This is a genomic window from Rhodanobacter sp. 7MK24, assembly GCF_014842995.1.
GTDB lineage: Bacteria > Pseudomonadota > Gammaproteobacteria > Xanthomonadales > Rhodanobacteraceae > Rhodanobacter_A.
On record NZ_JACYXL010000001.1, the window covers coordinates 397,083 to 453,714 of the forward strand.

Annotated in this window: 49 protein-coding genes and 1 tRNA gene (1 of these 50 running past the window's edge); 29 read left to right on the forward strand and 21 right to left on the reverse strand. The window is 65.5% G+C overall.

Going from position 1 to position 56,632, the window contains the following annotated elements; all coding sequences use genetic code 11:
• The first annotated feature begins 61 nt into the window (after positions 1-61).
• Positions 62-138, forward strand: a tRNA-Pro gene (locus IHE49_RS01790).
• Positions 139-240: 102 nt separating this feature from the next.
• Here IHE49_RS01790 and IHE49_RS01795 read toward each other — a convergent pair.
• Positions 241-3,015, reverse strand: coding sequence for a DUF5107 domain-containing protein (locus IHE49_RS01795; RefSeq protein WP_192154351.1), 2,775 nt, complete (start codon positions 3,013-3,015; stop codon positions 241-243).
• Between the two features lie 549 nt (positions 3,016-3,564).
• On the opposite strand from IHE49_RS01795, the gene IHE49_RS01800 reads away from it, so the two are divergent.
• Positions 3,565-4,287, forward strand: a complete 723-nt coding sequence (locus IHE49_RS01800; protein ID WP_192154353.1) for a hypothetical protein — start codon at positions 3,565-3,567, stop codon at positions 4,285-4,287.
• Between the two features lie 221 nt (positions 4,288-4,508).
• Here IHE49_RS01800 and IHE49_RS01805 read toward each other — a convergent pair whose 3' ends face one another.
• Together IHE49_RS01805 and serA are read right to left on the reverse strand one after the other, a co-directional pair.
• The gene (locus IHE49_RS01805; protein WP_192154354.1) at positions 4,509-6,110 is read right to left on the reverse strand and encodes a methyl-accepting chemotaxis protein; all 1,602 of its coding nucleotides are present in this window, start codon (positions 6,108-6,110) and stop codon (positions 4,509-4,511) included.
• 112 nt (positions 6,111-6,222) lie between these two features.
• A complete protein-coding gene (serA, locus tag IHE49_RS01810; protein WP_192154355.1) occupies positions 6,223-7,455 on the reverse strand; it encodes a phosphoglycerate dehydrogenase in 1,233 nt (410 codons plus the stop codon).
• Between the two features lie 270 nt (positions 7,456-7,725).
• Between serA and IHE49_RS01815 the strand changes: the two genes are divergently transcribed.
• Positions 7,726-9,114 carry an FAD-binding oxidoreductase gene (locus IHE49_RS01815; protein WP_192154357.1) on the forward strand — a complete coding sequence of 463 codons (1,389 nt, stop codon included), beginning with the start codon at positions 7,726-7,728 and terminating at the stop codon, positions 9,112-9,114.
• 4 nt (positions 9,115-9,118) lie between these two features.
• On the opposite strand, the gene bla is transcribed toward IHE49_RS01815, so the two are convergent.
• Entirely contained in the window at positions 9,119-10,123 is a 1,005-nt protein-coding gene (bla, locus tag IHE49_RS01820) for a class A beta-lactamase (protein ID WP_192154359.1), read from the reverse strand.
• Between the two features lie 149 nt (positions 10,124-10,272).
• Here bla and pip point away from each other — a divergent pair, with 149 nt between their 5' ends.
• The gene (gene pip / locus IHE49_RS01825) at positions 10,273-11,232 is read left to right on the forward strand and encodes a prolyl aminopeptidase (RefSeq protein WP_192154361.1); all 960 of its coding nucleotides are present in this window, start codon (positions 10,273-10,275) and stop codon (positions 11,230-11,232) included.
• Between the two features lie 7 nt (positions 11,233-11,239).
• On the opposite strand, the gene IHE49_RS01830 is transcribed toward pip, so the two are convergent.
• The 4 genes from IHE49_RS01830 to IHE49_RS01845 form a co-directional block, all read right to left on the reverse strand.
• Positions 11,240-12,829, reverse strand: coding sequence for an FAD-dependent oxidoreductase (locus tag IHE49_RS01830; protein WP_192154363.1), 1,590 nt, complete (start codon positions 12,827-12,829; stop codon positions 11,240-11,242).
• Positions 12,830-13,468 (reverse strand): uracil phosphoribosyltransferase, encoded by a 639-nt coding sequence (gene upp / locus IHE49_RS01835; protein ID WP_192154365.1) that lies wholly within the window; start codon positions 13,466-13,468, stop codon positions 12,830-12,832.
• Positions 13,469-13,720: 252 nt separating this feature from the next.
• Complete coding sequence (locus tag IHE49_RS01840; protein ID WP_192154367.1) at positions 13,721-14,089, reverse strand: PsiF family protein; 369 nt, start codon at positions 14,087-14,089, stop codon at positions 13,721-13,723.
• A gap of 146 nt (positions 14,090-14,235) precedes the next feature.
• Positions 14,236-15,732 carry an aminotransferase class III-fold pyridoxal phosphate-dependent enzyme gene (locus IHE49_RS01845; RefSeq protein ID WP_192154369.1) on the reverse strand — a complete coding sequence of 499 codons (1,497 nt, stop codon included), beginning with the start codon at positions 15,730-15,732 and terminating at the stop codon, positions 14,236-14,238.
• Between the two features lie 282 nt (positions 15,733-16,014).
• On the opposite strand from IHE49_RS01845, the gene IHE49_RS01850 reads away from it, so the two are divergent.
• From IHE49_RS01850 to IHE49_RS01880, 7 genes are all read left to right on the forward strand, one after another.
• Complete coding sequence (locus tag IHE49_RS01850) at positions 16,015-16,923, forward strand: ABC transporter ATP-binding protein (RefSeq protein ID WP_192154371.1); 909 nt, start codon at positions 16,015-16,017, stop codon at positions 16,921-16,923.
• Positions 16,923-17,717 (forward strand): ABC transporter permease, encoded by a 795-nt coding sequence (locus IHE49_RS01855; protein WP_192154373.1) that lies wholly within the window; start codon positions 16,923-16,925, stop codon positions 17,715-17,717. Before IHE49_RS01850 ends, IHE49_RS01855 begins: the two co-directional genes overlap by 1 nt.
• Before the next feature lie 20 nt (positions 17,718-17,737).
• Positions 17,738-18,955 (forward strand): sensor histidine kinase, encoded by a 1,218-nt coding sequence (locus IHE49_RS01860; RefSeq protein WP_192154375.1) that lies wholly within the window; start codon positions 17,738-17,740, stop codon positions 18,953-18,955.
• Entirely contained in the window at positions 18,952-20,160 is a 1,209-nt protein-coding gene (locus tag IHE49_RS01865; RefSeq protein WP_192154377.1) for a sensor histidine kinase, read from the forward strand. Before IHE49_RS01860 ends, IHE49_RS01865 begins: the two co-directional genes overlap by 4 nt.
• Positions 20,157-20,759 carry a response regulator transcription factor gene (locus tag IHE49_RS01870; RefSeq protein ID WP_192154380.1) on the forward strand — a complete coding sequence of 201 codons (603 nt, stop codon included), beginning with the start codon at positions 20,157-20,159 and terminating at the stop codon, positions 20,757-20,759. Before IHE49_RS01865 ends, IHE49_RS01870 begins: the two co-directional genes overlap by 4 nt.
• A gap of 79 nt (positions 20,760-20,838) precedes the next feature.
• On the forward strand, positions 20,839-22,023 hold the full coding sequence (locus IHE49_RS01875) for a DUF3142 domain-containing protein (RefSeq protein ID WP_192154382.1): 1,185 nt from the start codon (positions 20,839-20,841) through the stop codon (positions 22,021-22,023).
• 62 nt (positions 22,024-22,085) lie between these two features.
• A complete protein-coding gene (locus tag IHE49_RS01880; protein ID WP_192154384.1) occupies positions 22,086-24,509 on the forward strand; it encodes a hypothetical protein in 2,424 nt (807 codons plus the stop codon).
• A gap of 45 nt (positions 24,510-24,554) precedes the next feature.
• Here the strand turns inward: IHE49_RS01880 and IHE49_RS01885 are convergent, their stop codons facing one another.
• Positions 24,555-25,082 carry a PH domain-containing protein gene (locus tag IHE49_RS01885; RefSeq protein ID WP_192154386.1) on the reverse strand — a complete coding sequence of 176 codons (528 nt, stop codon included), beginning with the start codon at positions 25,080-25,082 and terminating at the stop codon, positions 24,555-24,557.
• A gap of 100 nt (positions 25,083-25,182) precedes the next feature.
• On the opposite strand from IHE49_RS01885, the gene queA reads away from it, so the two are divergent.
• The 6 genes from queA to IHE49_RS01915 all read left to right on the forward strand — a co-directional run bounded on the left by queA (position 25,183) and on the right by IHE49_RS01915 (position 32,839).
• Complete coding sequence (queA, locus tag IHE49_RS01890; protein WP_343227522.1) at positions 25,183-26,214, forward strand: tRNA preQ1(34) S-adenosylmethionine ribosyltransferase-isomerase QueA; 1,032 nt, start codon at positions 25,183-25,185, stop codon at positions 26,212-26,214.
• A gap of 499 nt (positions 26,215-26,713) precedes the next feature.
• Complete coding sequence (tgt, locus tag IHE49_RS01895; protein ID WP_192154390.1) at positions 26,714-27,838, forward strand: tRNA guanosine(34) transglycosylase Tgt; 1,125 nt, start codon at positions 26,714-26,716, stop codon at positions 27,836-27,838.
• A 206-nt stretch (positions 27,839-28,044) separates the two neighbouring features.
• Entirely contained in the window at positions 28,045-28,374 is a 330-nt protein-coding gene (gene yajC / locus IHE49_RS01900) for a preprotein translocase subunit YajC (RefSeq protein WP_192154392.1), read from the forward strand.
• Between the two features lie 152 nt (positions 28,375-28,526).
• On the forward strand, positions 28,527-30,410 hold the full coding sequence (gene secD, locus IHE49_RS01905; protein WP_192154394.1) for a protein translocase subunit SecD: 1,884 nt from the start codon (positions 28,527-28,529) through the stop codon (positions 30,408-30,410).
• 16 nt (positions 30,411-30,426) lie between these two features.
• Complete coding sequence (secF, locus tag IHE49_RS01910; protein WP_192154396.1) at positions 30,427-31,383, forward strand: protein translocase subunit SecF; 957 nt, start codon at positions 30,427-30,429, stop codon at positions 31,381-31,383.
• A 358-nt stretch (positions 31,384-31,741) separates the two neighbouring features.
• The gene (locus IHE49_RS01915) at positions 31,742-32,839 is read left to right on the forward strand and encodes a sterol desaturase family protein (protein WP_192154398.1); all 1,098 of its coding nucleotides are present in this window, start codon (positions 31,742-31,744) and stop codon (positions 32,837-32,839) included.
• On the opposite strand, the gene murU is transcribed toward IHE49_RS01915, so the two are convergent.
• The 5 genes from murU to IHE49_RS01940 all read right to left on the reverse strand — a co-directional run bounded on the left by murU (position 32,812) and on the right by IHE49_RS01940 (position 36,274).
• On the reverse strand, positions 32,812-33,516 hold the full coding sequence (murU, locus tag IHE49_RS01920) for an N-acetylmuramate alpha-1-phosphate uridylyltransferase MurU (RefSeq protein WP_192154400.1): 705 nt from the start codon (positions 33,514-33,516) through the stop codon (positions 32,812-32,814). The genes IHE49_RS01915 and murU overlap by 28 nt on opposite strands.
• A 139-nt stretch (positions 33,517-33,655) precedes the next feature.
• Positions 33,656-34,669 (reverse strand): phosphotransferase, encoded by a 1,014-nt coding sequence (locus tag IHE49_RS01925; protein WP_192154402.1) that lies wholly within the window; start codon positions 34,667-34,669, stop codon positions 33,656-33,658.
• Between the two features lie 41 nt (positions 34,670-34,710).
• Positions 34,711-35,010, reverse strand: coding sequence for a HigA family addiction module antitoxin (locus IHE49_RS01930; protein WP_192154404.1), 300 nt, complete (start codon positions 35,008-35,010; stop codon positions 34,711-34,713).
• A gap of 65 nt (positions 35,011-35,075) precedes the next feature.
• Positions 35,076-35,354 carry a type II toxin-antitoxin system RelE/ParE family toxin gene (locus tag IHE49_RS01935; protein WP_192154406.1) on the reverse strand — a complete coding sequence of 93 codons (279 nt, stop codon included), beginning with the start codon at positions 35,352-35,354 and terminating at the stop codon, positions 35,076-35,078.
• Between the two features lie 518 nt (positions 35,355-35,872).
• A complete protein-coding gene (locus IHE49_RS01940; RefSeq protein ID WP_192154408.1) occupies positions 35,873-36,274 on the reverse strand; it encodes a transcriptional regulator in 402 nt (133 codons plus the stop codon).
• Positions 36,275-36,378: 104 nt separating this feature from the next.
• On the opposite strand from IHE49_RS01940, the gene IHE49_RS01945 reads away from it, so the two are divergent.
• Entirely contained in the window at positions 36,379-38,373 is a 1,995-nt protein-coding gene (locus IHE49_RS01945) for a DNA methyltransferase (RefSeq protein WP_192154410.1), read from the forward strand.
• Positions 38,370-41,333: a DEAD/DEAH box helicase family protein gene (locus tag IHE49_RS01950; protein WP_192154412.1), complete on the forward strand. Its 2,964-nt coding sequence runs from the start codon at positions 38,370-38,372 to the stop codon at positions 41,331-41,333. Before IHE49_RS01945 ends, IHE49_RS01950 begins: the two co-directional genes overlap by 4 nt.
• 28 nt (positions 41,334-41,361) lie before the next feature.
• Here IHE49_RS01950 and IHE49_RS01955 read toward each other — a convergent pair whose 3' ends face one another.
• Together IHE49_RS01955 and IHE49_RS01960 are read right to left on the reverse strand one after the other, a co-directional pair.
• Positions 41,362-42,705, reverse strand: coding sequence for an ammonium transporter (locus tag IHE49_RS01955; RefSeq protein WP_225578102.1), 1,344 nt, complete (start codon positions 42,703-42,705; stop codon positions 41,362-41,364).
• On the reverse strand, positions 42,692-43,030 hold the full coding sequence (locus tag IHE49_RS01960; protein WP_192104717.1) for a P-II family nitrogen regulator: 339 nt from the start codon (positions 43,028-43,030) through the stop codon (positions 42,692-42,694). The genes IHE49_RS01955 and IHE49_RS01960 overlap by 14 nt, the downstream gene beginning before the upstream one ends.
• 402 nt (positions 43,031-43,432) lie before the next feature.
• Here IHE49_RS01960 and IHE49_RS01965 point away from each other — a divergent pair, with 402 nt between their 5' ends.
• From IHE49_RS01965 to IHE49_RS02010, 10 genes are all read left to right on the forward strand, one after another.
• Positions 43,433-43,897, forward strand: a complete 465-nt coding sequence (locus IHE49_RS01965; protein ID WP_192154414.1) for an SUF system Fe-S cluster assembly regulator — start codon at positions 43,433-43,435, stop codon at positions 43,895-43,897.
• Complete coding sequence (sufB, locus tag IHE49_RS01970) at positions 43,894-45,366, forward strand: Fe-S cluster assembly protein SufB (RefSeq protein WP_192154416.1); 1,473 nt, start codon at positions 43,894-43,896, stop codon at positions 45,364-45,366. Before IHE49_RS01965 ends, sufB begins: the two co-directional genes overlap by 4 nt.
• The gene (locus IHE49_RS01975; RefSeq protein ID WP_192154418.1) at positions 45,363-46,001 is read left to right on the forward strand and encodes a class I SAM-dependent methyltransferase; all 639 of its coding nucleotides are present in this window, start codon (positions 45,363-45,365) and stop codon (positions 45,999-46,001) included. Before sufB ends, IHE49_RS01975 begins: the two co-directional genes overlap by 4 nt.
• 49 nt (positions 46,002-46,050) lie before the next feature.
• Entirely contained in the window at positions 46,051-46,542 is a 492-nt protein-coding gene (locus IHE49_RS01980; RefSeq protein WP_192154420.1) for a carboxypeptidase-like regulatory domain-containing protein, read from the forward strand.
• Between the two features lie 5 nt (positions 46,543-46,547).
• Entirely contained in the window at positions 46,548-47,315 is a 768-nt protein-coding gene (sufC, locus tag IHE49_RS01985) for a Fe-S cluster assembly ATPase SufC (RefSeq protein WP_192154422.1), read from the forward strand.
• Positions 47,312-48,610, forward strand: a complete 1,299-nt coding sequence (gene sufD, locus IHE49_RS01990) for a Fe-S cluster assembly protein SufD (RefSeq protein ID WP_192154424.1) — start codon at positions 47,312-47,314, stop codon at positions 48,608-48,610. Before sufC ends, sufD begins: the two co-directional genes overlap by 4 nt.
• Positions 48,611-48,641: 31 nt before the next feature.
• Positions 48,642-49,142: a hypothetical protein gene (locus IHE49_RS01995; protein WP_192154426.1), complete on the forward strand. Its 501-nt coding sequence runs from the start codon at positions 48,642-48,644 to the stop codon at positions 49,140-49,142.
• A 162-nt stretch (positions 49,143-49,304) separates the two neighbouring features.
• Positions 49,305-50,546: a cysteine desulfurase gene (locus IHE49_RS02000; RefSeq protein ID WP_192154428.1), complete on the forward strand. Its 1,242-nt coding sequence runs from the start codon at positions 49,305-49,307 to the stop codon at positions 50,544-50,546.
• A 10-nt stretch (positions 50,547-50,556) separates the two neighbouring features.
• Positions 50,557-51,447: an acyltransferase gene (locus tag IHE49_RS02005; protein ID WP_192154430.1), complete on the forward strand. Its 891-nt coding sequence runs from the start codon at positions 50,557-50,559 to the stop codon at positions 51,445-51,447.
• A gap of 133 nt (positions 51,448-51,580) precedes the next feature.
• Positions 51,581-52,201, forward strand: coding sequence for a sterol desaturase family protein (locus tag IHE49_RS02010; protein WP_192154432.1), 621 nt, complete (start codon positions 51,581-51,583; stop codon positions 52,199-52,201).
• Positions 52,202-52,310: 109 nt separating this feature from the next.
• On the opposite strand, the gene IHE49_RS02015 is transcribed toward IHE49_RS02010, so the two are convergent.
• From IHE49_RS02015 to ppk1, 5 genes are all read right to left on the reverse strand, one after another.
• Complete coding sequence (locus IHE49_RS02015) at positions 52,311-53,039, reverse strand: UDP-2,3-diacylglucosamine diphosphatase (protein WP_192154434.1); 729 nt, start codon at positions 53,037-53,039, stop codon at positions 52,311-52,313.
• 6 nt (positions 53,040-53,045) lie between these two features.
• On the reverse strand, positions 53,046-53,696 hold the full coding sequence (locus IHE49_RS02020; RefSeq protein ID WP_192154436.1) for a peptidylprolyl isomerase: 651 nt from the start codon (positions 53,694-53,696) through the stop codon (positions 53,046-53,048).
• A 346-nt stretch (positions 53,697-54,042) separates the two neighbouring features.
• Complete coding sequence (locus tag IHE49_RS02025) at positions 54,043-55,560, reverse strand: Ppx/GppA phosphatase family protein (RefSeq protein ID WP_192154438.1); 1,518 nt, start codon at positions 55,558-55,560, stop codon at positions 54,043-54,045.
• A gap of 104 nt (positions 55,561-55,664) precedes the next feature.
• Entirely contained in the window at positions 55,665-56,372 is a 708-nt protein-coding gene (locus IHE49_RS02030; protein WP_192154440.1) for a hypothetical protein, read from the reverse strand.
• A 172-nt stretch (positions 56,373-56,544) separates the two neighbouring features.
• Positions 56,545-56,632, reverse strand: the final stretch of a protein-coding gene (ppk1, locus tag IHE49_RS02035) for a polyphosphate kinase 1 (protein WP_192154442.1). 2,006 nt of this gene lie beyond the right edge of the window; only the last 88 of its 2,094 coding nucleotides appear in the window; the start codon falls outside the window, past its right edge — the gene reads right to left on this strand; its stop codon occupies positions 56,545-56,547.

Here is a 56,632-nt window from a genome sequence, read left to right on the forward strand (position 1 = left end):
TCCCGATCGCATGATCGCGAAGCACGAAAGGCGGCCACGTTGCCGCCTTTCCAGTCCAAGTCGGGGCGTAGCGCAGCCTGGTAGCGCATTTGCCTGGGGGGCAAAGGGTCGTCGGTTCGAATCCGGCCGCCCCGACCAATTGGATGACTCCAGGCAACCCTGGATATCCCGGAAACCGCGCCTTGGCGCGGTTTTTTGTTGGCTGCGCTATTTGTGTTGTCCGGCGCGTCCGCAGGCGGATTACGGACGCTGACGCGCCGGAACGCCCGCCGGCTTGTCTTTGGGTTCCGGCACGAGCGGCGCTGCGCCTTCCTTGCGCGGCAGGAAGTGCTTGGCCAGCAACGCATCCGCCTGGTCGTCCTTGCCGTCTTCACGCAATGCATTGACCAAGGCGCGTACCAGATCGGCAGGCATGTCCGCATCTGCGGGGAACTTCTCGAGCATGGCGACGCGCTGGGCAGCGGGTTTGCCTGTTTGCTGCATGGCCTTGTCCATGCCGGTGTAGAGCGCGGGGTTGGCCGGATCGACCTGGAATCCATGCTGGAACACGGTGGCGGCGTCCGCGGGCGCGTGGTCGATCTCGAGCAGCGCGCGGCCAAGGCTCGCATCCAGCGATGGAATATCGGGCCTGAGCGACGAAGCGCGGCGCCATTCTGCGATGGCCTGATCGGTAATGCCCTTGGAGAACAGCAGCGTTCCCAGCAGATAGTGCGCGGATGCGTCGGAAGGATTCCTCGCAAGCGCCGCGCGAAGGACCAGGAGCGTTTCGCGTCTTTCGGGGAACACGTAGCGCAGCGGCATGCGCGAAGCGGCCTGATAGTCGGCCGCGCCGGATTGGCCCATCTGTTCGCGGCAATACCCGCGGTAGTAGGCCAGCAAAGGATTCCTGTCGGGCAGCACTGTACCCGGCTCGGACTCATCGGCCGTCACGGCGGGATAGTGGCGGGTGAGCAGCGCCAGCGCATCGGAATAAAGCCCCAGCCGGTTGTACTGGATCACCAGATCGAGGATCCGGTTGGGGTCGGCAGCGAGATGTGCATCGAGTTGTGCATCCGGACGACCCAGGATGGATTGCTCGTTGCGCAGAAAATCGCTCGTGGGATAGGTGGCCAGCGCCTTGGCCACAAGCTGTCGTGCGCGATCAGCAGGCCCAAGCGCACGCCGCACCGCCACCACGTCTTCGATGCAGCGCTGGGCGACCGTGTCGGCCGTATCCGGGTGGCATACGTGGGTCAGCACATCGTGTGCGCGTGCGAAATCCTTGTCCTTGATGAGCAGCTCGGCCAGCAACACGCCGGCTGCAGCCCGATGGGACGGATCGCGATAGGCCGCCTCGAATTCGAGGCGCGCCTCGCGCGGATGATCGAGGAAGACTTCCGCGATGCCGCGGTAGTAATGCGTCTCTCCGTCCCAGGTGGCACGGTCCTCGACCTGCTTCAACAGACGCGACGCGTCTTCGAAGCGGAACAGGTCCACGTCCAGGCGGCCTTGCGCCTTCAGGAGAGGCAGGCTGTCCGACGCCGCCGCAAGCGCTTGCGCATAAGTTTTCCGGGCAGTGATCAATTGGCCCTGAAGCTCTTCGTTCGTTCCCCGTTCGAGCAGGCCGTCGCTCGTATCGGGTGGTTGATAGGTCGTCTGGGAGCCGGTCTTTACTTCGTTGCGCGGGGTCCAGTCGTACTGGTCTTCCGTGTGCTCGAGGAGCACTTCGTGCTGGTCGCTCTCGAGCACGAAGGTGTATTTCTTCGACGGAGAAAGATCGTCGAACGTGTGTTGCCAGGTCTGCGCCGGATCGAGTGTCGCCGTTCCCTGGAAGACCGTCTTGGTGCCGTCCAGTATCCGGATGCTTGCATCGGGGAACCGGCGGTTGGCATTGAAGGCCACCGTCAATGCCGCATGTCCGTCAGCATCGCGCTTCCTGGCCATGAACACGACGCCATTCAAGTTGGCGCGCGAGATGCCGCCGATCCCATGCACGGGCATCCAGTATTCGGAAAAGTGGATGACCTGCTCGGGCTGGAGAAAGCCGTAGGTTTCCTGGTTGCGGAAAAGGCCGGCTTGCACTTCTGCATACGCGCTGTCGTTGTCCGAAAGCACATGGCGCCAGGCGAGGCCATCCGCGTTGGTGCCCCAGGTCCAGATCTTCTTCGCCGGCAGATCCGCATAGTTGGCGTAGTGGACGACGCCGGCATCCGTGTCCGGGTCGTAGATGCCCATGAACGGTTCGCGGCTGCCGTAGACGAAGCGCGACACGGGGCCGTCTTTGTGGTTGCCGACGATGCTGAGGTCCATGCCTTTCGCATTCACCGGCCAGGTGTCGATGTCCTTGAAGCCGTGGCTGGCCGTGAACTGCATCGGGTACCAGATCTTCGAGTCGTCATGGACCTGCACCCCTGCGTTGTTCCACCAGTAGAACCGGTGCCGCAGTTCGCTCGGGTTGGACAGCGTCACGCGTTCTTCCAGCACGGTGCTGCCCGGGCGCAGGACCAGCTGGACCGTCCACTCCATGCCGTAGACGCGATCGCGGTTGCCGATCGTCACTGACGCGCTTCCGTCCGGGTCCTGGGCGTAGGACCAGTCGACGGGCGAGAGAGAAACCCAGTTGTGCGAAACGGGGAAGTTGAACTCGACGCCGAATGCCGACCACGCGCCGCGATAGCCGATCAGCGCCTTTTTCAGCGTGGGGTTGGCGTAGAACATCGGCTTGCCGTTGATCTTGTCGACGCACGTATAGATGTGTCCGCCAAGATCGGGAAGGATCGTGCACTTCAGGTATTCGTTCTCGAGAAAAAGCGCGCGCCAGAGATGCTTGGCTTCGGTGTTGCGCACATCCTCGCGCAGCGAGTAGGGATAGCTGAAATTGGCGGTGCCATAGATGTCGAAGGGCGGGTTCTCGTCGGGTGGACCTTCCTCCGATGCCGCAAGCGGCATCTGGCCTTGCCAGACGCGAACCTGTGCATGCAGCGAAAGCGGGCCCAACAGAAGCAGGATGCAGAGACTCAACCGTGAACGCGTCATTACCTTCACCATGCCGGATGTGGACGATTGATCTGCCCGCCAGCCAGGCGCCGCATCAGGTGCCGTGGCCCAGCCGCCACGGCGGGGCCACGCTGGCTGTTGGTAGGCATTGAACAGACTGAGAGGCGGGATTGGACGGCAAGGCGCGAGCCGCTGCTTCGCTGCGACCGGCCACGCGGCGGTTGGATCCTGATGTTTCGAAACATGGACTCGCTCCCTCATGGCTCATGCATGATTTCTTTTATTTCTTTTCTCGGCGGCGGTTTTATTGCCAGATTTGAATAAAAGGAAAGCAAATTGATGTTTTTCGAATATAAACGAAAGAAATGCGGTTGCAAGTACCTTGGATCTCCAGGATGGCGGCTCGCTTCATCGACACTAGGGTCGGATGACAGGCTCGGTGGTCTGCCGCTGCGGCAATGTGCTGGCGCAGTTCGCTTCATCGGGCATGTCTGCCATGGGTCGTGGCATCCGTTGCGGAAGGCGCAGGAAATTGCAGTGCGGGCCGGGTAGGCTGCGGCCACGGGTCCATCCACAAGGAGATGCCGCATGTCGTCGAACAGCTGCCACCCGAACGCGCCGCACGAGAAGCTCAAGGCGCCCGACTGGTACGTTTCGGCATTGATGATGGATCGCGCGCTGGACGCGATCCTGCGCCGCGTGAAGAAGTTCGACCGCGAACACGACATTCCCTATCTCGCCGGCTACAGCCGGGACGGCAAGACCATCTACATCGACCGCCATCTGCCGAAGAGTTTCATGTTCCGCGGCCGCACCATTGATGTGGATCGCTTTCTGATCCTGCACGAGGAAGTCGAGAAGACCCTGATCGACCAGCTCGGCCTGCATTACCTCCACGCGCACCAGATTGCCACCCGTGCCGAGGAGGCCGCCGTGAACGCGCAACGCGTTACCTGGAAGGCCTACGACCGCTTCATGCAGAAATACGTGAAGTCCATCGGCGACGAACGGCTGCAGAAGGTGCCCTCCGATCTCGACCTCAAGCCCTACCGCGACTACCACGACTACGACCTGCTGCAGCGCATGGAGCAACATATGGAGCACACGCCCGGGCTGGGCGCGAAGCTCAAGGACGAACTGAAGGCCTATGCCGCCGCCTTCCGCGAGCAGCACGAAGTGGAGCGGCGGCACGCCACCAGTACGCGCAAACGCGCGGCGGTGGCGCCAAAGCAGGGGGCGGCGAAAAAAGCGGTGGAGAAGCCGGCTACCCGCAAGATGACGGTGAAAGCTTCGAAACGCACGGGCAGCTGAGCGACAACCCTGTTGCGGCATGCCGGAAGGCGCGTCGTCCGAATCCGTTTTCGATGCGATGCACGGCTGCGCAACGCGCTCCCCGACGAGAGCTTGTCCGGGGCGTTCGCACAGGGCTTGAGAGCACCCGCGGCGTCAGCTCAAAGCCAACGGAGCAGGCCGTAGCGATGCCTTGAGCAGGCGCTTGGATAGGAGGGGCGGGCGTTGCACCGCCCGGTAGTTCAGGCGGCTTCCGCCAGCTCCTCTTCCTCGTCCACCTTGAAGAAAGCCACGCTCCTGACCAGCGATCCGGCACGCAACTGCACGGCCTCGGCCGCAGCGGCGGCTTCCTCCACCAGCGCCGCGTTGCTCTGCGTGACTTCGTCCATCTGGCTCACCGCCTGGTTGACCTGCTGAATGCCGGTCGCCTGTTCGCGGCTTTGCAGAGCGATGGAATTGACGGTATCGACGACCTCGTCCACGCTTCCGAGCAGCTTGCCGACCATAGCTTCGGCATGACCGATCCTCTGCGTGCTGCCGTCGATGATGGATATCGATTCCTCGATCAACGCCCGGATCTGGTCGGATGCCGCACGCGAGCTGCGCGCCAGCGACTGCACTTCGGATGCCACCACGTTGAACCCCTTGCCGGCCTCGCCGGCATGGGCCGCTTCCACGGATGCGTTGATCGCCAGGATATGGGTCTGGGTCGCGATTTTCGCCATGGTTTCGGTGATCTCGTTGATCCGGCCGGAGACGTCCTGGACGCGCTCCATCGCCTTGACCGCCTCGCTCATGGCGGCGCCGCTCTCGCGCGCCACATTGGATGCCCCGGCAGCCAACTGGGCGGCCTGCTGCGCACGCATGGCGTTCGCATTGACGCTCTCGGTGAATTCCTGCATCGACGCGGCGGTTTCCTCCAACGCTGCAGCCTGCTCGCTGGTGCGCGAAGAAAGATCGTGGTTGCCGCTGGCGATCTGGTTCGTGGAGGAAGAAATCTCGTGCGAACCCTTGCGGATCGTACCGACGACCTGGAGCAGCTGACGGTTCATGCGATCCAGGGCGGCCAGCAACTGGCCGGTCTCGTCACGACTGGCGGATTCGATGCGCGTGCGCAGGTCGCCGTCGGCCACGGCCTCGGCCATCTTCACCGCGCGATGGATCGGCATGGTGATGCTGTATGCCAGCATCCAGATCAGCAGCGTGCAGGCAACCAGCGCGCAGAACACTACCGCCGCCAGCAGGTGCCAGGCACCCCGGTAGGCGTCCTCGCTCTCCGCATCGATGCTGCGGCCCTCGGCCGCGGCCTGGTCCTTCATGCCGGCCACCAGCGCATCGATGGCGTCGGTGGGCGGGCGATCCATGCCGGCCACCAGGGCGTCCACCACGTGCACGCTTTCCGGCTTGCTGCCGTTGTACTTCTGCAGGGCGTCCTCGTAGCGCTTCTGCAGCTCGGCATGGGTAGACAGTGCGGCGTCGACGCCGCGGCTGTCCAGTCCGAGCGTGGTCATCTGCTGCTTGAGGGAGGCAAGGTCGCGGTCCACGGCCTGGCTGCTGGTGCCGAACTGGTCGTGATACTTCTTGAATGCCTCGGGGGTCGCACCGCGCAGCAGGGTGTCCTTCCAGCTCTGCACCTGCTTCTTGAAATCGACCTGGGCCACGCGCGCGGTGTCCACGGCGGCAGCGAAGGCGGTGGCGGTGTGGGTGGCGCGGATCTGCAGTTCGTGGGTGCGTTCCAGGCCCTGCCACCCGCCGAAGCCGACCACGGCAGTGGCCACCAGCATCACGAAGCCGAGCAGGCCGAGCCGCAGGGCGATGCGCAAGTCGCGTAACCGGAACGTCATGGCAATACCCAAGCTGGACAGGACACTCGGCTATCGGCAGATCGAAGCTGCGGCTTGAGCATCGCCCCCGGCATGGGCGGCAGGCCCTGCGCTGCCAGACGGCGGCGCGTCGTCAATACAGCACGCGGGTGCGCAACGTCCCCTGGATGGCCACGAGCTTGTCCCTCAAGGCATTGGCCTGGATTTCGTCGGCCGACACGTCGATCACCACGTAGCCCACCTCCGCGTCCGTCTGCAGGAACTGTGCGTCGATGTTGATATTGCCGGCGGAGAACAGCTCGTTGATGCGCGACAGCACGCCAGGCACGTTGCGGTGGATGTGCAGCAGGCGCCGGCTCTTCGGGTGTTCCGGCAGCGACACTTCGGGGAAGTTCACCGCGGACAGGGTGGAACCGTTGTCGCTGTAGCGCACCAGCTTGCTGGCGACCTCGATGCCGATGTTGTCCTGCGCCTCCAGCGTGCTGCCGCCGATGTGCGGGGTGAGGATCACGTTGTCCAGGCCGATCAGCGGCGAGACGAACGGATCGTCGTTGCCCTTGGGTTCCACCGGGAACACGTCCACCGCGGCGCCGGCGACGTGCCCGGAGCGCAATGCCTCGGCCAGCGCGTCGATCTCCACCACGCTGCCGCGCGAGGCATTGATCAGCACCGCGCCCTTGCGCATCGCGGCGATTTCCGTCGCTCCGAACATCAGCTTGGTGGCCGGCGTTTCCGGCACGTGCAGGGTCACCACGTCGGAGCGCTGCAGCAGGTCGTGCAGGCTGGCCGCGGCCTGCGCGTTGCCCAGCGCCAGCTTGGTCTCCACATCGTGGAAGATCACGCGCATGCCCAGGCCTTCGGCCAATACACCCACCTGGGTGCCGATGTGGCCGTAGCCGATCACGCCCAGCACCTTGCCGCGCGCCTCGTAGCTGCCGGCGGCGGACTTGCTCCAACCGCCGCGGTGGCATTGCGCGCTCCGTTGCGGGATGCCACGCAGCAGCATGATGGCCTCGGCGATCACCAGCTCGGCCACGCTGCGCGTATTGGAGTAGGGCGCATTGAACACCGGTACGCCCAGCCGCTCCGCCTCGCCCAGGTCGACCTGGTTGGTGCCGATGCAGAAGCAGCCCGCCGCGATCAGCCGCTTGGCGTGGCGCAGCACTTCGGCATTGAGCTGGGTGCGCGAGCGCAGTCCCACGATGTGGGCGTCGGCGATGCGTTCCAGCAGTTGCGCCTCGGGCAGCGACTTCAGGTGGTATTCGATGTTGCTGTAGCCCGCCCGCTCGAAAACCTCCACCGCGGTGCGACTCACACCCTCCAGCAGCAGCACCTTGATGTCTTGCCGAGGGAACGAGGTCTTCATGGGGGCTCCGGCGCGAAATGAACTGCTACTATGCCAGAATTGCGGCAACGCAGCACGTCGCCGTTTGGACGTCCGAACGCCACGCAAGGAGCCTGCGTGGTGGAAACATCCGAGGCGAAAAGCCTGCGGTGCGAAGGCTGATTTTCGACGGTTCGCCGGCCCGTAGTGGTTCTATGGGCCAAGAAGCGGCGGAAATATGCACCGCACGGCGGGCTTTGCAGCCCGGATGATTTCTGCCGCGCAGGCTCCTGATAATCCAACGGAGACCTCATGAGCACCGCCCTGGACGATCTCGCCCGCCGCCTGCCCGGGCTGCGCCTGCTTTCCGAGCCCGGCGACCTCGAGCATTATGGTCGCGACTGGACGCGTCGCTGGACGCCTGCGCCACTGGCCGTCGCGCTGCCGGCCACGGTGGAGGAAGTGCAGGGCATCGTGCGCTGGGCCAATGAGCACGGTGTGGCCCTGGTTCCCTCCGGCGGTCGTACCGGGCTTTCCGGCGGTGCGGTGGCGGCGAACGGCGAGCTGGTGCTGAGCCTGGAGCGGATGAACCACGTGCTGGGCTTCGACGCCGCCGACCGCACGCTCACCGTGCAGCCGGGCATGCCGCTGGAGGCGGTGCACATGGCGGCGCGCGAACACGGGCTGATCTACCCGGTGGACTTCGCCGCGCGCGGCTCCTGCTCCATCGGCGGCAACATCGCTACCAATGCCGGCGGCATCCGGGTGATCCGTTATGGCAACACGCGCGAGTGGATCGCCGGGCTCAAGGTGGTGGCCGGTAATGGCGAGCTGCTCGACCTCAACCGTGCGCTGGTGAAGAACTCCAGCGGCTACGACTTCCGCCAACTGCTGATCGGCTCGGAAGGCACGCTGGGCATCGTGGTGGAAGCCACGCTCAGGCTCACCGATCCGCCGCCGCCCGCGCAGACCATGTTGCTGGCGCTGCCCGACATGGACGCGGTGCTGGCGGTCTTCGGTCTGTTCCGCGCGAAGCTCTCGCTGCAGGCTTTCGAATTCTTCACCGACGTGGCGCTGAAACACGTGCTGGCGCATGGCGCGCAGCGCGCGCTGGACGGCGAGCATCCGTATTACGTGGTCACCGAGTTCGACGCGCCGGACGAAGCCGCGCAGGACGCCGCACTGGCGGTGCTGGGCGAAGGTATGGAGCAGGGCTGGATCGTCGACGGCACGATCGCGCAGAGCGAGGCCCAGGCCGCCGCGCTGTGGCGGCTGCGCGAGGGCATCACCGAGAGCCTGGCACCGCACAAGCCGTACAAGAACGACGTGTCGGTGCGCATCGGCGCGGTGCCGGCCTTCCTGCACGCGATGCAGGCGCTGCTGGCGCGCGAGTATCCGCAGATCGAGGTGGTGTGGTTCGGCCACATCGGCGACGGCAACCTGCACATCAACGTGCTCAAGCCGGCAGGCATGGCGGATGCGGATTTCATCGCGCAGTGCGAGCACGTCACCAAGCTGCTGGCCGCCACGCTGAAGGAGCACGGCGGCAGCATTTCCGCCGAACACGGCATCGGCCTGGTCAAGCGGCCCTACCTCGACAGCACGCGCAGCGCAGCGGAGATCGCGCTGATGCGCGGCGTGCGCAAGGTGTTCGACCCGAATGGCGTCCTCAATCCGGGCAAGCTGTTCGAGGTGGAATGAACGCTCAGGGATGCAGCGTGTCCGCGACCGTGCGTGCCAGGTCGGCGAACAGCGCATCACGTTCGTCCTTCGAGGCGGGCGAGGTCGTGAGGAAAGCCGCCACGATCACGCTGTGGCCATTAGGCCAGGTCAGGATGCCGATGTCGTTGTAGGCGGCGGTCAGCCCGTCCAGCGTGTAGGACGTACCGCATTTGTCCGCGAACTGCACGTTGTGGGGCAAGCCCTGCCGCATGCGGTTCGGTTGCGTCTGCGCCTGCATCAGTGCGAGCAAGGCGTGCGTCGATGACGGCGAGAGCAGGGCGCCGCGCTGCAACTGGCGCAGGAAGTCCGCGGCGGCATCCGGCGTAGTGCGGTTGCGCGGATCGGCGAGATAGGCACGGTAGCCGCGTTGCAGGCGCGACTCCTCTGCTTGTGCCGTTTCGTTCGCCGGCGGCTGCTGGCCGGGCGCCAATTGTTCGAACACGCGGTCGAAGCCGGCCTCGCCCATGTCCACGCGCATGCCGGTGATGCCGTGCGCGCGCAGGAACGCGGTGACCTCCTGCGGCGGGACCAGCTTCAGCAGGGCGTCGACGGCGGTGTTGTCGCTGTCCTTGACGGCTGCCGCGAGCAGTTGGCGCACGGTGAACGTCATCCGTTCGCCATGGAAGTGCGCGCCGATGGATGGCACGGCGGAACCGCCGACCACATCCGCGCGCGTCAGCGTGACGGTTTGTTCCATCGACAATTTGCCGCTGTCGATCTGCGCGAATACCGCAGCGGCGACCGGCGCCTTGAACACGCTCATCATCGGGTAGGCGCGGTCGGCGTTGACGCGCCAGCGCTCGCCGCTCTGCGGGTCGAGCACGACGATGCCGAACACGCCGGGTTGCGCGTGCCTGGACAGCGCGTCGAACTTGCCTTGCAGCGCTGCATGGACGTCCGCTGGTTGCGATGTCGCCATGGCCATTGGTGCGATGAAGGCGAGGACAAGGGCGAGCAGTCGAGGCAGGTGGACGTATTTGGGTTGCATGCGGGGGCTCTGGTTGGCAGGAAGGCACCAGCTTCCCAGATGAAAAGGGCGGCGCGATAGCGTGTGCATGACTGGACAATGCGCCGCACGGTCCGTTGCCTCGGGTCGCCGTGTTAGCCTTTTGGAATGTTAGTAATCCGAGCATGTCCATGACGCAGGAACGCCGCGTGCTGTACCCCGAAATCGAACCCTACGACCGCGGCATGCTCAAGGTCTCGGAGTTGCACACGCTGTACTACGAGCAGTGCGGCAATCCGGACGGCAAGCCGGTGGTGTTCCTGCACGGCGGCCCCGGCGGTGGCACCAATCCCAAGTGTCGGCGTTTCTTCGATCCGGCGGTGTACCGCATTGTGCTGTTCGACCAGCGCGGTTGCGGTCAATCCACCCCGCATGCGGAATTGCGCGAGAACACGACCTGGGATCTGGTAGCCGACATCGAGCGCATGCGTGAACACCTGGCCATCGGCCGCTGGCAGGTGTTCGGTGGCTCGTGGGGTTCCACGCTGGCGCTGGCCTATGCGCAGACGCACCCGGACAAGGTCACCGAACTGGTGCTGCGCGGCATCTTCATGCTGCGCCGCTGGGAGCTGGAGTGGTTCTACCAGAAGGGCTGCGACGCGCTGTACCCGGACGCCTGGGAAACCTATCTCGCGGCGATTCCCGAAGCCGAACGCGGCGACCTGATGAGCGCCTACCATCGCCGCCTCACCAGCGACGACCCGGCCGTGCGCGTCGCCGCGGCGCGGGCGTGGTCGGTGTGGGAGGGTTCCACCAGCTATCTGCAGCAGGATCCGACCAGCATCGGCGCGCACGACGAGGACGAATTCGCGCTGGCCTTCGCGCGCATCGAATGCCATTACTTCGTCAACGGCGGCTTCTTCGCGCACGACGATCAGTTGCTGCGTAACGTCGATCGCATCCGCAAGATCCCCGCCGTGATCGTGCAGGGCCGCTACGACGTGGTCTGCCCGATCCGCAGCGCCTGGGATCTGCACCGCGCGTGGCCGGAAGCAGACCTGCGCATCGTGCAGGACGCCGGGCATTCGGCGTTCGAGCCAGGGAATATCCACGAACTGGTGGAGGCCACCGATCGCTTCGGTCGCAGCTGAGGAGGCATCAGCCGCCCGCGAGGAATTCCGCCGCCCGCTCGCCGATCATCGCGCAGGCGGCCTGCGTATTGCCGGAGATCAGCGTCGGCATGATCGAGGCGTCGGCCACGCGCAGGCCGGCCACGCCGCGCACGCGTAGTTCGGGATCGACCACGGCATTCGCATCACTGCCCATGCGGCAGGTACCCACCGGGTGATAGATGGTGTCGGCATGCCGGCGGATGATTTCGCGCAGGCGGACTTCGTCGTCCGTCTCGGCGTCGTACAACGCCGGCCCCGCGTAGCGCGCGAAGGCGGGCGCCGCAAGGATGCGGCGGGCCAGGCCCACACCTGCGAGCAGCGTCTCCATGTCGCGCGGATCGCTCAGGAAGGCCGGGTCGATCAGCGGCGCCGCACGCACATTGGCGCTGGCGAGGCGCACGCTGCCGTGGCTATGCGGACGCAGCACGCAGGTGTGCAATGACAGGCCGCGTGCGGCATGCAGGCGTCGGCTGTGCTCGTCCACGATGCCGATGCACAGATGCAACTGGATATCGGGCCGTGCCAGTTCCGCTCGCGTACGCAGGAAGCCGCCGGCCTCGGCCACATTGCTGGTAAGCAGGCCGGTGCCGCGCCGGAACGGGCCGATCGCGCGCAGCACCTGCGGCAGGATGCCTGGCACTGTGCCGAACAGACCGCGGTCGTCGACCTTGCGGCTGATGACGAAATCCACGTGGTCTTGCAGGTTGGCACCCACGTCGCGGGCGTCGCGATGTACCGCGATGCCCAGATCGCGCAGGTGTGCGGCCGGCCCGATGCCCGAGAGCATCAGTAGCTGCGGCGTGCCAAAGGCGCCGGCGGCAAGCACCACTTCGGCGCGTGCGGCATAACTGCCGCCGTTCGCGCAGGCGATGCCGGTGGCACGCCCGTCTTCGATCGCCACCCGCGCCACCGGGGTTTCCGCGAGCACGGTGAGATTCTTCGGTGCCAATGCGGTGAGGTAGGCGCGTGCTGCATTCCAGCGGCGGCCATGTTGCTGGAACACCTGGTAGGCGCCCACGCCCTCCTGGCTGGCGCCGTTGAAATCCGGATTGAAGGAGTGACCGCATTGAGCAGCGGCTTCGATGAAGGCGCGGGTGCAATCGCTGGGGCTGGCCAGATCGCTCACTGTCAGCGGGCCGCCGGTGGCGTGCCAGGCATCGGCGCCGCGCGTGTTGTGCTCGCTGCGCAGGAAGTAGGGGAACACGTCGCGCCAGGCCCAGCCGGTGGCGCCAAGCCGCGCCCAGTCATCGTAATCTTCGGGTTGGCCGCGTATGTAGATCATCGCGTTGATCAGGCTGGATCCGCCCAGTCCGCGTCCACGTGGCTGCACGCCGCGCCGGCCGCCGAGGCCTGCCTGCGGCACGGTGCGGTAGCTGTAGTTGCGCGCATTGCGGAATGGCACCAGGGTGGCGATGCCCAGCGGCACGTCCGAGCGCATGCCGCTTTTCGCCGGGCCGGTTTCAACCAGCAGCACGCTGGCATCCGGCTTGAGCGTGGCCAGCCGCGTCGCGGTGGCGCAACCGGCAGGGCCGGCGCCCACCACGATGAAGTCGAATGCTCCCCTGGGTTCTCGCATTCAGCCCGGCAGTTGCTTGGTGCCGAAGATCTTGTCGCCCGCGTCGCCCAGCCCCGGCAGGATGTAGCCGTGCTCGTTGAGCCGCTCGTCGATCGCGGCGGTGTAGATCTCGATGTCGGGATGCGCGGCTTCGACGCGCTTCAAGCCTTCAGGCGCGGCGACCAGGAACAGCCCCTTGATGCGCGTGCAGCCGGCGGCCTTGAGCATGTCCACGGTGGCGACCAGGGTGCCTGCTGTGGCGAGCATGGGGTCGACGATCAGCGCGATGCGCTCGTCCATGCGGCCGGTGAGCTTCTCGTAGTAGGCGATGGGCTTGAGCGTCTGCTCGTCGCGCTGCAGGCCGACCACGCCGACCTTGGCAGCGGGGATCATGTCCAGCACGCCCGGCAGCATGCCGAGGCCGGCGCGCAGGATGGGCACGATGGTGATCTTGGCGCCCTTGATACGATGCACCACGAGGGGGCCGGCCCAGCCTTCGATGTGCTCCTCGACGGTCTCCAGATCCTTGGTGGCCTCGTAGGTAAGCAGGGCGGCGACTTCACCGGCCAGCTCGCGGAATTCCTTGGTGCTGATGCCGGCACGGCGCATCAGGCCGAGCTTGTGCTGGATGAGCGGGTGGCGGACTTCGACGATTTTCATCGTCCAAGCATAGCCGCGGAGCACGCGTAGGAGCGCACCCGTGCGCGATGGCTTTGATGCTGGATCAGAGCAAAAGCATTCGCACACAGGGTGCGCCTACCTACAAGAATCGCATGGAGCGATTTCGGGCGGCATTTTCTGAAGAGTGCGGCCATGGATGGCCGCCCGTTTGATTCTCGCGATCAAGGATGATCGCAAAAACAAAGCGCCGCCTTGTTGCGGCGGCGCTTTGGATGGAACGGTGCGGCGGCTTCAGTGCGCGGCGGCGGGAGCTGCGGCGGCATCGCCCTTGAGGCAGGAGCTCATGAAGGTCTTGCGATCGGCGCCCTTGAGCGCCTTGGTCTTGGCGTCGGCATTGCAGCTCTTCATCTTTTCCTGCTGGGTGGCCTTGGCGGTCGGCGCCGCGGCGGCGCTTTCGCCCTTGAGGCAGGAGCTCATGAAGGTCTTGCGGTCGGCGCTGCTCTTGCCGGTAGCCTGTTTGTTGCAGTCGCTCATGCGCTGCTGCTGCGGGGTGAGTGTCTTGCCGGTGGCGGTGGCTGCCTGCGGAGTGGCGGCGAACGCGACGGTGGTGGCAAAGGCGAGCACGGCGCAGGCGGCGATCTGGCTGAAACGCAAGGTCATGATGATTCCTCCCGAGGTGACCGGCGGCTGCCGGCGTGCGCAGTCTATCGCTGCGGAGGAAGCATTGAAGCTGAACGGCGGAAGACAGGCGTAGGCTTGGCGCCCACCGCTCGGTCGGCGGTGGGCGCTGGTGTGCATCACGCCAGTCAGGCAGCCTTGCTTTCGCTCTTGCGCGGGCCTTCCAGCAGGGCGTGGCGCACGTGCGAGACCACCAGGTCCACTTCGGCGCTGGTGACGTTGAAGTGCGGGGTGAAGCGCAGCGAGTTGACACCGCCGTGGATCACGCCGATGCCGCGCTCGCGCATGTATTCCTCGATGGAACCGGCGCCGTAGCACTTGAACTGCGGGGCCAGCTCGCAGGAGAACAGCAGGCCGGTGCCCTGCACCTTGGTGATCAGGCCGCCCAGCTCGTCCTTCAGCGCGTTGAGCTTGTCCACGAACTCCTTGCCGCGCTCGCGGATATTGGCGCGCACCCCGTCAGTGAGCTCGCCCAGCGTGGCCAGCGCCACATCCAGCGCGCGCGGGTTGGCGGTCATGGTGTTGCCGTAGATGCCCTTGCGGTACAGGTTGCCGGCACGCTCGCTCACCGCCAGCACCGACAGCGGGTACTGGCCGGCGTTGAGCGCCTTGGAGAAGGTTTCCATGTCCGGCGCGGGCAGCTTCTCGAAGCCGGGGTAGTCGGTGAGCGACAGCACGCCGTGCGCGCGCAGGCCGGCCTGGATCGAGTCGACCAGCAGCAGGGTCCCGTGCGCTTCGGTGAGCTTGCGTGCGGTGGCGTAAAACTCCGGCGTCACCGCGCGGCCCGGATCGCCTTCGCCCATCACCGGCTCGAGGAACATCGCCTCGATGAACCAGCCATGCTTGTCGGCGTCGGCGAACGCGGCTTCGAGCTGGGTGATGTTGTACGGCTCGACCGTCAGCAGGCTGTCCTCGTGGCGATAGCTGGCGAGGTGCTGCTGGTAGGTCTTGCGCGAGGAATCGGAATACAGCGCCGGCTTGTCGGTGCGGCCGTGGAAGGCGCCCTTCACCGCGAGACGCTTGATAGTGCGGCCGGCGTAGCGGCCACCGACGTCGGTCATCAGCTTGGCGTTGACGTCGGCGATGCGGCAGGCCAGCGACACCGACTCCGAGCCGGAGTTGAGGCACAGGTAGTGCGCATACGGATTGCTGCCGCGGTTCTGGCCCAGTTCGCGGTTCAGCGCCTGCACCAGGCGCAGTTGCGCAATGCTGGGCGTCATCACGTTGGCCATCACCTGCGGGCGGGCCAGCGCGGCCTCGATGGCCGGATGGTTGTGGCCGAAACCCAGCATGCCGTAGCCGCCGTTGTCGTGCACCACCGCGCCTTTCAGCGTGACAACCCACGGGCCGCGCGCGGCAGCCGGCAGGTAGGGATTGATCGCGTCGTCGGGATAGAAGTTGACGAAGCCGGCCTGCGCCTGCGCCAGTTGCGCAGACTCGTCCAGCTTCAGGAAATCGCCCAGCTCGGCGCGCAGTTCGCGGTGGCGAGCCACCGCGGCGGCCACGGCCTCGCCCAGCATGGCGTCGGTTGCGGCCATGCGCTCGATGCTGGCGTCGTCCAGACCGGTGGTGCGCGGCTTGCCGCCGAATTCGCGCAGTTCGCGCAGCTGATCGATCAAACCCATGGTGCTCTCCTCGAAATCCGTCGGCGCCCCGCACCCAGCGCGAAGCAGGCCGACGTGTTTTGCGTGATGCGCGGCGGGGTGATCCGGCTTGGCGGCAGCGCGCATCCACGAACCCTAAGGATAACCTGCCGGGCAGGTGGCCCGGTACCCCCTGGCTGCAGCAAAACGCCTTGCACTGCAACACCTTGCAGGCGGGTGACGCCTGTCACGCGTGATGGCTGACGGCGGCGACTGGGGTTGTCAGGGTCCGCTGTCTACTGTGTGCAGCACGGAGGAAAAGCCATGACCGACACCATCGTTGCCCGACTCGCCGCCGCCGCGAAACGCTACGGCTCACTAACCGCGCTGGATGGCGTGGATCTCGCCGTGCGGCGAGGCGAACTGCTGGCCCTGCTCGGCCCCAACGGCGCCGGCAAGAGCACCAGCATCAGCCTGCTGCTGGGACTGATCCGTCCCGATGCGGGCCGCGCCGAACTGTTCGGACTCGACCCGCAACGCATCGAGGCGCGCCGTCGCATCGGCGTGATGCTGCAGGCCGCCAACCTGCCGCCCACCTTGCGCGTGGGCGAACTGTTGCGGCTCACGATGAGCTACTACCCGAACCCGCGTGATTTCGACGAAACCGCCGCGCTGGCCGGCATCGCCGACCTGTTGCTGCGGCCTTACGGCAAGCTCTCGGGCGGCCAGCAGCGGCGCGTGCAGTTCGCCTTGGCACTGTGCGGACGACCCGAGCTGCTGTTCCTCGACGAACCCACCGTGGGCATGGACATCGATGCGCGGCAGAAGCTCTGGTCGGCCATGCGCGCGCTGGTCGCCGAGGGCTGCGCCGTGGTGCTCACCACGCATTACCTCGAAGAAGCCGAGGCGCTGGCCCAGCGCGTGGTGGTGCTCGGCCAGGGACACGTGCTCAGCGAAGGCAGCGTGGACGACCTGCGCAAGCGCGTCGCGCTCACCCGCATCCGTTGCGTGAGCGACCTCGATGCGGAGGCGATCGCCGCATGGTCGGGCGTGGCATCCGCGACGCGCGAGAACGGCCATCTGTGGATCGCCACCGCCAAAGCCGAGACGGTGGTGCGCCGGCTGCTCGACGCCGATCCTGCCCTCAGCGAACTGGAAGTGCAGCGCGCGGGCCTTGCCGAGGCCTTCACCGAACTTACCCGCGAAACCACCGTCGAGCAGGAGGCCGCCTGATGAACACCGTTGCCGTTGTCGCCGCATCGCCGGCCGTCACTTCCGTCATGCCGCCGCGCCGCGTGCTCGGCGCCTACCTTGCCGAAGCGCGCAGCGAGTGCCTGCGCTATATGCGTGCACCGGGCTTCTTGCTGCCCATCCTGCTGTTTCCCGGATTGTTCTACCTGGTGTTCGGCGTGCTGATGGGCAAGTCCGAAGGCGCCGATGCAGCACGTTACCTGCTGGCCAGCTACAGCGTCTTCGGGGTGATGAGTCCGGGCCTGTTCGGCTTCGGCGTGTCGCTGTCGCTGGAGCGGGACGGCGGCTTGCTGACCTGGAAGCGCGCGCTGCCGATGCCGCCGGGCGCCTACCTGCTGGGCAAGATGCTGATGGCGATGGGCGCAGCCGCGGTGGTGGTGCTGATGCTGCTGGCGATGGCCATGGGCCTCGCGCACGTGGTGCTGGCACCGGCGCAGGTCGCGGCGTTGCTCGCCACCGGCATGCTGGGCGTACTGCCGTTCTGTGCGCTGGGCATGCTGGTGGGCACCTTGATCAAGGGGCAGGGCGCGCCCGGCATGCTGCAGCTGGTCTATCTGCCGATGTCCTTCCTGTCAGGGCTGTGGTTCCCGCTGTCGATGCTGCCCAAGACCCTGCAGCAATTCGCGCCGGTGTGGCCGAGCTATCACCTTGACCGCATCGCGCTGGTCGCGGCGGGTATCGTGCATGAGCCGGTGCTGCCCCACGTGCTGGTGCTGGCCGGCTTCGCCGCCGCGTTCTTTGCATTGGCGGTGCGGCAGCTGCGCCGGTACGGCTGAACTGGCGGTAGCATTCGGCCATGAGCGATATGGATCACCGTTCCGACCACAGGCAATGGCCTGCGTGGCTGCACCCGGCGCCCGGTTCTGCCGCGGCGGCGATGCGCGCCGCGGGCCATTCGCCCTGGGCCTATGCATGGAACCTGCTGTGGTCGTTCTGGGTGTTTCTCGGCCCGTTGTTCCAGCATGTGGGGCAGGGCTTCTGGTGGTCGCTGGTAGTGGGCTATCCACTTTTTCTGCTGCTCTTCCTGCTCTCGTGGATACGGCCGACCACCGAGGTGAGCGGCTATATCGGTGCGCTGGTGATACTCACCGCGCTGTCGATGCCGTGGAATCCCGCCGGGTGGACTTACGCCGTGTTCGCCTGCGCGATGTTGCCGTACGAAGGTTCATGGCTGACCAACGCCATCAGGATGGGGGTGATCCAGGCCCTGCTGGTGCTGGAGGGCATCTTCCTGCACTGGGACTGGTACTCCTTCGTGATCCTGGTTGGCGTGTGCACCAGCTCGGGCGTCGGCGCGCTGGTCGGACGCATGAACTGGGACAAGAACAACAAATTGCGCATGTCGCACGAGCAGATCCGCCAGCTTGCCGCCACCGCGGAGCGCGAGCGCATCGGCCGCGACCTGCACGACCTGCTCGGCCATACGCTGTCGCTGATCACGATGAAGCTGGAGTTGTCGCGCCGGCTGCTCGACCGCGACCCGGAGACGGCACGGCGCGAACTGGCCGAGGCCGAAGAGGTGGCGCGCCACGCGCTGGCGGAAGTGCGTTCGGCGGTCACCGGCATCCGCGCCGCGGGCTTCGCCGCCGAGCTGGCGTCGGCCACGCTGTTGCTGCGCACGTCCGGCGTGCAGCTCGACCAGAACCTGCGGGCCTTCAACCTGCCGGAGCCTGTCGAGTGTGCGTTGGCGCTGGTATTGCGCGAGGCAGTGACGAACATTGCGCGGCATGCGTGCGCGACGCTGGCGCGGGTGTCGCTTACCGGCACGGACGGTGGCCTGCAGCTGTGCATCGAGGACAACGGCCGCGGCGGCATCCACACCGCCGGCAACGGCCTGCGCGGCATGCGTGAGCGGGTGCTGGCACTGGGCGGCACAATGCGGCTGGATTCGCCTCCGGGCGGCGGCACGCGGCTGGACGTCCAGGTGCCGCTCGTGGCGACGATTGCGGCACATGCCGTCAGCATGCCCAGGGTCGAGGCGCCGGTCTCCGCCTGTATGCGGCACGCCACATGATTTCCGCCTTGCTTGTCCGCTGGTTCACGCCCGCGCCGGATTCCGGCGCGGCCGACGACATCCGGCGCGGCAAGTCGCCGTGGGCTGACAGCGTGCATCTGTTGTGGTCGGTGTGGATTTTCATCACGCCGCTGTTCGATAACGGCACCGCGGGCTACACCCGAACCTGGCTGCTGTTCACGGCCGCGTCCTATCCCCTGTTCCTGTTGCTCTTCGCCAAGATCCAGCTGGCGCCACAACGCACGGCGTACCTGTATGCCTGGGCCATGGCGGTGTTGTGCTTCGCCTTGCTGCGCTGGTATCCGAGCGGCCTCAGCTATTTCGTCTATGCCTGCGTGATGCTGAATCATTGCCGGATGCGCCTGCGCGCCCAGTTGTTCCAGCTGGTGCTGCTCAACGTGGCTTTGCTTGGACTGGCCTGGTGGATCGGCTATCCGACCAGCGTGCTGGTGATCATGCCGGCTTCGGTCATCGTGATCAGCGTGATCATGCTGGTCGAGCGCATCAACAAGGAAAAGGACGCCGCGCTGCGCCTGTCGCAGGAAGAGATACGCCGGCTGGCGGTGCTCGCCGAGCGCGAGCGCATCGGCCGCGACCTGCACGACCTGCTCGGCCACACGCTGTCGCTGGTGACGCTGAAGTCCGAGCTGGCGCGCAAGCTGGCGCTGGCCGATCCGCCGCGCGCCCAGCGCGAGATGGAAGAAGTGGAGCGCGTGTCGCGCCATGCGCTGGCCGAAGTGCGCGCCGCGGTCACCGGTATGCGCCGCAGCGACCTGACGGCGGAGCTGGCCTCGGCGCGGCTGATGCTCGAAGCCTCGAACATCGCGTTCGAGGCGGGCACGCTGGCGCTGGCCGGTTTGCCGCCGGAGGTCGAAGCGTCGCTTGCGCTGGTGTTGCGCGAGGCGGTCACCAACATCCACCGCCACGCGCATGCCACGGCGGCGCGGGTGTCATTTTCATGCGAGACGGAAAGGTTCCACATGCGTATCAGCGACAACGGACGCGGCGGCCTCGCCGCCCACGGCAACGGCATCAGCGGCATGCGCGAGCGCGTGCGCTCGTTGGGTGGCACGCTCACCATTGATTCGCCCGTGCGGCGCGGCACCACGCTAGACATCGAGGTGCCCTCGCGCGCGGCGCCGAAATCCGTTGTCGTGGATGCGCACCTGTTGCCGGCGCTGGCAAGCCAGGGAGGCGCGGCATGATCCGCGTGTTGCTGGCCGAAGACCAGGCCATGGTGCGTGGCGCGTTGTCGGCGCTGCTGAACCTCGAATCCGACATCGAGGTACTGGGCTCGGCCTGCGATGGCGAGGCGGCCTGGCGCGAGCTGCAACGGTTGAAGCCCGACGTGCTGGTCACCGACATCGAGATGCCCGGTCTTACCGGCCTGGAACTGGCGCAGCGCATCCAGCGGCACGAGTTGCCGATGAAGATCATCATCGTCACCACCTTCGCGCGCCCAGGCTTCCTGCGCCGCGCGCTGGATGCCGGTGTTTCCGGCTATCTGCTCAAGGACGCGCCCGCGGAAAACCTGGCCGATGCCCTGCGCACCGTGCACCGCGGCGGTCGCGCCATCGATCCACAGCTGGCGCTGGAGGCATGGTCGGAGGCCGACCCGCTGAACGATCGCGAACGCCAGGTGCTTCGCCTCGCCGGCGAAGGACAGAGTGCGGGCGATATCGCCATCGCCCTGAATCTTTCGCACGGTACGGTGCGCAATTACCTTTCCGAAGCCATCGGCAAACTCGGCGTGGCCAATCGCATCGAGGCATACCGGCTGGCGCGCCAGAAGGGCTGGTTGTAGCAAGCGCGCACGCGTTCGGGTGCAATGTCGTCCGGAACTTCTGGCGAGCGCGCCCTTGATTGCCTCCGTATGCCGACGAATGCACCGACTGGCGTGGTTGCTGCTGGCAGCTTGCGTGGCGGCCTGCAGCGGCAAACCCACGCCATTGGCCAACGATGCCTATGTGTGGCAGCGGCAATGGACGCCTGCGCTCGTGCGAGCGTTGTCGGACGACGGGCGATCGGTGCGCGAATGGCGCGTGCTTGCCGGCGAAATGGATGCACAGGGCCAGTGGCGCCTGTTCGCGCCGGACTGGCGTGCACTGGCGGCGAGCGGCAAGCCGGTCGTCGCGGTGGTGCGCATCGAGGGACAATTGCAGCACTGGGACGAAGCGACGCTGTTGGCGGACGTGCGTGCGGTGCTGGCGTTGTGGCGGCAGCAGAAAATCGCGTTCGCCGGTGTGGAGATCGATCACGATTGCGCCACCTCGCGCCTGGCTGCCTATGCGCATTTCCTGCAGTCGTTGCACCCGTCCTTGCTGCCGCGCGAGAAGCTCTCGATAACGGCGTTGCCGACATGGATGGGTAGCCCAGGCTTAGACAAGCTGCTCGCGCAGGCCGACGAAACGGTGTTGCAGGTGCATGCCGTGCAGTCGCCGCGCGCCGGCCTGTTCGATCCTGCCGTGGCGCGCGCGTGGCTGGACGCTTTCGCCCGGCACACGCGCAAACCATGGCGCGTGGCGTTGCCCGCCTATGGCACGCGAGTGAGCTGGGATCAGGACGGCCGCGTGGTCGCCATCGAAAGCGAGCGTCCCATGTTGCTGGGCGACCAGCGTTCCAACGAACTCTTCGCCGATCCGCAGACCATGCAGCGGTTCGTCGCTTCACTGGAACAGGACGCACCGGACCACCTCGCGGGCATCGTGTGGTTCCGCCTGCCCACTGGCGACGACGTGCGGGCGTGGAGCGAGGCGAGCTGGCAGGCCGTGCTTGCCCGAGCGCCTTTGCGTGCGTCGCTGGCCGTGGTTGCCGTCGCTACGGACGATCCGCGTCGCTACGACGTCCTGCTGCGCAACGAGGGCGACGCCGACCTGCCCTTGCCGCCGTCGATTCGCGTCGACGGCGGCTGCATGGCGGCGGATGGCATCAACGGTTATGGATTGCAGCACGACGGCCGTGGCCAGTCTCTGCTACGTACGCGGATGGGAGTGCTTCACGCGGGGCGGCAACTGACCGTAGGGTGGTTGCGCTGCGAGGTCGCTCCAGGGCTGCGCATCGGCTCGTGAAGGGTGGTTTCCGACATAATTGGGCGACCCGGGCCGAGGGTGCCCGTCTGTCAGGGGAAACCATGTTCAAGCGCACATGGATCGCTGCCGCCGCGGCGGCGGCTTTTGCCGGCGCCGTTGCCTGGGCGTGCGGCCCGATGTTCCCCAACCAGCTGCTTGACCGGCGTGGCGCAACCTTGAAGGCCGTGCCGCAGAACAGCTTCGCGTTCGAGGCGCAGCGCCTGCTGCCGGCGACGGACAAGCTGGCCGGAGACGAATCGTCGCCAGACGACTCCGGTCCCGCCAAAAAGGATGACGCGACCGAAGCCAAATCGCTGGGTGTGTCGGTGGCGCAGCTCGCGAGCACCAGAGTGTTGCGCACGCTGGACAGCGGCGATGCGGCCTACGAGCAGGGCAAGGATCTGCCGGAGGACCTTCGTCTCTACACCGCCGGTGCCGTGGACTATGCCAAGGGCGATGCCGACAAGGCGGCTGCGCGCTTCGAGCAGGTGCTTGCTCTGCCGCCTGAGCAGGCGAAGCTGCGCGCCACCTGGGCCGCATACATGCTGGGTCGCATCCATGCCGCCAAGGCACATGACGCGACAGCCGATGCCCCAGCTTTTGCGAACGAGCGCACGGCGGCCGCGAAGGCTTTCGAGCTTGTGCGCACGCGCGCGGTGGAGGGTGCTTCCGACACGCAGGGCTTGGCCGTCGCCAGTTTCGGCGACGAAGCGCGGCTGTGGCTCTACGACCACGGCGCGCAGTGCAGTTGGGCTGAGCTCTATGGTGTGTCGCCGGATACATCCAGTGACGACAGTGGCGAGGCCAGTGCCACGGCCAAGGACACTGCCCCCGCCTGCGGCACAGGCCTGTCGCCGGACGACCTCAAGAAGGCGATCACGCTGTACGCGGCGCAGGCGGGACATCAATCCGACGGCGCGGTGAACTCGCTCGCCGCGGTGGCCGATTTCGTCCTGCGCCAGCCGCAGCTTGCCGAGGCGCTGATCGACAGCCCGGTGCCGCAGCGCCTGCTGGTCGCCTACGCGCTGGCCCGGATCGGCGATGGATCCGACGACACGGTAGCCGGCGCCCCAAGGCCGAAGGCCGACCCGCGCCTCGTCGCGCTCGTGCAGGCCATCGAGAAGCGTGGCCTGGACCATGTCGCGGGAGCCGATCGGCTGGCCTCGCTCGCTTACCAGATCGGCGACTACGACCTGGCCGCCAAGCTGGTGGACCATTCGGCCGGCCCGCTGGCCGAATGGTTGCGCGCGAAACTCGCACTGCAGAAGGGCGACCTGGCGACTGCGGCTGCGGCTTACGCCGCCGCGGCCAAGGCCTTCCCGAAGGCGGACGATCCGAGGGCCGCCATCGAGCCGGAGAACGTCCGCCTGGTCACGGGCGAGCAAGGCGTGCTTGCGCTGGCGCGCGGCGACTATGTAGAGGCGATGGGGCACTTGTATGACGCGGCTTCCGCGGCCGGCGGCGATGGCAACGAATACACCGACGATGGCTCGGGCAGGGGGTATGGCAACGACGCCGCCTATGTCGCCGAGCGTGTGCTGACGGTCGATGAGCTGAAAGATTTCGTCGATGCGCACGCACCCGCGTCCCCCGTTCCTTCCGGCGACAAGCAGACGGTCGGCTCGCTTCCCCTGGCTGACAACCTGCGCTGGTTGCTGGCGCGCCGCCTGATGCGCGAGGGTCGTTACGACGAGGCCCTGATGTATTTCCCCCAGGACGACGATCCGCGCATTGCCTTCACGGACGACGCCGGCAACAGGCAGGCCGCCAACTTGCGCAGCAAGGCGCGCGCCTATGCCGATGCCATGCATCAGGCCGCACGCACATGGACGGACATCGGCAAGGCGCAAGCCTTGTACGCCGCTGCGGTAATCGCTCGCACGGACGGCATGGAAATCCTGAGTTACCAGCAGGGGCCGGATTTCCAGGACAGCGACGGTGCATTCCAGGACGGCAGTGGCCAGACGCCCGACTCGCTGAAGCAGGCCTACGTCACCGATGGCGAACGGCAGCGCTACGCGGCGAGCGTAGCCAGGCCCGACTATCGCTTCCACTATCGCTACATCGCCGCGGACGAGGCTTCGCAGGCGGCCGATCTGCTGCCGCCGCGTTCGCAGGCGTTCGCTGCGGTGCTGTGCCAGGCCACGGGCTGGATGCAGCAAGGGCCGCCGGATTACGACGACAACTATCCAAATTATGGCCAGCCGGCACCGAAGGGGATTTCCGAGCGCAGGCGCCGCGCTGATGCGTACTACGCACGCTATGTGAAGCAAGGCGCCTACGTCGATTGGGCCAGCGACTTTGGCGACCATTGCGAAGAGCCCGATTTCAACCGCGCCCGTGCGTTGCAGCGGTCCCAGGAAGTGCGCGCGGTGAAGCATGCCGTGCGTCGTTGGTTCCCGCTTGAGCTGGGCGGGCTGGTGCTCGTCGTCGCGGGAGTCGTGACCTTGTTGATGCGCCGGCGGCGAGGCAAGGCTCCGGCCTGATGCCCGTTGGGGCCGCCTCGAGCGGAAGCGCCGCGCTGCCTCGTGTCAGGGGAGGCCGCGCGGCGGCACCTTTGGTGTGACAGATGCCTGCAAGTCGCGCACTAAGCCGGACGGATCGGCAGGCGAAAGCACCACGGTGCACAGATCTCCGCGCAGTACCACGGCCTGCTGCCAATCGGTGACGAAGGCGCGGTAGCGGCCCAGCTTGGCGTTGCGGAACCAGCCCGAGAACGAGAACAGTCCGCCGTTGCCGAACAGACGGATCGAACCGGCGCCGGCGTTCGGGTCGATGGTCGCCTCGCGCAATTCGCCAAGCGCCACGCGCGTTGTCCAGAGCAGCCGGCGCACGTGCAGGACGCCACCGTGCACCGTGTAGTCACGCACTACGAAGAGCAGGGAGATCAGCAGGATCGACGTAGGCAGCACCATGACTACGGTGCGCACCCTCGGCAGCGTCTGGCCCGGCACGAAGTACGCCACCAGCAGGAATACTCCCAGCAGGAGCAGGGTGACGGCGATCGAGATGCCCTTGAGAAAGGTGCCCCAGGGCGCGGCAGGTCGACTTGTTTGCATCCGCGGATTCTCGCCGCACGGCGTGGCGTGGACAAGCCGGCGCGCCTGCGTGCCCCACCTGCGCGATAATCTACGGTCGCACGCTTCGAACCCGCCTCCCGTGAAAAAGTCCGATTTCGATTTCGACCTGCCGCCCGAACTGATCGCCCAGGCGCCATTGGCCGAACGTTCGGCCAGCCGCCTGCTGCTGCTGGATGTGGCGGAAGACCGGCGCGAGGACCGCATGTTCCGCGAATTGCCCGGATTCCTGCGGCCCGGCGATCTGCTGGTGTTCAACGACACCCGCGTGCTGCCGGCGCGCCTGTACGGGCGCAAGGAAAGCGGCGGCGCGGTGGAGATCCTGATCGAGCGCGTCACCGGCGCGCACGAGGCCACCGTGCAGCTGGGCGTGAGCAAGAAGCCGAAGGAAGGCGGCCGCATCGAACTGGCCGACGGCAGCCATGCGGTGGTGCTTGGGCGCGACGAAGGTTTCTTCCGCCTGCGCTTCGAGGCACCCGAATCGTTGGAGAAGCTGCTGCTCAAGCTGGGCGAGATGCCGTTGCCGCCGTACATCGAGCGCCACGCCGACAGCACCGATATGGAGCGCTACCAGACCGTGTTCGCGCGCGAGCCCGGCGCAGTGGCCGCACCCACGGCTGGCCTGCATTTCGACGAACCCTTGCTGGCGCAACTGCGCGAACGCGGTGTGGGTTTCGGCTACGTCACCCTGCACGTAGGAGCGGGCACCTTCCAGCCGATGCGCACGGAGAACCTCAGCGAGCACCACATGCACCGCGAGTGGCTCAACGTGGGCGCAGGCCTGGTCGAGCAGATCCACCGCACCCGTGCTGCCGGTGGCCGTGTGTTCGCGGTCGGCACCACCGTGGTGCGCGCGCTGGAGAGCGCCACAGTGGAAGGCGAGCTGCACCCGTTCGCGGGCGAGACGCAGATCTTCATCTTCCCCGGCTACCGCATCACCAGCATCGACGGCCTCATCACCAACTTCCATCTGCCGCAATCGACCTTGTTGATGCTGGTGTCGGCGTTGGCGGGCCGGGAGTTCATGCTGGATGCCTATCGGCATGCGGTGGAGCAGCGGTATCGGTTTTTCTCGTACGGGGATGCGATGTTGATCTTGCCGGGGGACGATTGAGTTTCCCTATGGCCCGTTGCGCGGCCTGATCGTCCACGCCTCGCCACCGCCGAGCGGCCCCGGAAAAGCAGCGTTTCCAGCGCGCAAAAACAACAGCACGAGCAAAGCCAAAGCCAAAGCTGCGTGAAGCACCGAGGGTTTTGCTCGTCATCCCGGCGCAGGCCCGGATCCAGCAGCGATCACGCTCATCCATGCCATGCCGTCACTGGATGACCAGCTTCGCTGTTGTAAAGCTCCCCCGGCCTGCGCCGGAATGACGAACGGTGAGTGCTCTCGGTTGGCTGTGGGCCCTCAATTTCAAGATGCGGTGCGGCCAGCAAAGAGAAGGAACTCGGGCGTGGGCAGGCATCCGAAGCCGCTTTGTCGCTTGAAGCAAGCGACCGAAAGCCCCCGCAGGCGAGCGAATGCACGCAAGGGAACGGTCTTCGCCAGTCCCCATCACTTGCCCCAAGTCTTCCCCACAGGAGGAGACATTGCATCGACCTGCGATAATCCCGCCATGAGCTCCCTCAAATTCGACCTTCTCGCCACCGACGGCGGCGCCCGTCGCGGCCGCCTCTCCTTCCCCCGCGGCACCGTGGAAACGCCAGCCTTCATGCCCGTAGGCACCTACGGTTCGGTAAAGGCGATGACGCCGCGCGACGTGCGTGAAACGGGGGCGGAGATCATCCTCGGCAACACCTTCCACCTGTACCTCCGGCCCGGCCTGGAGATCGTGGAGAAGTTCGGCGGACTGCACCGCTTCATCGGTTGGGACAAGCCGATGCTTACCGATTCCGGCGGCTTCCAAGTGTTCTCGCTGGCACACCGGCGCAAGCTCACCGAGGAAGGTGTGACCTTTGCCTCGCCGGTGGACGGCTCCAAGGTGTTCCTCTCGCCGGAGGTGTCGATGCAGATCCAGCGCACACTGGATTCGGACATCGCGATGATCTTCGACGAGTGCACGCCATACCCGGCGACGGAAAAGGTGGCATCCGACTCGATGGAGCTGAGCCTGCGCTGGGCGGAGCGCTCGCGCCGTGCCTTCGACGACCTGAAGAACCCCAATAATCTGTTCGGCATCGTGCAGGGCAGCGTGTATGAGCCGCTGCGCCGGCGTTCGGCGGAGCGGCTGGTGGAGATCGGCTTCGACGGCTATGCGGTGGGCGGCCTTGCCGTAGGCGAGCCGGAAGAGGCGCGCAACCACACGCTGGATTTCACCGTGGATCTGCTGCCGCGGGACAAGCCGCGCTATCTGATGGGCGTGGGCCGGCCGGAGGACATCGTGGCGGCGGTGTGCCGCGGCATCGATATGTTCGATTGCGTGATGCCCACCCGCAATGCGCGCAATGGCTTCCTGTTCACCGCCGAGGGCACCTTGCGCATCCGCAACGCGAAGTACGCGGACGACACGCGGGTGATCGAGGAAGGTTGCGACTGCCATGCCTGCGCCAACGGCTTTTCGCGCGCCTACCTCCGCCACCTCGATCGTTGCAACGAGATCCTGGGCAGCCAGCTCGCCACCATGCACAACCTCCGCCACTACCAGCGGTTGATGGCCGGCTTGCGGGAAGCCATCGCGGCAGGCACTCTGGGCGACTTCGTTGCGGGCTTCCACGCGAGCCGGGCTGGGGCGAGGGTCTAGCCGGCCGTCATGCGGGAAAACCTGCGGATCGTGCAGACGGCTCTCTTGTTTCGTGCGCCGGCTGCCCCGATACCGGGACGGAAGTGGCCGCACAAGCGCCTTGTGGCGCAGTGCATGGCCTTGGGGGGCGTGGCATAATCCACGGTCTTTTACTCTAGGCGCCCGGCAAAAAAACCTGCTGGCGCCATAACTTGCGAGACGAGCCGATGAGTTTTCCGATGTCTTTCACGCTGGCCCAGGCGGCCCCGGGCGCCCAGGGTGGCGGCCTGTCCATGATCATCATGATGGTGGTGCTGTTCGGCCTGATGTACTTCATGATGATCCGCCCGCAGATGAAGCGGCAGAAGGAGCATCGCACCATGGTCTCCGCCCTGGCCAAGGGCGACGAAGTGGTGAGCAACGGCGGCCTCGCCGGCCGCGTGGACGAAATCGGTGAGACCTTCATCACCATCGAGATCGCGCCGAACGTGAAGGTGAAGCTGCAGAAGGGCGCGGTGTCGCAGGTGCTGCCCAAGGGCTCGCTGAAGTCCGCCTGAGAGGCTGGGTATCCGGCGCTTTACGCATGGTGCGGCTAGGGATGGCCGCTTCTTGATTCCGGCGATCATGGACGAGCGCAAACCTCTTGAGTTCGGCCACGGACGATCGGCTGGATGACGTCTGCAACACGGATGGCTGCAAAGGATTATCGATGAGCGATTTCCCCCGCTGGAAGTACGCACTGGTTGTGCTGGCGATGCTGTTCGGCATCCTCTACGCGCTGCCCAACGCTTTTAGGCCGCTGTCGGCGGTGCAAGTCACTCCCAACCAGGGCGCTGCGCCGGCCGACGATGCGCTGCGCCAGAAGGTGGCCGACGCATTGGTCAAGAGCCACGTGGTGGCGAAGGACGTGGAGGTGCAGGGCGACCATCTGCTCGCCACCTTCGCCAACGCCGACGTCCAGAAGAGCGGCGCCGACGCGATCAGCGCCTTGCTCGGCGACAACTACACCGTGGCGTTCAAGCTGCAGTCCACGGTGCCGAACTGGCTGACCTCCATCCATGCGAACTCCATGCCGCTGGGCCTGGACCTGCAGGGTGGCGTGCACTTCCTGATGCAGGTGGACCAGAGCGGCGTGCTCGACAAGCTGGAGAACAGCTATGCCGACGACATCCGCGGCCAGTTGCGCGACAAGAACATCCGCTACGAGTCGGTGGTCCGCAGCACAGTGGCCGGCCAGGGCATCGTGGTGGTGTTGCGTTCGGATGCCGACCGCTCCAGCGCCGCCGACCTGATCGCCGGCAATTCGCCGGACCTGGCGGTGACCGACGGCCCCAGCACCGGCGACCGCTTCGTGCTGTACGCCGCGATCAAGCCGACCAAGCTGCGCGACCTCTCGCTGGGTACGATCAAGCAGAACCTCGCCACGCTGCGCAACCGCATCAACGCGCTGGGCGTGTCCGAACCGCTGATCCAGCAGCAGGGCGAAGACCACATCGTGGTCGAGCTGGCCGGTGTGCAGGATCCTGCCGGTGCGAAGCGCTTGATCGGTGCCACCGCCACGCTGGAATACCGTCCGGGCATTAGCAAATTCCCTGATCCACGAGCAAGGGAGGCTGCGCAGAGCGGCAGTATCCCGCCCGATGCGAATCTCTACTACGAAGCTGGAACCAACGAGCCAGTGCTGGTGGGTAAGCGCCCCATCGTCACCGGTGACCAGTTGGTAGATGCCAGCTCCGGCGTCGATCAGCAGAACGGCACGCCTTCGGTGAACGTGACGCTGAACGCCTCCGGCGCGGCGAAGATGCAGGAGTTCACCAACAACAACGTCGGCAAGCCAATGGCGGTGCTGCTGATCAACACCGAGTACGAAACCAGTACGGTGGACGGCAAGGTAGTGCGCACGCCGAAGACCATCACCAAGGTGATCAACTACGCCAACATCCAGAGCCCGTTTGGCAAGGAGTTCTCCACCAACGGCCTGGGCAGCCCCAAGGAAGCTTCCGACCTGGCGCTGCTGTTGAAGAGCGGCGCGCTGGCCGCGCCCATGGACATCGTCGAGCAATACGTGATCGGCCCCAGCCTCGGCCAGGAAAACATCAAGAAGGGTTTCGACTCGGTGATGCTCGGCCTCGCGCTGGTGCTGCTGGCGGCGGCGATCTACTACAAGCTGTTCGGCCTCGTTGCCGACATCGCGCTGTTCTTCAACCTGCTGATCCTGGTGGCGGTGATGTCGATGATCGGCGTCACGCTCACCATGCCGGGCATCGCGGGCATCGTGCTGACCTTGGGCATGGCGATCGACGCCAACGTGCTGATCTGCGAACGCGTGCGCGAGGAACTGCGCAACGGCTCCACGCCGCACGCGGCGATCCACGCCGGTTACGACAAGGCGTGGGCCACGATTCTCGATGCCAACGTCACCCACCTGATCGCTGCACTGGCGCTGATGACGATGGGCACCGGCGCGATCCGCGGCTTCGGCATCACGCTGGGCATCGGCATCCTGACCTCGATGTTCACCTCGGTGGTGATGACGCACGCGTTCACCGCGCTGATTCACGGCCGCCGCAAGCTCAAGACCCTGTCGGTCTAAGGGCGGGATTCAATCCATGGAAATCTTCAATCACAACAGCAACATCCACTTCCTGCGCATCCGCGTGTACAGCATCGCGATCGCCGTGGTGCTGATGCTCGCCTCCGTCGCGCTGCTCGCCACCAAGGGCCTGACCTATGGCCTGGATTTCACCGGCGGCGTCTCGCTGGTGGTGGACTATGCGCAACCGGTGCAGACCGGCGATGTGCGTGACGCGCTGGAGAAGGGCGGCATCGTCGATCCGGTGGTGCAGAGCGTGGGCGGCACCCGCGAGGTGTCGGTCCGCATCCAGCCCGACAAGGCCATGCTCGACGCCAAGGGCCAGGTGGATCTGGACAAGGTGGCCAGCGTGGTCATGCAACCGCTGAAGGCTGCCCGTGCCGATGCCTCGCTGAAGAGCCGTTCCTCGGTCAGTGCCGCGGTGGGCGCGGAGCTGAAGAGCGACGGCATGCTGGCCGCGGTGTTCGTGATGCTCGGCATCATGGCCTACCTGTGGATCCGCTTCGAGCGTCGCTTCGCCATCGCCGCGGTGGCCACCGAAATCCACGACACGCTGGTGACGCTGGGCATCCTTGCCCTGACCGGCCGCGAGTTCGACATGACCGTGCTGGCCTCGGTGCTGGCGGTGATCGGCTACTCGATCAACGACAAGGTGGTGGTGTTCGACCGCATCCGCGAGCTGTTCCGCCTCGCGCGCAAGGCCGAGCCGGAGGAGATCCTCAACCGCTCGATCAACAGCACGCTGTCGCGAACCATCATCACCTCGCTGTTCACCGGCATCACCATGGCCGCGCTGTTCTTCTTCGGCGGTCCGGCGGTGCACGGCTTCGCGATCACCATGCTGATCGGCATCGTGGTGGGTACGCTTTCCTCGATCTTCGTGGCCAGCCCCATCCTGCTGTGGCTGGGCGTGTCGAAGAAGGACCTGATGCCGGTGACCAGGGAGAACCCGGAGCTCGCGCGGCGTCCTTGATACGTTTCCCTGCCTGCTGCCTGCCGGTGAGGCCGGGAGGGGAAAACCTGTGCGGTTTGCGAACGGCCCGGAACCAATCCGGGCCGTTCGCGTTTTGGTGTGGGCCTCTCTCTCCAGCTCCATGCAGGTCGGCAAAGAGAAGGAATCCCGTACCGGCAGACGACTGAAATCGCCTTGTTCCCCGTCTCCGCGGAAACGTTCTTTCCCTTCGTCCGCGGCCCTGCGAGCGGAGAAGGGATATCGCAGATATTGAACAGATTCCGGGCGCCCGCTCGCGAAATCTTGTGGCAGAAAAAGGTTCAGCTACACCGCGTCATCGTATGCGCCGCCCCGTGGTTCATGCGCTCCCCACCCCACCATGCACGCCATCTCCGATCTCTGGGCGGCTGCGGTCGACTGGCTGACGTTACATGCAGTCAAGCCGGTGCTGGCCGTGCTGCACCTCGCGCACTATGTCGTCGACTCACCGCGCGAGATCGCGCAGTATTTCCTGCTCACCGCGATCCAGGTGGCGATCATCGCCTGCGTGTTCCGCCCGATGGAAAGCCTGTGGCCGGTGGAGCAATGGCAGGACCGCCGCGCCACGCTGATCGATCGCGCCTACACCTTGCTCAAGCTGTTCGGCGTGCTCCCGTTGTTCACCTACCTCGTGCTATCGCCGGTGACGCAATGGATAGGCGGCGCCGGCGCCAGCGACGATTCGGCCGGCCTGCTAAGCGTGCAGGCTATGGTGCCCTGGCTGAGCCGCCATCCGGTGCCGCTGTTCCTTGTCTACTACGCGATCTACGACCTGGTGTACTACGGCATCCACCGCCTGCAGCACTCGATCCCGTGGTGGTGGGCGCTGCATAGCCTGCACCACAGCCAGCGCCAGCTGAACTGCTGGTCGAACGACCGCGACCACTACCTGGACGACTTGCTGGAGGCGCTGATCGTGGCGCTGGCCGCGCTGCTGATCGGGGTGTCGCCCACCGACTACGCGCTGCTGGTGCTCAGCGGCGAGCTGCTGCAGAACCTCGGGCATGCCAATGTCCGGCTGCGCTTCGGCCCGGTGCTGGAGAAGCTGCTGGTCGATCCGCGCTACCACCGCCTGCACCACATGCGGGTGGATCCGGATCGGCCCAACCTGCACTACTGCAACTTCGCCTTCATCTTCCCGCTCTGGGACATCGTGTTCGGCACCGCGCTGTTCGGCGAGCCGGCGCGGCCCACCGGGGTGGGCGATCCGATGGTGGATGCGGACAACCGCCGCGGCATCGTCGGCCAGCAGCTCTACGTGCTGCGTCGCTTCTGGGGCGCACTGCGGCGTCGCGCCGGCTGGCGGCCGGGCGACGTGGCTTTCGACGAGAGCTATGCGCCGATATCGGTGCGGGACTTCGACCTGCATGCGCTGGAAGCCAGCCAGGTTCCGCTGGTGCATGCGGGCGCTCAGCCGCAGAGTTCGGCGTCCAGTTGAGCGAGGCGTTGCGGCGTGCCCACGTCCGTCCAGCGCCCGCGGTGCAACGAGCCGGTCAATGCGCCGCGAGCCATGGCTGCTTCCAGCAGCGGACGCAGCTTGAAGCGTGGCGGCTTTGCGTCGGCATCCGGCGCGTCGCCTACTGCCTTGCGCCAGCCATCCAGCAATTCGCGACGGAACACGGCGATGCCGCTGTAGGTGAGGCGCGGTTCGCCGTCGGCGTGCAGGCGGCCTTGTGCGTCCAGCCGGAAATCGCCGCCGGGGTGATGCGCGGGGTTGTCCACCATCAGCAGGTGGGCGGCGCCTTCCGGTTCCGCAGGCAGGGCCGTGAGGTCGGCGTCGCACCACACGTCGCCGCTGATCGCCAGCACCGGTTCCGGTCCCAGCATGGGCAATGCGTTGAGCAGGCCACCGCCGGTTTCCAGCGGGGTCGGGCCTTCGTATACATAGCGGATGCGCAGGCCCCAGCGCGAACCGTCCCCCAGCGCCTCGGGGAATTGCCCGGCCAGGTGCGATGTGTTGATCGCCACGTAGTTGATGCCGATGGCGGCCAGCTTCTCCAGGTGCCACACGATCAGCGGCTTGCCGCCGATGCATAGCAATGGCTTGGGCGTGCGGTCGGTGAGTGGACGCATGCGTTCGCCCAGGCCGGCGGCGAAGATCAGCGCGTGCCTCATGGCTTGCCCCTGTCTTGTTGGCTCTTCGTCATCATTCCGGCGAGGCCCGGAATCCGGCGGCTTTTCCGTAGGTCCAGGGCAAGGCACTTGATCACGGCTTTCGCCGGGATGACGAAGATGGGGCGCCCGGGCATTTCCATCATGCTGACGCCACCTGCGTCAGGTCGCGGCCTGATGCATGCCGTTCCAGCAATGCCGCGAAATCCGCCAATTCAGGATAACTGCGCGCCACCTCGACCACGTAGCGAAACACCTGCGGCACATCCTTGAGGTAAGCCGGTTTGCCGTCGCGATACCACAGACGGTAGAACTGCCCCAGCACGCGCACGTGGCGATGCAGGCCGGTGAGGTCGAACCAGCGACGGAAGCGCCTGGCGTCCACCTTGCCATCGATCATGCCCGCGCCCAGCAGCCGTTGCCGGTACGACTCCACCCAACCTTCCACGCGCTCGCGCGGCCACTCGATGTAGGCATCGCGCAGCAACGAAGCAAGGTCGTAGGTGAGCGGCCCATGCAGCGCGCCCTGGAAATCGATGATGCCCGGATTGTTCTCGCCGACCACCAGCAGGTTGCGGCTGTGGTAATCGCGGTGCACGAACACGCGCGGCTGCGCCAGCGCATTGCGCACGATTACGTCGAACGCCGCTTCCAGCACGTCCCATTCCTCGCAGTCCGGCGTGTGGCCGAGATGGCGCTTGAGGAACCACTCGGGCATCACTTCCAGCCCGTTCACCAGCACGGTATGGTCGAACGGCGGCAGGTCGTCGCTGGCCACGCGGTTCTGCATCGCGAGCAGTGCGTCCATGGCGTCACCATAGAGCTTGTCGGCGTTCGCGTCGTCCAATGCGGCGAGATACAGCCGCGAGCCGAGATCCTCGATCAGCAGGAAGCCTTGGTCCAGATCCTGCGCCGCCACCCCAGGTACGTGCAGCCCCGCGGCAGCAAGCCGCCTACCTATCGCCAGCCAAGGCTGGGGATCTTCGCGCTCTGGCGGCGAATCCATCACGATCCAGCTCCGCCCTCCGTGCGTGGTGCGCCAATAGCTGCGGAAGCTGGCGTCGGAGGAGGCGGATTCCAGCGTGAGCGTATCGTCGCCGAGGGTGGTACGGGTCCATGCGAGGCGGGCAGCGGCGCGGAGATCGGTGGCAGTCATGTGGCGATGGTAAGGCATCTACCAGCCTCACCCGGCGCGCTTCAGGCCGCGCGCGGCTGGATGTGTTTCAACTCGGCGGCCAGTTCGGTGCGGGCGCATTCGAGTTCGTAGTTCTTCTGGAGGTTCAGCCAGCTTTGCGCGTCGGTGCCGAAGTACGCGGCAAGCCGCAAGGCGGTGTCGGCAGTGATCCCGCGCCGCTCGTTCGCAATCTCGTTCACGCGGGCGGCGGTGACACCGATGGCGTTCGCCAAGGCGTTCGCCGACAGACCGAAGGGTTTCATGTACTCCTCGCGCAGAATCTCGCCAGGGTGTACCGGCGGGAGGGATTTCTTGGCGGTCATGGCTTGTCCTGTCTGTTGCGGAATGTTCTAGACGTTGCGTTGTCAATCATCGAAATCGGCGCCATCTAGTGGTAGTCACATATCTCGACGCGGTGGGCATCGCTGTCCCTCCAGACAAAGCAGAGGCGAAACTGGTCGTTGATGCGAATGCTGTACTGTCCGTTGCGATTGCCCTTCAAGGCCTCCAGTCGATTGCCCGGAGGAATCCGCAGGAAGTCCAGCGTCGCCGCCGCATCGAGCTGTGCAAGTTTGCGGCGAGCGACATTTTCCATGCGCGCCCAGCGGCGCACGCGCTTGCCGTTCGCGAGGGCTTCCGTGTCCTTGTCGGCGAAGGTCTTGATCACATGTTTATCGTATGTCGATAAGCGATCGATTGCAAGCTGGGAATGTGAAAAGCGCGTTGCGTTGGCGAGCTTCAAACATGCCGGATGGCACACGAAGCACGGGAGGGTCTGGCTGCGCCTATCGCCCTAGCGCAAGCCAGGGCCAACGCCTTCACGCGACTGGTCGCCGAGGCTCTGGATGGCTTGCCGAATGTGGGGAGAATCGAGCATGGTTGCCGTCAAGGAAACCTTCTCGCGCTACTACAACGCCGACTACCTTGGGACCGAGAAGGACATCACGGCCTATCCGTAGCCTCTGCGGAAGAGGCGATCCAGCATTGTTCCTTGCTGCCTTGGGACGTGGTGCGTTCGCGAAGCGTCCTCCGTGAGGTCAAGACCAGGCCGACCCACATGGGGCTTTGCAAGGCGCTGTCCGGCACGGGCAACCTCAAGCTCTGCCGCCGTCAGCAAAGTGGTGCGTACGCATGGCCTCAAGATCGCGGTGGCAGCGGCCTGAGCGCATGACCGGCCGGGAATCCTCAAGCCGGTCGCTTGGGTATCGGAGTGCCAAGCACGGCGATCAACTCGCGAACCAGCTTGCGTCGTCCCTCCGGCAGGGCGAGAAAGGCCTCGAAGGCTAGGCGGTCGTGGCCGCGGACATGATCCGGCCATGCCAAGTTCGCTTCACGTACGCCTTTGTGCGCCGACGTGCCGAACTGCAGCTCATGCGGCGGGACGCCCACGATATGCGCCAGGGCCTGCATGTTCGCCTGCTTGGGCAGATGCTTGCCGGTGAGCCAGCCGGAAACCGCCTGCGAGGTCACGGCTTCGCCACCGTATTTGGGCACCAGCTTCTCCAGCAAGGCAGGGCTTGCCTCGATGCCCGCCGCTCCGAGCGCGGCGAGCAGACGCTTGGCGAAGGCGGACTGTTCGGTCTTCATGGGCGGAGACCATAGGCGGCACTTCCCTGGTCAAAGGAAATTCATGCTTTATAAGAATCGAAAGATTTGCTTTCATGGCGATTGGATTCCTTACGGCCGCCGCCATGCCCAAGTCCCTGCTCGAACAGTTGCCCGAGATCATCGCCCGCGGCCGCCAGCAGGCGGAGAAGATCCTGGAGAGCCTGGAAGGGCGGCATCGAGTCGGCTTGCAGACGCGCGAATGGGTTCTGCCGTCGAAGGACACGCGCGACAGCGACTGGATCAGCACGATGAACCGGCAGGCCCATCTCAGCGAGGAGGGCAACTTCGACTGGACCAACAGGCTGATCTACGGCGACAACATGTTGGCTATGGCCGCTCTGCTGGCCGGCGACGAGCTCACGCCCAGCCTGCGCGGCAAGGTTGACCTGATCTACATCGACCCCCCGTTCGACTCCAAGGCGGACTACCGCACCAAGGTATTGCTGCCGGGCGCGGAGCTGGAGCAGAAGCCTACGGTGATCGAGCAGTTCGCGTATTCCGATACATGGTCGGATGGGACGGCGTCGTATCTGGCGATGATCACGCCGCGGCTGATCCTCATGCGTGAGTTACTTTCTGATACGGGTTCGATCTATGTCCATTTGGGGATCCAGGTTAGCCATTACGTGAAAATCTTGATGGACGAGATTTTCGGCAAGGGAAACTTCGTACAGGAAGTCATTTGGGCATACGGATCACCTTCTGGTGGACGAGCGGCCGGTCCAAAAATGGTCAAAATTCATGAGTACATCGCGCATTACTCGAAATGCTACGACAGTCGTTACACAAAAAAAGTGTATTTGCCCTATGAGCAGAAATACATAGAAGACTGGTTCAAGTACACGGACGATGATGGTCGACGATATCGAATTCGGCTTCGTGGCAAAGACGAAGAAGGCGAGAACATTGTGGATCGACAATATCTAGACGAAAGCAAAGGATTGCCGGCTTCGACAGTATGGACGGACATAAAGCAGATCTATGCTGACCCGCGCGCATATAAGGAAAATCAGTCGAAGCATTCGGAGATTACCGGCTACGAGACCCAGAAGCCGGTCCGGTTACTGGAGCGCATCGTCGAACATTCTTGTCCGGATAATGGTCTCGTTGTCGACTTTAATGGCGGATCAGGCACCACGGCAGTTGTTGCCGAGAAACTCGGTCGTCGCTGGATCACATCTGATTTGGGTAAACCTGCCTGCATGATCATGCGTAAGCGGTTAATTGATCAGGACGCCAGGCCGTTCTTGTATCAAGCCATCGGTGACTACCAAGTAGAGGCAGCGAAGAACGAGCTGGGCCGCAAATTCCGCGTAGGTGACCTGTCTGCCATCGTTCTATCGCTGTATGGAGCGCAGCCGCTCGACCCCGACGACAATCCAATTCGCAACCTTGGTAAAGTGGTGTTCGCCGGTAAGAAAACATTGGTGCTAGTGGATTCGCCAAACAAGCTCACCGGCGATGCCACATTGCGCAAGGCGATTGCTCAGCGCGATAACTTAATGGGTGGCTGGGATCGCGTGGTGGTATTGGGCTGGAATTTCGAACCCGCCATCGGCCAGAGCATCGCCGCGCTCAGCGACGACCGACTGGAAGTGCTGGTGATCCCCCCTGACCTGCTCGACCGCCTGCGCAAGAAGGGCGGCGTCGAGAAGCTGCGCGGTCAGGTGCGCTTCTCCAGTCTGCAGTACCTCACCATCAAGCCAGTGCGGCGCCTGTGCAGTGGTGACAGTGAGCAGTTGCGAGTGACGCTGGACAACTACGTGCTGCTCTCGCCGGAAGCGATCAACCTGGACGAGGCCAACCGAGCCAAGCTGCACAGGGTGATGAACGCCGAGCCGCTGGCGCTGATCGAGTACTGGGCGGTGGACCCAGACTACGACGGCCGGGTGTTCCGCTCGGTGTGGCAGGACTATCGCGGCAATACCGCGAACGACGACGATACTCTGCGCGTGGCGACCGAGGCGCGCTTCGACGCGCCGCGCAGGGACGGCGCGCGCCGCGTGTGCGTGCGCGTGGTGGACGTGTTTGGTTTCGAGGCGGAGGTGGTGCAAGTCGTAGCGGAGTGCACGCCATGAGCCGCGTTGCATCTCCCGACGACCAACTCGCGCTGGCCAGGGCGCTCACCCAGCGCGTGCAGTTGCTTTGCCTTGGGCTGGAGCACGGCGAGGCGGAAATCCTCGAACTGGTCACGCCGACGACAGCGGAACTGCTGGGCTGGTGGTTCAGCGCGGACGCCTGCCAGTCGCGCGCCTTCAATTTCCATGCGGGGCAGCGCCAGGCCATCCTCAATACCATCGTGGCGCACGAGGTGCTGGACAGCCCGAACCTCGCCGACCTGTACCGGCAGGTGTGCGCGGACGAGCTGCTGAAAGATGGTCGGCTCCTCGAAGTCGAGCAGGGCAAGCACGCGCATCCGAAATACTGCCTGAAGATGGCCACCGGCACCGGCAAGACCTGGGTGCTGCAGGCGCTGCTGGTCTGGCAGATGCTGAATCGCTCGGCCGGGTTGGCGGTTGGAATCGATGATCCGCGCTTCACCCGGCATTTCCTGATCGTCGCACCGGGGCTGATCGTGTACGAGCGCCTGCTGGATGCCTTCCTCGGCAAGGAAGGCGCCGATGGGCAGCGGCGCTTCGAGACGTCTGATGTGGCGGTCTGCCGCGAGCTGTTCGTGCCGCCGGGATATCGCGAACAGGTCGAACAGTTCGTGCGCGGCAACGTCTGCACCAAGCAAGAGATTGGGTTGAAGGCGACCGGCGGCGGCATGATCGCCATCACGAATTGGCATCTGTTGGTTGATGCCGAAGCGGAAGAAGAGCAGCAGGAAGCCGAGGACGCATCGCCGGCGACGCCTGGCATGGTGGCGGATGCCGCCGCCGTGGCCTACGACTTGCTGCCGCTGACGCCGGGCCGCGCAACGGGCAACAGCCTGGACGTGCTGGACCGTCGCTGGGCGCGCGGCAACGTGCTGGCGTATCTGGCCGGCATTCCCAGGCTGATGGTGTTCAACGACGAGGCGCACCATATCCATGAATTGAAGCGCGAAGGCGAGGCTGACGAGGTCGAATGGCAGAAAAGCCTGTCGCGCATCGCTGCCGGTAAGGGGCGGCATTTCGTACAGGTGGATTTCTCGGCAACACCCTATAACGACGTCGGTGGCGGCAAGAAGAAGCGCAAACTGTATTTCCCGCACATCGTGGTGGATTTCGATCTGAAGGACGCGATGCGTGCAGGGCTGGTCAAGTCGCTGGTGCTGGACAAGCGCAAGGAGATCGGCGCACTGCCGTTGGAGTTCAAGGCCGAGCGAGACGAGAACGGCAACGCGACCCTGTCGGAAGGTCAGCGCGTGATGCTGCGTGCTGGGCTGCACAAGCTGCGCAAGCTGGAGGCCGATTTCGCAAAGCTCGATCCGGTGCGCAAGCCGAAGATGTTGGTGGTGTGCGAGGACACCAAGGTCTCGCCGCTGGTGTCGGATTTCCTGCGCGATCAGGGGCTGGAAGAGAGCGACGTGCTCACAGTGGATTCCGGCAAGAAGGAAGACATTGGCGAAAAGGAATGGGCGCGCGTTCGCCAGCAGTTGTTCGACGTGGACCGGCGAGCACAGCCGCGCGTGATCGTCAGCGTGCTGATGCTGCGCGAAGGCTTCGACGTCAACAACATCTGCGTGATCGTGCCGTTGCGTTCCTCGCAGGCGCAGATCCTGCTGGAGCAGACCATAGGCCGCGGCCTGCGGCTGATGTGGCGTGAACCGGAATACATCGACAGCAAGCGCGAGAACCGTGAGCGCATCAATCGCGGCGAAGAACCGGATTCGTTGATCGACATCCTCTCCATCGTCGAGCATCCGGCGTTCCAGAGCTTCTATGACGAGCAGCTTGGCAAGGAGTTGGTAGGCGAAATCCGCGACGATCTGGAAAGCAACATCGGCGACCAGATCCTTGTGGAATTGCGGCCGGATTATCAGAAATACGATTTCGCAATCCCCTTTATCCTGCGCGAGGCGGAAGAAACGCTTGAGCATATGCCGATCGACATCGCCGACCTGCAGCCATTCGGCGGCATGACGCGCGAGCAATTGAGCGACCTGGTCGGCAAGGGCGATGTGTTCACGTCGCACGACCTGCAGAGCAGTACCTTGTTCGGCGACTACCGCGTGGACGGCGCGGTGATGAATGTTGGCGGCTACAACGAATGGCTGTCCAGGTTGACCCGACGGATCACCCAAGCATTAAGCCAGCCGTTGCCGGTAGGAGGCAAGGTCGCGTATCACCTGGCCAAGCCGTACACACAGGTGGGTTCGGCGGTGATGGCCACGGCCATCGACGACTATATCCGTTCACGGCTGTTCCGCGAAGAGTTCGAGCCTTTCGAGAACGAGAACTGGCGCCTGCTGATGCTGCAGCCGGTGGTCGATCACGTGATCAAAGTATTCGCGTTGGCGCTGCGAAATGCGGAAGACCACAATACGAGCGGCGAGATCGAGGTTCGCCATCGCCGCTTGTCCGAGGTGAGCCGGCTGCCGATGCGCGAGAGTGCGTCGCTGGAAGTAGAGAAGTGCATCTATCCGCGTTTGCCGTACCCAAGCCGCAGCGGCGGCCTCGAACGGACCTTCATCGAATGGGCTCTGCACGATGCCAGCGTGGCAGCGTTCTGCAAGATCAGCGAGACCAGACATGATTTCGCGCGGCTACGGTACGTCAAGGACAGCGGCATGCCGGCGTTCTATTCGCCGGATTTCCTGGTGCGCATGGCGGATGCCATCTATCTGGTCGAGACCAAGGCGCAGGACCAGACCAGCCACCCGAATGTGCAGCGCAAACGCAGGGCTGCGGCTGCCTGGTGCGAGCGCATCAATGCGTTGCCGCCGGAGTTGCGCAGCGGCCTGCCTTGGCATTACGCGCTGGTCGGCGAATCGATCTTCCACGATTGGCGGCAGAACGGCGCGCGGCTCGGCGAATTGCTGGCGTATTCGAAGGTGCGCGCGGCGCCAACGGCACAGTCGCAGGGCGGCCTTGCACTGGGCGACGGCTTCTGAGTGCCGTCGCCCATGCGTGGCAGCACGGCTAGCTGAGGTTGTACGCCCGCTCCTCGTGCTCGGCGAGATCAAGGCCCATCTGCTCCTGCTCGGCATCCACGCGCAGGCCGACCACGCGATCGACGAGTTTCAGGATCGCCCAGCTCAGCACCGCGCTCCATACGATGGTGAAGCCCACGCCCTTGGCCTGTATCCACAATTGCAGCAGCGGCGAGGTCACCGTGCCGAAGCCACCCAGTTTCGGAGCGGCGAACGGGCCGGTGAGCAGGGCGCCGACGATGCCGGCGATGGCGTGCACGCCGAACACGTCCAGCGTGTCGTCGTAGCCCAGCCGGTGCTTGAGGCGGGTGGCGGTGAAGAAGCAGACGACGCCGGCGGCGAGGCCGATCAACAGCGCGCCGCCCGGGCCGCAGGTGCCGGCGGCCGGCGTCACCGCGACCAGTCCGGCCACCGCGCCGGAGGCGATGCCGAGCACGCTGGCGCGCTTGTGGATGGCCCATTCCACCGCCGTCCAGCCGATGGCCGCGGCGGCGGCGGCGATCTGCGTCACCAGCATCGCCATGCCGGCGCTGCCGTTGGCGGCTACGGCGGAGCCGGCGTTGAAGCCGAACCAGCCCAGCCACAGCAGGCTGGCGCCGATCACGGTGTAGCCGAGGTTGTGCGGCGGCATATGCGTCTGCGGCCAGCCGCGGCGCTTGCCGATCACCAGGCAGGCGACCAGGCCGGCGATGCCGGCGTTGATGTGCACCACGGTGCCGCCGGCGAAGTCGAGCACGCCCATGTCGCCCAGCAGCGAGCCGGGGCCGCTCCACACCATGTGCGCCATCGGCAGGTAGACGAAGGTGAGCCACAGGCCGCTGAACCACAGCATCGCGCTGAACTTCATGCGTTCGGCGAAGGCGCCGATGATGAGCGCCGGCGTGATGATCGCGAAAGTGAGCTGGAACATCACGAACACGCTTTCCGGCACGGTCTGGTAGCGCGTGTCGGGTGTGAGTCCGGCCAGCATCGCGCGGTCGAGTCCGCCGATGATGGAATGCCAGTTCGTGGTGCCGGCCTGCATGCCTGCGGTGCTGAAGGCCAGCGAGTAGCCATAGAGCACCCACAGCACGGTCACCAGGGCGGTGATGGCGAAGCACTGCATCATCACCGAGAGCAGATTCTTGGCACGCACCATGCCGCCATAGAACAACGCTGCGCCGGGTATCGTCATCATCAGCACCAGCATGGACGCGACCAGCATCCACGCCGTGTCGCCGCTGTCCGCATGCAGCGGCGGCGTGCCTTGGGCGAAGACGGGCAGGGCGAACAGGCCGGCAAGGCCCAATGCGGCGAGCTGGCGGCCCAGCCGTCTTGCGTCAAAGCGCATCATCGTCCACCTCCTGCGTGCGGATGCGGATCGCCTGCTCCAGCGGGTGCACGAAAATCTTGCCGTCGCCCACCTTGCCGGTGCGCGCGGCGCCGGCGATGGCCTCGATCACGCGGTCGAGCTGCGTGTCGCTCACCGCCACCTCGATCTTGAGCTTGGGCAGGAAATCCACCACGTACTCGGCGCCGCGGTACAGCTCGGTGTGGCCGTGCTGGCGGCCGAACCCCTTGACCTCGGTGACGGTCATGCCGTGCACGCCGGCCTCGGCCAATGCCTCGCGTACCTCGTCCAGCTTGAACGGCTTGATGACGGCGGTGATCCACTGCATGCGGCAACCCCTTCGCGATTGATCCCATATCGCGCTCAGCAGGATGCGTGCCAGCGCCGCGGGGCGCGCTGCGTGGCCGTCTGGACGTCCAAATGCATCGGCTAGCGGCAAAGCTGGTGCAAGTCATGCCTTCTGTTGGTGCAAGTCGCCCAGCGTTCGTCGCCCGGAGCAGGCCGGACAGACGTGCAGGACGCCTGCCGGGCGGCCTCGCGGGGAAAGTGCAGCGAGTCATCCAGTGACCGCACGGCCTGAACGAGCACGGTCTCCGCGGGATGGCCAACTTCGCTATTGCGACGCGCTTCCGGCCGGCGCCGGAATGACGGTTACGGGTATGCCGGTTTGACCGGATCGCCCATAATCAGTACCATTTTGGTCTGAATTAAGCCGTTTCCCTCTCCCATCATGCTTCGTGTCAGCCGACTCACGGATTACGCCGCGGTGGTGATGACCTGCATCGCCGCCCACCCGGCCGACGTGCTGAGCACGGCGCAGATCGCCGACGAGACGCATCTGGAACTGCCCACGGTGAGCAAGCTGCTGAAGTCGCTGGGCCATGCCGGGCTGGTGGAATCCTTCCGTGGCGTCAATGGCGGCTATCGGCTGGCGCGACCGGCCGGTGCGATCACACTGGCCGAGATCGTCGAGGCAATGGAAGGCCCCATCGGCATGACCGAATGTGGTGTCGTCGCCGAGGGCAACTGCGGGCGCGAGGCGCAGTGCGGCGTGCGCGGCAGCTGGCAGCGCATCAGCAGCGTGCTCGACAACGCGCTGCGTGCGGTGACCCTGGCCGACATGCTGCGCCCGGCACCGCGCCGCCACGAAGTGACGGTGGACATCAGCACCTTGAAAGGCAGGACCATGGCATGAGCAGCGAATCCATCGACACCGCCGCCACCGCGTTGCGCGACAACGCCGAGGTCGCCGAAGCGCTGGGACGCAACTACAGCGCCGGTTTCGTCACCGAGATCGAGATGACCGGTCTGCCGCCGGGACTGGACGAGGAGACGATCCGCCAGCTTTCCGCAATCAAGCGCGAGCCGGAATGGATGACCGAGTGGCGCCTTGCCGCGTACCGCCACTGGCTGACCATGCCGAAGCCGGACTGGGCCAAGCTCAAGATCGATCCCATCGACTACCAGGCGCTGAGCTACTACGCCGCACCCAAGGCCAGGCCGAAGTCGCTGGACGAGGTGGATCCCGCGCTGCTGGAAACCTACGAAAAACTGGGCGTGCCGCTGCACGAGCGCGCCGCGTTGGCCGGCGTGGCGGTGGACGCGGTGTTCGATTCCGTCTCGGTGGGCACCACCTTCCGCAAGAAGCTGGCCGAGGCCGGCGTGATCTTCTGCTCGATGAGCGAGGCGATCCGCGAGTATCCGGAACTGGTGCAGCAATACCTCGGCAGCGTGGTGCCCACGGGCGACAACTTCTTCGCCGCGCTGAACTCGGCGGTGTTCTCCGATGGCAGCTTCGTGTTCATTCCCAAGGGCGTGCGCTGCCCGATGGAGCTGTCCACGTATTTCCGCATCAATGCGCAAAACACCGGGCAGTTCGAGCGCACCCTGATCGTCGCCGAAGAAGGCTCGCATGTCTCCTACCTCGAGGGCTGCACCGCGCCCAAGCGCGACGAGAACCAGTTGCACGCCGCGGTGGTGGAGCTGGTCGCGCTGGAGAAGGCGCAGATCAAATACTCCACCGTGCAGAACTGGTACCCCGGCGACGAGAACGGCGTCGGCGGCATCTACAACTTCGTGACCAAGCGCGGCGACTGCCGCGGCGCGGATTCCAAGATCAGCTGGACGCAGGTGGAAACCGGCTCGGCGATCACCTGGAAATACCCCAGCGTGGTGCTGCGCGGCGACCGCTCGGTGGGCGAGTTCCACTCGGTGGCGCTCACCCACCATCGCCAGCAGGCCGACACCGGCACGAAGATGATCCATATCGGCCGGGACACCAAGTCGAAGATCGTCTCCAAGGGCATCAGTGCGGGCCGCAGCAGCAACAGCTACCGCGGCCTGGTGAAGGTGGAGAAGGGCGCCGAGGGCGCGCGCAACTACACGCAGTGCGATTCGTTGCTGATCGGCAAGCAGTGCGGCGCACACACCTTCCCGTACATGGAAGTGAAGAACCCCAGCGCCATCGTCGAACACGAGGCCACCACCTCGAAGATCTCCGACGACCAGCTGTTCTATTGCCGCAGCCGCGGCATCGGCGAGGAAGACGCCGTGTCGCTGATCGTGGACGGCTTCTGCAAGCAGGTGTTCCGCGAACTGCCGATGGAGTTCGCGGTGGAAGCGAAGAAGCTGCTCGAGGTGTCGCTGGAAGGGGCGGTGGGATGAGTGTCGCCCGCGGCGCACATTGGGATGCGGTGTACCGCGAGAGGACGGCGGGCCAGACCAGCTGGTTCCGTCCGCATCTCGACGAGTCGCTGCGCCTGATCGATGCGCTGGACATGCCGAGTGACCAGCCGGCGCTGGACGTGGGCGGCGGTCGCTCCACCCTGGCCGATGACCTGCTGGCGCGTCGTTTCACGGACGTGGGCGTGCTCGATATTTCGGCTGTCGCCCTGGCCGAATCGCGGCGGCGGCTCGGTGCCAGGGCGCACTCGGTGAAGTGGATGGCCGGCGACGTCGTCGACCTTGCCTTGCCTGCGGCGCACTTCGGGTTGTGGCACGACCGCGCGGTGTTCCATTTCCTCACCGACGCCGATGAGCGCGCACGCTACGTCGCGGCCGCGAGGCATGCGGTGCGGCCACGCGGCTATCTGGTCATCGGCACGTTTGCCGCCGATGGCCCGGAACGTTGCAGCGGTCTCGCCGTGACGCGCTACGACGCGTCGGCACTGGCTGCGATCTTCGTGCCGGGCTTCCGGCTGGTTTCCCACAGCCGCGACGTGCACCGCACACCGTCCGGCAGTGAACAAGCCTTCACCTACGTCGTGCTGCAGCGTTGCGGCGATGGCGTGGACGCATGACATCGCCGCGCGCACGCACGGTATTTCTGGCCGATTCGAGGAACACTCCATGAGATCGCTTTCCCTCCTGCTGACGGGCGCCGCGGCCGCCATGCTTGCCGGTTGCATCCACGTCAAGCACACCGATCCGGTGGCGCCGCAGATCAGCGGCACCGTGACCCGTGCCGGCCTGCCGGTGCCGGGCGTGCACGTACAGCTGGTCGAGGCGTTCGACGATGCCGGCGCGCCGCTGCCCGATGCGGAGAAGGACGAAGTGGTGACGGACGGCCAGGGTCACTTCACCGTCGGTCCGCTCTACCGCAAGGCGAAGCGGGTGGACCTGCACACCGTGCCGTGGGGCTTGCGCCTTTCCGCCGACGACAAGACGTGGCATGCCGGCTGGCTGTCGGATCCGGCCATGCTGGGCGTGGTGCCGAAGGCCCCCGTGTCCGCCATGTGCGATCTCGCGGTGGACAGCAAGACCAGCGCGATCGCCGGCGACCTCCAGGTCATGGGCAAGGGCCCGTGCATCCTGCAACTGATCGAGAAGACCAAGAAGTGATGAGCATGCTCCGCATCGAAAATCTGCACGCCCGCGTGGAGGGCAAGGAAATCCTCAAGGGCCTCACGCTCACCGTGAATCCGGGCGAGGTGCACGCCATCATGGGGCCGAACGGCGCGGGCAAGTCCACCTTGGGCAACGTGCTCTCCGGCCGCGACGGCTACGAGGTCACCGCCGGCACGGTCAGTTTCGACGGCATCGATCTGCTGGCATTGGAGCCCGAGCAGCGCGCCGCTGCCGGCGTGTTCCTGGCGTTCCAGTACCCGGTGGAAATCCCCGGCGTCAACAACACCTATTTCCTCCGCGCGGCGCTCAACGCGCAGCGCAAGGCGCGCGGCGAGAAGGAGCTGGATTCCATGCAGTTCCTCAAGCTGGTGCGCGAGAAGCTCAAGGTGATGCAGATCTCCGATGAGCTGCTGCACCGCGCGGTGAACGAAGGCTTCAGCGGCGGCGAGAAGAAGCGCAACGAGATCTTCCAGATGGCGGTGCTGGAGCCGAAGCTGGCGATCCTCGACGAAACCGATTCGGGGCTGGACATCGATGCGCTGAAGCAGGTGGCGCAGGGTGTCAACGCGCAGCGTTCGCCCGAGCGTTCCTTTCTTGTCGTCACCCACTACCAGCGTCTGCTCGACTACATCGAGCCGGACTTCGTGCATGTGCTGGCCGGTGGCCGCATCGTGGAAAGCGGCGACAAGACGCTGGCGCTGAAGCTGGAAGAGCACGGCTACGCCTGGGTGCGCGAGCACGGCGAACCGGCGGGCGCATCGGCATGAGCCAGGCGCTGCCCTTCGTCGATGCATTGGGTGCGGCGCCGCTGCCGGCCAGCGGCATCGCATGGCTGGACGCGTCGCGCCGTGAACAACTCGATGCCTTCGTGGCCGCCGGCTTGCCTGACACGCGTATGGAAGCGTGGAAATACACCGCACTGCGCGCCTTGGGCCAGCGCCGCTTTGCCGCCGGCGATGCGCAAGCGGCGGCGCGCGTGGTCGATCCGGCCGTGTTTGCGTTGCCCGGTGTGGACGGCCCAAGGCTGGCCTTCGTCAACGGTGTGTTCCGCGCTGATCTTTCCACGTTGGACGTGCTGCCCAGCGGCCTAACGTTGCAGCCGCTGTCGCAGGCGTTGCGGCAGGATGCCGAGCCGCTGCGCTTCGTGTTGTCACGGTACGAAGCGGAGCAGGGCGACGCCTTCGTGCGGCTCAACGCGGCGTTCGCCGCGGACGGCGTGCTGCTGAAACTGGCGGCCGGCGCGAAGCCGGCCAAGCCGGTGCACCTGGTGTTCCTCGGCGCGCCTGCCGAAGGCGACCTGGCCTGGCATCTGCGCAACGTCATCGAGCTGGGCGAAGGCGCCGAACTCACCCTGGTGGAACACCACGCCGCCAGTGGCGAGCAGCAGCATCTGGCCACGGTGATGAGCGACATCGTGTTGCGCGACGGCGCCGTGCTGCGGCAACTCTTGTTGCAGCAGGCGGCCACCGGCAGCAGCCTGATCCGGCGCAGCAAATTGCATCTGGGTTCGCGCGCCCGGACCACCTCGCACGTGCTGGAACTGGGCGGTGCACTGGCGCGCCACGACCTGCACGCCGACCTGGCGGGCAATGGCGCATCCTTCGCCACGCGTGGCGTCTTCATGCCGCGCGGCCGCCAGCACATCGACACGCAGCTGGCGATACGCCACCAGGCGTTGGGCACGACGTCGGATTCCGTGTGGCGAGGCGTGGCCGACCAGCGGGCGCGCGGCGTTTTTCGCGGGGCGATCCTGGTGGCGCCGGGGGCCGATGGCAGCGATGCCAGCCTCAGCAACAAGAACCTGCTGCTGTCGCCGAACGCCGAGATCGACACCAAGCCGGAACTGGAAATCCATGCCGACGAAGTGAAGGCCGCACATGGCGCCACCGTGGGGCAGCTCGACGAACGCGCGCTGTTCTACCTGCGCTCGCGCGGCATTCCGCAGGCCGAGGCACGGACGCTGCTCACCGCCGCGTTCTGCCGCGCGGTGCTGGACGATTTGCCGAACGCGGCACTGCGCGAGCATTTGGCCGCGTTGCTGGTAGTCAAGTTGCCGGCGTGATCTTGGTATATAAGGGTTGAATTTAAAAACAATGCGTGACGACTTCTGGGGGCGTGACGTTATGAAAAGCTCATTTCTAATAAAAATTTTAATTGGGTTAGCTATTTTTTTAATGGTTGGTACTTGGCAAATAAAAAAAGCCAGAGAGTATGCGCCTAATTTATCGGATTTCAGTTGGACGACAGATATTTCCGGGGTCTCTTCATATCTTCCCATTGGGCGTATTGGTTTAAATCGAATCAGTGGAGGAGGATTGTATTGTGGAGCAACCTATGCAGGCGGCGGAGCGCCATGCGCTGCACTCGCCAAGCTCCCAGAAGGTAGCGAAATTACAGCGTCAATAATAACGCTGAATACGTATCGTGGAACGATTTTATATGCCATGAATATCAAATTCAATTCGCAAGAGATCTACGAAATTAGCCCAAGAGAGGCCCTTAGAAATTGGTGGACTGGAAGTTGCATAAAAATAGCAATTTTTTCAATGCTTTCAATAGTTGCGTACAGCTTGATCTTAATCGTGTTCACTTGATCTTAATCGTGTTCATAAGCCAACCGAGGCGGCAAAAATGAACAACAGCTTTTTCTCCTCCGTTGCGTGCAGGGGGAGGTTGGGGGTAAGGCTCGTCACTGGGCACCCCGCCCCAACCCTCCCCTGCATGCAGGGGAGGGGGTCAACCACGGAAACTTCGGAATGAATGCACAAACCAGCGCTCAAGCCTTCGACATCCGGCGCGTCCGCGCGGATTTCCCGCTGCTGGCGCGCACGGTGCACGGCAAGCCGCTGGTGTACTTCGACAACGCGAACACCAGCCAGAAGCCACTGGCGGTGATCGAGGCGGTGGATCGCCACTACCGCGAGCACAACGCCAACGTGTCGCGCGCGGTGCATCTGTTGGGTGAAGAAGCCACCACGGCCTACGAGGGCGCGCGCGACACACTGGCGCGTTTCATCCATGCGCCGTCGCGCGACGAGCTGGTGCTCACTTCCGGCACCACGCAGGCGGCCAACCTGGTGGCCTACAGCTTCGTGCTGCCGCGGTTGAAGCCTGGCGACGCCATCCTCACCACCACGATGGAGCACCACGCCAACATCGTGCCGTGGCAGATCGTGGCGGCGCGCGCCGGCGCCACGGTGAAGGCGGCGCCGATCGACGAGCGCGGCGAGCTGATCGTGGAGAAGTTCATCGAGCTGCTCACGCCCGAGGTGAAGCTGGCCTGCGTGACCCACGTCTCCAACGTGCTGGGCACGGTGAACCCGGTGCGCGAACTGGCAAAGGCCTGTCGCGAGCGCGGCATCCCGCTGTTCGTGGATGGCTCGCAGGCGATGCCGCACCGCCCGGTGGACGTGCAGGCGCTGGGCTGCGATTTCTACGCGCTCACCGGCCACAAGATGCTGGCGCCCACCGGCACCGGCGCGCTGTGGGCGAAGAAGGAACATCTTGAAGCCATGCCGCCGTTCTTCGGCGGCGGCGAGATGATCCGCGAGGTGAAGTTCTCCGGCACCACCTTCGCCGCGCCGCCGCACCGCTTCGAGGCGGGCACGCCGAACATCGCCGGTTTCGCCGGTGTGGCTGCGGCGATCGCCTATTACGATGCGCTGGGCTTCGACGCCGTCCGCGCCCACGAGCGTGCGTTGCTCGACCACGCCACCGCGCAACTGCGCGAAGTCCCGGGCCTGCGTCTCTTCGGCGAGGCGAATGACAAGGAGCCGGTGATCTCTTTCCTGGTCGAAGGCGCTCAGGCCACCGACCTTGCCACCTTGCTGGATCTGGAAGGCGTGGCGGTGCGATCCGGCCATCATTGCGCGCACCCGCTGATGCAGTTCTATGGGGTGCCGGCCACGCTGCGCGCCTCGCTGGCGTTCTACAACACGCACGAGGAGGTCGACGCCTTCGTGGCGGCCCTGCTCAAGGTGCGGCGCCTGCTCCGCTGAAAGGGTCCCGATGCTCGCCTTCCTCCCCGCCCTGATCCGCGTGCCGCTGGTGGTGTTGCTGCTGGCGCTCAACGTGCTGCTGCACGTGCTGCCGCTGTTCGCGCTCACCCTGCTGAAGCTGCTGATGCCCGTGGCCGGGTTCCGTCGCGCCTGCTCGCGTGTGCTGGTGGCGATCGCGGAGAGCTGGATAGCCGGGAACAACGCGTTGTTCGCACTGTTCACGCGCATCCACTGGCAGGTGGACGGGCTGGATGGCCTGCGCCGAGATGCCAATTACCTTGTGCTGGCCAACCACCAGAGCTGGGTGGACATCCCGGTGCTGCAGAAGCTGTTGAACCGGCGCATCCCGTTTCTGCGCTTCTTCCTCAAGAGCCAATTGATCTGGGTACCGTTGATGGGGCCGGCGTGGTGGGCGCTGGATTTCCCCTTTATGAAGCGTTACTCGCGGGAAACGCTGGCCCGGCGCCCGGAACTGGCCGGTCGCGACATGGAAGCCACCCGCCGCGCCTGCGCCAAATTCCGCCAGTTGCCGGTGTCGGTAATGAACTTCGTGGAGGGGACGCGCTTCACGCCGGCCAAGCACGATGCGCAGGGTTCGCCGTACCGCCACCTGCTGAAGCCGCGCGCCGGCGGCGTGGCCTTCGTCCTCGATGCGATGGGCGAAGGGCTTGACGCTATTCTCGAAGTCGCGATCGTTTATCCTGATGGCCCATGCAGCATCCTCGACCTGATTGCCGGGCGCCTGCGCGAGGTGCGGGTGAGTTTGCTGCAGCGGGCGATCACGCCGGAGTTGCGCGGGGACTACGAGCGCGACGAGGCCTTCCGCCTGCGTTTTCAGGCGTGGGTCAACGAGCTCTGGCAGGAGCAGGATGCGCGGCTGACGCGCTTGCTGGATGCCTGAATACCGCGTGAGGCGGAAGGATGGCACGCCGTTCGCCTCGGCATGACGGCGAGGTAGACTTGGCGGCGTAGCCGCCACGTGGTCATGCAGGCGGGCAATGGGGGTTAAGGATGGCGCTGGAGCGATACACACCATGAGTGAGGCGAAGCTCGCACCGGCGGGATCGGGCGGAGCACGCGCTACGGGCGTGTTGCAGGCGATTGCGCGCATGTCGTCCACGCGGACGAATTACTGGGTCGGCCACGCTACCGATTTCCTGGTCAGCTTTGCCCTGCTCGGCGCCTCGTTCTGGCTGGATCACAGCCGGCCGCTGTTGTCGGCGCTGGTGTTCCTGCTCGGCTTGTTCATCTTCAGCTTCATCGAGTACGCCTTCCACCGTTGGCTGTTCCATGGTGCGCTGCGCTTGTTCGAGCGCGGACACACCGTTCATCACGAACAGCCGCTGGGCTACGACTCGTTGCCGTTCTTCTTCCCGCCCGCGGTGGTGGTGCTGCTCGCTGCGGTGCTGACGCTGGCGCTGCCCGCGGCGACCGCCTTGCTGCTTTCGGGCGCAATCGCGCTGGGCTATGCGCTGTACGGTTTCAGCCACCTCGTGATCCACCGGCGCGGCCGCTTCAACCATCCGCTGGCGCGAAAGTGGGCTGCCGTGCATCACGTGCACCACCATCATCCCGACAAGAATTACGGCGTCACCTCGCCGCTGTGGGATTTCCTGCTGGGCACGTGGTACGTGTCCAAGAGCAAGGTCAGGTGATTTTTGCGATCATCCCTGATCGCGAAGATCACACGGGCGGCTATCCATGGCCGCACTTTTCAGAGAAGCGCGCCTTGTAGGCGCAACCTGTGCGCTCTACAGGTGGTTCTCAGCCCAATGGCAAGCCGCGCAGCTCCACGCCGTCGGCGTCCACGCGCAGCACCGAGCCTTGTTCGTACCAGTCACCGACCACGATGCGTTCGGCGGGCGCGCCGTCCAGTTCGAAGCGGTGGATCGCGGGACGATGGGTGTGGCCGTGGATCAGTCGCGTGACACCGGCGTTGCGCATGGCCTGCGTCACGGCACCGGCGTCGACGTCCATGAGGGTTTCCATCGCACTGCCGGTGTGTGCGCGGCTTTCCGCGCGTGACTTGGCGGCGAAGGCGCGGCGCGCCTCCAGCGGCATGGCGAGGATCTGCGCCTTCCATTCCGGCGTGCGAACCTGCTTGCGCACGGTCTGGTAGGCCACGTCGCCGGTGCACAGGACGTCGCCGTGCATCAGCAGGGTGGGGCGGCCGTGCAGCGTGTGCACGGTGCCGTCTTCCAGCAACTCGAAGCCGGCGCGGCGGGCAAACGCTTCGCCCAGCAGGAAATCGCGGTTGCCAACCATGAAGTACACCGGCACACCGGCGTCGCGCACGCCGCGGGTGGCGTCCGCGATGCGTTGCGGCAATTCGGCGTCGTCATCGTCGCCAACCCAGGCCTCCACCAGGTCGCCGAGGATGTACAGAGCGTCGGCGCGGCGCACTTCGTCACTGGCAAGGTAGCGTTCGAACAGTTCGGTGATGCGCGGACGGCTGTCGTCCAGGTGCAGGTCGGCAATGAACAGACTGGCCATGGCCGATCAGGGTACCTTGGTCGGCGCGGCCGCACTGGCAGCGGCGGCGGGTGCGGCTTCGCCCAGCACCTGCGCGCCTTCGATCACCACCAGCGGGTTGGGCACGTCGGCGGTGAACGGCCCGATGCCGTGGGTAGGCGTGGCGGCGATCTTGTCCACCACATCCATGCCCTTGACGACCTTGCCGAACACCGCATAGCCCCAGGTAAGGCCGCTCTGGTTGCCCGTGAAATCGAGCCGGCGGTCGTCCACCAGGTTGATGAAGAATTGCGAGGTGCCCGAGTTCGGATCGGCGCCGCGCGCCACCGCCACCGTGCCGCGCAGGTTCGTCAGGCCGTTGTCCGCCTCGCTGGCAATGGCCGGATGCGTGCGCTTGGGTTGCAGCTCGCGCGTGTACAGGCCGCCCTGTACGAGGTAGCCGGGGATGGCCCGGTGGAACACCGTGCCGGCGTAGAAGCCGTCGTGCACGTATTGCAGGAAGTTCGCCACGCTCTTGGGCGCCTTGTCCGGGAACAGCTCCAGCGTGATGTCGCCCAGCGACGTGTGCAGCACCACCTGCGGGTCGGCCGTGTCCGCCGGTTTGGCGTTCTGCGCCCACAGCGCAGGGGCGAACAGGGCAGTGGACAGGAGCAGCAGGGCGAGCTTGGGCTTGGACATGGAGGCAGGCCGTTCGAAGTATCCGCGCATGATACGCGGCCCCACGGCCGCATGCGCCTTTCGGGGTTCAGGATGGGTTCTTGAAGAGTGCGGCCATGGATGGCCGCTGGTGGCGTCAGGGAAGGGCGATGGGCTTGAGGCTCGCTGCTACCTGCCACGCTGCGGCGATTCCGGACGAATCGCACTGATACTCAAAGTGCGGCCACGGATGGCCGCCCGTTTGATCTTCACGATCAGGGACGATCGCAAAACTCTGGATGGCCGTTGGTGGCGCAAGAGCAGGGCGAGAGCTTGAAACTTGCAGCTACCTGCCACGCCATGGCGATTCCGGACGAATCGCACTGGTTCAACTCGTGGACAGCTCCAGCTCCAACCCCAGCTCGATCATCGGCGCCTGTTCCTGGTGCAGGTCCGCCTCGCTGAGCGGATGCTGCTCCAGCCACGCGGCAGGTAGCGAGAGCCGCAGCCGTTGGCGGGTGGCGGAGAGCTTCATCGGCGGCAGCGACTCGGCGCGACGGCCACGGCGGAACAGTACGGCGAGACGCAGCAGCGCCGTGGTGTAGCGGGCGAGCGGGCGATAGCGTTGCGGCAGGGTGGCGATCACCGCCTTGTCGGGCTTGCGCCGGTGCATCTCGACCACGGCGGCGAGCAGTTGCTGTTCCTGCCGCGAAAAGCCGGCGAGGTCGGCATGGCGCAGGATATAAGCGCCATGGTGATGGTGTTGGCTGTGCGCGATGGCGAGGCCGATCTCGTGCACGCGGGCGGCCCACGACAGCCATTCGCGTGCTTCGCCGTCCAGCTTCCATGCCTTCGCGACCTGGTCGAACAGCTGCAGCGCAGTGGATTCCACCCGTCGCGCCTGCGCGCGATCCACGCCGTAACGGGTGGCTAGGGCATCGATGCTGCCGGTGCGCGGGTCGCTGCCGACGGCGCGGCCGAGCAGGTCCCACATCAGACCTTCGCGCATCGAGCTCTCGCACACGCGCATGCGCGCGATCCCCAGCGCCTCGAACGCGGCCTCGAAGATCACCACCGCGCCGGCGAGCACCGGCGCGCGCTCCTCGGCCAGGCCGGGCAGCTTGAGCGTGGCGATCGAGCCCTGCGCGAGGATCGCGTCGCGCAGTCCGGCCAGCGACGCAGGCGTGATGCCATCGTCGCTGAGCTTCATCGCCTGCACCACCGCGCCGATTGCCTTGGCGCTGCCGGAAGAGCCAAACGCTTCCTGCCAGCCGGATTCGCGATAGTCCTCGGCGAACTGCTGCAACAGCACGCCGATCTCGCCGCGCGCGCGCTGCCAGCGCTTGCGGTTGAGCTTGCCGCCGGGGAAGAAGCGCAGCGTGGAGGCGATGCAGCCGGCCTGCACGCTCTCGGTGTGCAAGGGTGCGAGACCGCGGCCGATGATGAATTCGGTGCTGCCGCCACCCACGTCCATCACCAGCCGCGGCTCGCGCGAGGCAGGCAGGTCGTGCGCGGCGCCGAGGAAGATCAGGCGGCCTTCCTCGCGGCCCGACACCACTTCGATCGGGTGGCCCAGCGCGGCTTCGGCGGCGGTAAGGAACGCATGCGGTGCGGCCAGCCGGCGCACCGTGTTGGTGGCCACCGCGCGCACGCGCTGCGAAGGCAGGCCGGCGATGCGCTGGCCGAAGCGGGCCAGGCAATCCATGGCGCGGGCGCGGCGGTCGGCGTCCAGCGAACCATCGCTGCGCAAGCCTGCGGCCATGCGCACGCTGTCGCGCAGGCGATCGATCACCCGCGGTTCGCCGTGCTCCATGCGCGCAACGATCAGGTGGAAGCTGTTCGAGCCCATGTCCACGGCGGCCAGCAGCTCGCCATCGCGGATCGGGGTGTGTTCGGCCTGGCTCAAGCGCGGGTTCCTGGTCGACGCGGGTGGGGCGGCAATGCGCATCATGCCGTATTCGCCCGCCGCTTTCCTCGCATGCGTGAGGTGCGGCCCGGAATGCCGGCGATTCAACCGGGATTGTGTGTCGCTGGCATCCCGTTCACCTGTTGCAGCGGCCCTACCGTGACGTGGCCGCTCCAGCCCTCGAACACCTTGACGGCCGCCTGGTCGATGGCCTTGGTCATCATCTGGATGGGCGGGCATTGCTCAGGGGTGCTTGCCATGCTCGGGTCGGCAGGCGTGGTGATTCCCGCCATGCAGTAGTGGCCGCCGGGACCGGTCAGATGGGCCAGCCGGGCCATGCCCTGCTCGTAGCGCTTCTCGGCACGCACCGCCGCCGTGGCGTCGCCATAGGTGGGGCGCATGCGTGCGAGCAATTGATCGGTCGCCTTCCGTTCGGCCGGCGCGAGCGAGGCATCAAGCGTGGCGGATGCAGCGGCGAAGTCCGATTGCGGACGCTCGGATGCGAGCGCCAGCCAGGCCGCCGCCAACGGACGATTTGCCGGCTGGTGGTCGCCATCGAGCGCCATGATGCCGAGCACGTACTGCGCTGGCTTGCTGGCCCAGCTGGCCGCCGTGGCGAAGAACTTCTGTGCCTGCCCGAAATGGTGCAGACCGTAGCTTTGCGTGCCCAGGCAGTAGTAGTAATCACCCGGCAGGAACTGTTCTTCGCCGATCGCGCATGCGGCGCCGGCCAGTTCGGCGTCGCTCGGTGCCGAGCTGGCGGGGGCGGGTATCCCGGTTGTCTCGCTGGCGGCCAGGGCCGTCGATGACATGCCGGCGATGCTGGCAATGCCCATCGCAAACCCCAGCACGCGCCTCATTTTCACAGGTAACCCGTACATGTCCGGCCCCAGTTGGCGAAGGTGGTCTGATGGATGTCCCCATCGGCGGATATCCTCGTCGAAGGATGCGGCAGGCAGGATGTTCTGCCTGGCGTCCTCCGCCTCACGGGCACAGCTTCTCCAGCAACGTCTGCTGTGCACTGTAGGGAGCCTGTTTGCCCGGCGTGGCACGGGTGTAGCGACCGTTGCCG

What these genes read in the sequence shown, in the direction of transcription:
- IHE49_RS01850 (WP_192154371.1), top strand. Translation starts at nt 16,015, where the DNA reads ATGACCGACACCATCGTTGCCCGACTCGCCGCCGCCGCGAAACGCTAC.
- IHE49_RS01955 (WP_225578102.1), bottom strand. Translation starts at nt 42,705, where the DNA reads ATGATGCGCTTTGACGCAAGACGGCTGGGCCGCCAGCTCGCCGCATTG.
- secF (WP_192154396.1), top strand. Translation starts at nt 30,427, where the DNA reads ATGGAAATCTTCAATCACAACAGCAACATCCACTTCCTGCGCATCCGC.
- IHE49_RS01915 (WP_192154398.1), top strand. Translation starts at nt 31,742, where the DNA reads ATGCACGCCATCTCCGATCTCTGGGCGGCTGCGGTCGACTGGCTGACG.
- IHE49_RS01875 (WP_192154382.1), top strand. Translation starts at nt 20,839, where the DNA reads ATGCACCGACTGGCGTGGTTGCTGCTGGCAGCTTGCGTGGCGGCCTGC.
- IHE49_RS02010 (WP_192154432.1), top strand. Translation starts at nt 51,581, where the DNA reads ATGAGTGAGGCGAAGCTCGCACCGGCGGGATCGGGCGGAGCACGCGCT.
- IHE49_RS01880 (WP_192154384.1), top strand. Translation starts at nt 22,086, where the DNA reads ATGTTCAAGCGCACATGGATCGCTGCCGCCGCGGCGGCGGCTTTTGCC.
- sufB (WP_192154416.1), top strand. Translation starts at nt 43,894, where the DNA reads ATGAGCAGCGAATCCATCGACACCGCCGCCACCGCGTTGCGCGACAAC.
- IHE49_RS01980 (WP_192154420.1), top strand. Translation starts at nt 46,051, where the DNA reads ATGAGATCGCTTTCCCTCCTGCTGACGGGCGCCGCGGCCGCCATGCTT.
- IHE49_RS01930 (WP_192154404.1), bottom strand. Translation starts at nt 35,010, where the DNA reads ATGACCGCCAAGAAATCCCTCCCGCCGGTACACCCTGGCGAGATTCTG.
- IHE49_RS01805 (WP_192154354.1), bottom strand. Translation starts at nt 6,110, where the DNA reads ATGACGTTCCGGTTACGCGACTTGCGCATCGCCCTGCGGCTCGGCCTG.
- IHE49_RS02015 (WP_192154434.1), bottom strand. Translation starts at nt 53,039, where the DNA reads ATGGCCAGTCTGTTCATTGCCGACCTGCACCTGGACGACAGCCGTCCG.
- IHE49_RS02005 (WP_192154430.1), top strand. Translation starts at nt 50,557, where the DNA reads ATGCTCGCCTTCCTCCCCGCCCTGATCCGCGTGCCGCTGGTGGTGTTG.
- IHE49_RS01830 (WP_192154363.1), bottom strand. Translation starts at nt 12,829, where the DNA reads ATGCGAGAACCCAGGGGAGCATTCGACTTCATCGTGGTGGGCGCCGGC.
- IHE49_RS01845 (WP_192154369.1), bottom strand. Translation starts at nt 15,732, where the DNA reads ATGGGTTTGATCGATCAGCTGCGCGAACTGCGCGAATTCGGCGGCAAG.
- IHE49_RS01870 (WP_192154380.1), top strand. Translation starts at nt 20,157, where the DNA reads ATGATCCGCGTGTTGCTGGCCGAAGACCAGGCCATGGTGCGTGGCGCG.
- IHE49_RS01925 (WP_192154402.1), bottom strand. Translation starts at nt 34,669, where the DNA reads ATGACTGCCACCGATCTCCGCGCCGCTGCCCGCCTCGCATGGACCCGT.
- IHE49_RS01945 (WP_192154410.1), top strand. Translation starts at nt 36,379, where the DNA reads ATGCCCAAGTCCCTGCTCGAACAGTTGCCCGAGATCATCGCCCGCGGC.
- yajC (WP_192154392.1), top strand. Translation starts at nt 28,045, where the DNA reads ATGAGTTTTCCGATGTCTTTCACGCTGGCCCAGGCGGCCCCGGGCGCC.
- IHE49_RS01840 (WP_192154367.1), bottom strand. Translation starts at nt 14,089, where the DNA reads ATGACCTTGCGTTTCAGCCAGATCGCCGCCTGCGCCGTGCTCGCCTTT.
- IHE49_RS01855 (WP_192154373.1), top strand. Translation starts at nt 16,923, where the DNA reads ATGAACACCGTTGCCGTTGTCGCCGCATCGCCGGCCGTCACTTCCGTC.
- IHE49_RS01865 (WP_192154377.1), top strand. Translation starts at nt 18,952, where the DNA reads ATGATTTCCGCCTTGCTTGTCCGCTGGTTCACGCCCGCGCCGGATTCC.
- tgt (WP_192154390.1), top strand. Translation starts at nt 26,714, where the DNA reads ATGAGCTCCCTCAAATTCGACCTTCTCGCCACCGACGGCGGCGCCCGT.
- IHE49_RS01795 (WP_192154351.1), bottom strand. Translation starts at nt 3,015, where the DNA reads ATGACGCGTTCACGGTTGAGTCTCTGCATCCTGCTTCTGTTGGGCCCG.
- murU (WP_192154400.1), bottom strand. Translation starts at nt 33,516, where the DNA reads ATGAGGCACGCGCTGATCTTCGCCGCCGGCCTGGGCGAACGCATGCGT.
- IHE49_RS01965 (WP_192154414.1), top strand. Translation starts at nt 43,433, where the DNA reads ATGCTTCGTGTCAGCCGACTCACGGATTACGCCGCGGTGGTGATGACC.
- IHE49_RS01995 (WP_192154426.1), top strand. Translation starts at nt 48,642, where the DNA reads ATGCGTGACGACTTCTGGGGGCGTGACGTTATGAAAAGCTCATTTCTA.
- IHE49_RS01940 (WP_192154408.1), bottom strand. Translation starts at nt 36,274, where the DNA reads ATGAAGACCGAACAGTCCGCCTTCGCCAAGCGTCTGCTCGCCGCGCTC.
- IHE49_RS01960 (WP_192104717.1), bottom strand. Translation starts at nt 43,030, where the DNA reads ATGCAGTGGATCACCGCCGTCATCAAGCCGTTCAAGCTGGACGAGGTA.
- serA (WP_192154355.1), bottom strand. Translation starts at nt 7,455, where the DNA reads ATGAAGACCTCGTTCCCTCGGCAAGACATCAAGGTGCTGCTGCTGGAG.
- IHE49_RS01860 (WP_192154375.1), top strand. Translation starts at nt 17,738, where the DNA reads ATGAGCGATATGGATCACCGTTCCGACCACAGGCAATGGCCTGCGTGG.
- IHE49_RS01800 (WP_192154353.1), top strand. Translation starts at nt 3,565, where the DNA reads ATGTCGTCGAACAGCTGCCACCCGAACGCGCCGCACGAGAAGCTCAAG.
- IHE49_RS01975 (WP_192154418.1), top strand. Translation starts at nt 45,363, where the DNA reads ATGAGTGTCGCCCGCGGCGCACATTGGGATGCGGTGTACCGCGAGAGG.
- IHE49_RS02020 (WP_192154436.1), bottom strand. Translation starts at nt 53,696, where the DNA reads ATGTCCAAGCCCAAGCTCGCCCTGCTGCTCCTGTCCACTGCCCTGTTC.
- IHE49_RS02030 (WP_192154440.1), bottom strand. Translation starts at nt 56,372, where the DNA reads ATGTCATCGACGGCCCTGGCCGCCAGCGAGACAACCGGGATACCCGCC.
- upp (WP_192154365.1), bottom strand. Translation starts at nt 13,468, where the DNA reads ATGAAAATCGTCGAAGTCCGCCACCCGCTCATCCAGCACAAGCTCGGC.
- secD (WP_192154394.1), top strand. Translation starts at nt 28,527, where the DNA reads ATGAGCGATTTCCCCCGCTGGAAGTACGCACTGGTTGTGCTGGCGATG.
- bla (WP_192154359.1), bottom strand. Translation starts at nt 10,123, where the DNA reads ATGCAACCCAAATACGTCCACCTGCCTCGACTGCTCGCCCTTGTCCTC.
- sufD (WP_192154424.1), top strand. Translation starts at nt 47,312, where the DNA reads ATGAGCCAGGCGCTGCCCTTCGTCGATGCATTGGGTGCGGCGCCGCTG.
- IHE49_RS01885 (WP_192154386.1), bottom strand. Translation starts at nt 25,082, where the DNA reads ATGCAAACAAGTCGACCTGCCGCGCCCTGGGGCACCTTTCTCAAGGGC.
- IHE49_RS01815 (WP_192154357.1), top strand. Translation starts at nt 7,726, where the DNA reads ATGAGCACCGCCCTGGACGATCTCGCCCGCCGCCTGCCCGGGCTGCGC.
- IHE49_RS02000 (WP_192154428.1), top strand. Translation starts at nt 49,305, where the DNA reads ATGAATGCACAAACCAGCGCTCAAGCCTTCGACATCCGGCGCGTCCGC.
- sufC (WP_192154422.1), top strand. Translation starts at nt 46,548, where the DNA reads ATGCTCCGCATCGAAAATCTGCACGCCCGCGTGGAGGGCAAGGAAATC.
- IHE49_RS01950 (WP_192154412.1), top strand. Translation starts at nt 38,370, where the DNA reads ATGAGCCGCGTTGCATCTCCCGACGACCAACTCGCGCTGGCCAGGGCG.
- pip (WP_192154361.1), top strand. Translation starts at nt 10,273, where the DNA reads ATGACGCAGGAACGCCGCGTGCTGTACCCCGAAATCGAACCCTACGAC.